General features: G+C 69.0%; 51 protein-coding genes (2 of these 51 running past the window's edge). 25 read left to right on the forward strand and 26 right to left on the reverse strand.

Annotated features, from left to right (window positions below; all coding sequences use genetic code 11):
- Both ACWPN5_RS17290 and ACWPN5_RS17295 read left to right on the forward strand, forming a co-directional pair.
- A protein-coding gene (locus tag ACWPN5_RS17290) for a sulfotransferase family protein (RefSeq protein WP_492296503.1) crosses the window boundary here: on the forward strand, positions 1–669 show its 3' portion. It extends 426 nt beyond the left edge of the window; the window shows 669 of its 1,095 coding nt (coding positions 427–1,095); its start codon lies beyond the left edge, outside the window; it ends in the stop codon at positions 667–669.
- 113 nt (positions 670–782) lie between these two features.
- Positions 783–1,799 carry an SMP-30/gluconolactonase/LRE family protein gene (locus ACWPN5_RS17295; protein ID WP_492296504.1) on the forward strand — a complete coding sequence of 339 codons (1,017 nt, stop codon included), beginning with the start codon at positions 783–785 and terminating at the stop codon, positions 1,797–1,799.
- On the opposite strand, the gene ACWPN5_RS17300 is transcribed toward ACWPN5_RS17295, so the two are convergent.
- Positions 1,711–4,398, reverse strand: a complete 2,688-nt coding sequence (locus ACWPN5_RS17300; protein ID WP_492296506.1) for an MMPL family transporter — start codon at positions 4,396–4,398, stop codon at positions 1,711–1,713. The two genes, ACWPN5_RS17295 and ACWPN5_RS17300, sit on opposite strands and share 89 nt — an antisense overlap.
- Before the next feature lie 158 nt (positions 4,399–4,556).
- Here ACWPN5_RS17300 and shc point away from each other — a divergent pair, with 158 nt between their 5' ends.
- From shc to ACWPN5_RS17315, 3 genes are read left to right on the forward strand one after another with little or no spacing between them, the layout of a single operon-like run.
- Entirely contained in the window at positions 4,557–6,488 is a 1,932-nt protein-coding gene (gene shc, locus ACWPN5_RS17305) for a squalene--hopene cyclase (protein WP_492296507.1), read from the forward strand.
- A 10-nt stretch (positions 6,489–6,498) separates the two neighbouring features.
- On the forward strand, positions 6,499–6,894 hold the full coding sequence (locus ACWPN5_RS17310) for a DUF2141 domain-containing protein (RefSeq protein ID WP_492296509.1): 396 nt from the start codon (positions 6,499–6,501) through the stop codon (positions 6,892–6,894).
- Between the two features lie 9 nt (positions 6,895–6,903).
- Positions 6,904–7,608, forward strand: a complete 705-nt coding sequence (locus ACWPN5_RS17315; protein WP_492296511.1) for a phosphorylase family protein — start codon at positions 6,904–6,906, stop codon at positions 7,606–7,608.
- Here the strand turns inward: ACWPN5_RS17315 and hpnH are convergent.
- Positions 7,549–8,676 carry an adenosyl-hopene transferase HpnH gene (gene hpnH / locus ACWPN5_RS17320; RefSeq protein ID WP_145689964.1) on the reverse strand — a complete coding sequence of 376 codons (1,128 nt, stop codon included), beginning with the start codon at positions 8,674–8,676 and terminating at the stop codon, positions 7,549–7,551. The two genes, ACWPN5_RS17315 and hpnH, sit on opposite strands and share 60 nt — an antisense overlap.
- Before the next feature lie 215 nt (positions 8,677–8,891).
- Positions 8,892–9,506, reverse strand: coding sequence for a hydrolase (locus ACWPN5_RS17325; RefSeq protein WP_492296513.1), 615 nt, complete (start codon positions 9,504–9,506; stop codon positions 8,892–8,894).
- Between the two features lie 296 nt (positions 9,507–9,802).
- Here ACWPN5_RS17325 and ACWPN5_RS17330 point away from each other — a divergent pair, with 296 nt between their 5' ends.
- Positions 9,803–10,237 carry a response regulator gene (locus ACWPN5_RS17330; RefSeq protein WP_492296515.1) on the forward strand — a complete coding sequence of 145 codons (435 nt, stop codon included), beginning with the start codon at positions 9,803–9,805 and terminating at the stop codon, positions 10,235–10,237.
- A 169-nt stretch (positions 10,238–10,406) separates the two neighbouring features.
- Here the strand turns inward: ACWPN5_RS17330 and ACWPN5_RS17335 are convergent, their stop codons facing one another.
- Complete coding sequence (locus ACWPN5_RS17335) at positions 10,407–11,777, reverse strand: hypothetical protein (RefSeq protein WP_492296517.1); 1,371 nt, start codon at positions 11,775–11,777, stop codon at positions 10,407–10,409.
- 340 nt (positions 11,778–12,117) lie between these two features.
- Between ACWPN5_RS17335 and ACWPN5_RS17340 the strand changes: the two genes are divergently transcribed.
- From ACWPN5_RS17340 to ACWPN5_RS17355, 4 genes are all read left to right on the forward strand, one after another.
- On the forward strand, positions 12,118–13,230 hold the full coding sequence (locus ACWPN5_RS17340) for a cobalamin B12-binding domain-containing protein (RefSeq protein ID WP_145689968.1): 1,113 nt from the start codon (positions 12,118–12,120) through the stop codon (positions 13,228–13,230).
- Positions 13,231–13,282: 52 nt separating this feature from the next.
- Positions 13,283–14,566 carry a sensor histidine kinase gene (locus ACWPN5_RS17345; RefSeq protein ID WP_492296519.1) on the forward strand — a complete coding sequence of 428 codons (1,284 nt, stop codon included), beginning with the start codon at positions 13,283–13,285 and terminating at the stop codon, positions 14,564–14,566.
- 133 nt (positions 14,567–14,699) lie between these two features.
- Entirely contained in the window at positions 14,700–15,392 is a 693-nt protein-coding gene (locus ACWPN5_RS17350; protein WP_145689970.1) for an exopolysaccharide biosynthesis protein, read from the forward strand.
- A gap of 26 nt (positions 15,393–15,418) precedes the next feature.
- Complete coding sequence (locus ACWPN5_RS17355; RefSeq protein ID WP_145689971.1) at positions 15,419–16,723, forward strand: hemolysin family protein; 1,305 nt, start codon at positions 15,419–15,421, stop codon at positions 16,721–16,723.
- A 21-nt stretch (positions 16,724–16,744) separates the two neighbouring features.
- On the opposite strand, the gene rodA is transcribed toward ACWPN5_RS17355, so the two are convergent.
- Together rodA and ACWPN5_RS17365 are read right to left on the reverse strand one after the other, a co-directional pair.
- A complete protein-coding gene (gene rodA, locus ACWPN5_RS17360; RefSeq protein WP_200478532.1) occupies positions 16,745–17,917 on the reverse strand; it encodes a rod shape-determining protein RodA in 1,173 nt (390 codons plus the stop codon).
- A gap of 307 nt (positions 17,918–18,224) precedes the next feature.
- A complete protein-coding gene (locus tag ACWPN5_RS17365) occupies positions 18,225–20,828 on the reverse strand; it encodes a TIGR02302 family protein (RefSeq protein ID WP_492296521.1) in 2,604 nt (867 codons plus the stop codon).
- Positions 20,829–21,166: 338 nt separating this feature from the next.
- Between ACWPN5_RS17365 and ACWPN5_RS17370 the strand changes: the two genes are divergently transcribed.
- Positions 21,167–21,649: a hypothetical protein gene (locus tag ACWPN5_RS17370; protein WP_492296523.1), complete on the forward strand. Its 483-nt coding sequence runs from the start codon at positions 21,167–21,169 to the stop codon at positions 21,647–21,649.
- A 63-nt stretch (positions 21,650–21,712) separates the two neighbouring features.
- Here the strand turns inward: ACWPN5_RS17370 and ACWPN5_RS17375 are convergent, their stop codons facing one another.
- The 5 genes from ACWPN5_RS17375 to argH form a co-directional block, all read right to left on the reverse strand.
- Positions 21,713–22,132 carry a bacteriohemerythrin gene (locus ACWPN5_RS17375; protein WP_145689976.1) on the reverse strand — a complete coding sequence of 140 codons (420 nt, stop codon included), beginning with the start codon at positions 22,130–22,132 and terminating at the stop codon, positions 21,713–21,715.
- Between the two features lie 116 nt (positions 22,133–22,248).
- The gene (locus ACWPN5_RS17380) at positions 22,249–22,761 is read right to left on the reverse strand and encodes a hypothetical protein (RefSeq protein WP_145689977.1); all 513 of its coding nucleotides are present in this window, start codon (positions 22,759–22,761) and stop codon (positions 22,249–22,251) included.
- Positions 22,762–22,844: 83 nt separating this feature from the next.
- The gene (lysA, locus tag ACWPN5_RS17385) at positions 22,845–24,110 is read right to left on the reverse strand and encodes a diaminopimelate decarboxylase (protein WP_145689978.1); all 1,266 of its coding nucleotides are present in this window, start codon (positions 24,108–24,110) and stop codon (positions 22,845–22,847) included.
- Positions 24,107–24,292 carry a hypothetical protein gene (locus tag ACWPN5_RS17390; protein WP_145689979.1) on the reverse strand — a complete coding sequence of 62 codons (186 nt, stop codon included), beginning with the start codon at positions 24,290–24,292 and terminating at the stop codon, positions 24,107–24,109. The genes lysA and ACWPN5_RS17390 overlap by 4 nt, the downstream gene beginning before the upstream one ends.
- Positions 24,289–25,707 carry an argininosuccinate lyase gene (gene argH, locus ACWPN5_RS17395; protein ID WP_145689980.1) on the reverse strand — a complete coding sequence of 473 codons (1,419 nt, stop codon included), beginning with the start codon at positions 25,705–25,707 and terminating at the stop codon, positions 24,289–24,291. Before argH ends, ACWPN5_RS17390 begins: the two co-directional genes overlap by 4 nt.
- A gap of 39 nt (positions 25,708–25,746) precedes the next feature.
- Here argH and ACWPN5_RS17400 point away from each other — a divergent pair, with 39 nt between their 5' ends.
- Positions 25,747–26,406, forward strand: a complete 660-nt coding sequence (locus tag ACWPN5_RS17400; RefSeq protein WP_492297987.1) for a TlpA family protein disulfide reductase — start codon at positions 25,747–25,749, stop codon at positions 26,404–26,406.
- A gap of 64 nt (positions 26,407–26,470) precedes the next feature.
- Positions 26,471–27,301 (forward strand): alpha/beta hydrolase, encoded by an 831-nt coding sequence (locus ACWPN5_RS17405; RefSeq protein ID WP_145689981.1) that lies wholly within the window; start codon positions 26,471–26,473, stop codon positions 27,299–27,301.
- Positions 27,302–27,303: 2 nt separating this feature from the next.
- Here ACWPN5_RS17405 and ACWPN5_RS17410 read toward each other — a convergent pair whose 3' ends face one another.
- The 6 genes from ACWPN5_RS17410 to ACWPN5_RS17435 form a co-directional block, all read right to left on the reverse strand.
- Entirely contained in the window at positions 27,304–27,915 is a 612-nt protein-coding gene (locus tag ACWPN5_RS17410) for a DUF4142 domain-containing protein (protein WP_492296526.1), read from the reverse strand.
- A 130-nt stretch (positions 27,916–28,045) separates the two neighbouring features.
- Positions 28,046–28,924 carry a 3-hydroxybutyryl-CoA dehydrogenase gene (locus ACWPN5_RS17415; RefSeq protein WP_145689983.1) on the reverse strand — a complete coding sequence of 293 codons (879 nt, stop codon included), beginning with the start codon at positions 28,922–28,924 and terminating at the stop codon, positions 28,046–28,048.
- Between the two features lie 54 nt (positions 28,925–28,978).
- Positions 28,979–29,917, reverse strand: coding sequence for an electron transfer flavoprotein subunit alpha/FixB family protein (locus tag ACWPN5_RS17420; RefSeq protein ID WP_492296528.1), 939 nt, complete (start codon positions 29,915–29,917; stop codon positions 28,979–28,981).
- Between the two features lie 35 nt (positions 29,918–29,952).
- Complete coding sequence (locus ACWPN5_RS17425; RefSeq protein WP_353859842.1) at positions 29,953–30,702, reverse strand: electron transfer flavoprotein subunit beta/FixA family protein; 750 nt, start codon at positions 30,700–30,702, stop codon at positions 29,953–29,955.
- 145 nt (positions 30,703–30,847) lie between these two features.
- Positions 30,848–31,417, reverse strand: a complete 570-nt coding sequence (locus ACWPN5_RS17430) for a cob(I)yrinic acid a,c-diamide adenosyltransferase (protein ID WP_145689991.1) — start codon at positions 31,415–31,417, stop codon at positions 30,848–30,850.
- A gap of 21 nt (positions 31,418–31,438) precedes the next feature.
- Positions 31,439–31,618: a twin transmembrane helix small protein gene (locus ACWPN5_RS17435; protein ID WP_246472789.1), complete on the reverse strand. Its 180-nt coding sequence runs from the start codon at positions 31,616–31,618 to the stop codon at positions 31,439–31,441.
- A gap of 158 nt (positions 31,619–31,776) precedes the next feature.
- On the opposite strand from ACWPN5_RS17435, the gene ACWPN5_RS17440 reads away from it, so the two are divergent.
- Positions 31,777–33,225 (forward strand): GH1 family beta-glucosidase, encoded by a 1,449-nt coding sequence (locus ACWPN5_RS17440; RefSeq protein ID WP_137104796.1) that lies wholly within the window; start codon positions 31,777–31,779, stop codon positions 33,223–33,225.
- A 32-nt stretch (positions 33,226–33,257) separates the two neighbouring features.
- Positions 33,258–33,689, forward strand: coding sequence for a hypothetical protein (locus ACWPN5_RS17445; protein WP_145689992.1), 432 nt, complete (start codon positions 33,258–33,260; stop codon positions 33,687–33,689).
- A 7-nt stretch (positions 33,690–33,696) separates the two neighbouring features.
- Here ACWPN5_RS17445 and ACWPN5_RS17450 read toward each other — a convergent pair whose 3' ends face one another.
- Positions 33,697–33,957, reverse strand: a complete 261-nt coding sequence (locus ACWPN5_RS17450) for a hypothetical protein (protein ID WP_145689993.1) — start codon at positions 33,955–33,957, stop codon at positions 33,697–33,699.
- 252 nt (positions 33,958–34,209) lie between these two features.
- On the opposite strand from ACWPN5_RS17450, the gene ACWPN5_RS17455 reads away from it, so the two are divergent.
- Positions 34,210–35,115 carry a peptidoglycan-binding domain-containing protein gene (locus tag ACWPN5_RS17455; protein ID WP_492296531.1) on the forward strand — a complete coding sequence of 302 codons (906 nt, stop codon included), beginning with the start codon at positions 34,210–34,212 and terminating at the stop codon, positions 35,113–35,115.
- A 27-nt stretch (positions 35,116–35,142) separates the two neighbouring features.
- Here the strand turns inward: ACWPN5_RS17455 and ACWPN5_RS17460 are convergent, their stop codons facing one another.
- The 4 genes from ACWPN5_RS17460 to ACWPN5_RS17475 all read right to left on the reverse strand — a co-directional run bounded on the left by ACWPN5_RS17460 (position 35,143) and on the right by ACWPN5_RS17475 (position 38,413).
- On the reverse strand, positions 35,143–35,385 hold the full coding sequence (locus ACWPN5_RS17460) for a DUF1178 family protein (RefSeq protein WP_145689995.1): 243 nt from the start codon (positions 35,383–35,385) through the stop codon (positions 35,143–35,145).
- Positions 35,386–35,496: 111 nt separating this feature from the next.
- Entirely contained in the window at positions 35,497–35,952 is a 456-nt protein-coding gene (locus tag ACWPN5_RS17465) for a cupin domain-containing protein (RefSeq protein WP_492296533.1), read from the reverse strand.
- Positions 35,953–36,093: 141 nt separating this feature from the next.
- Positions 36,094–36,786 (reverse strand): endonuclease III domain-containing protein, encoded by a 693-nt coding sequence (locus ACWPN5_RS17470; protein WP_145689997.1) that lies wholly within the window; start codon positions 36,784–36,786, stop codon positions 36,094–36,096.
- A gap of 220 nt (positions 36,787–37,006) precedes the next feature.
- Positions 37,007–38,413 carry a tetratricopeptide repeat protein gene (locus tag ACWPN5_RS17475; RefSeq protein WP_492296534.1) on the reverse strand — a complete coding sequence of 469 codons (1,407 nt, stop codon included), beginning with the start codon at positions 38,411–38,413 and terminating at the stop codon, positions 37,007–37,009.
- A 114-nt stretch (positions 38,414–38,527) separates the two neighbouring features.
- Between ACWPN5_RS17475 and ACWPN5_RS17480 the strand changes: the two genes are divergently transcribed.
- Positions 38,528–39,802, forward strand: coding sequence for an ABC transporter substrate-binding protein (locus tag ACWPN5_RS17480; RefSeq protein ID WP_145689999.1), 1,275 nt, complete (start codon positions 38,528–38,530; stop codon positions 39,800–39,802).
- 66 nt (positions 39,803–39,868) lie between these two features.
- Here the strand turns inward: ACWPN5_RS17480 and ACWPN5_RS17485 are convergent, their stop codons facing one another.
- Positions 39,869–41,662 (reverse strand): tetratricopeptide repeat protein, encoded by a 1,794-nt coding sequence (locus tag ACWPN5_RS17485; RefSeq protein ID WP_492296535.1) that lies wholly within the window; start codon positions 41,660–41,662, stop codon positions 39,869–39,871.
- Positions 41,663–41,736: 74 nt separating this feature from the next.
- Here ACWPN5_RS17485 and ACWPN5_RS17490 point away from each other — a divergent pair, with 74 nt between their 5' ends.
- The 8 genes from ACWPN5_RS17490 to ACWPN5_RS17525 all read left to right on the forward strand — a co-directional run bounded on the left by ACWPN5_RS17490 (position 41,737) and on the right by ACWPN5_RS17525 (position 50,138).
- Complete coding sequence (locus ACWPN5_RS17490) at positions 41,737–42,753, forward strand: L,D-transpeptidase family protein (RefSeq protein WP_492296536.1); 1,017 nt, start codon at positions 41,737–41,739, stop codon at positions 42,751–42,753.
- Positions 42,754–42,860: 107 nt separating this feature from the next.
- Complete coding sequence (locus ACWPN5_RS17495; RefSeq protein ID WP_145679789.1) at positions 42,861–43,730, forward strand: branched-chain amino acid ABC transporter permease; 870 nt, start codon at positions 42,861–42,863, stop codon at positions 43,728–43,730.
- Positions 43,727–44,716: a branched-chain amino acid ABC transporter permease gene (locus ACWPN5_RS17500; protein WP_492296538.1), complete on the forward strand. Its 990-nt coding sequence runs from the start codon at positions 43,727–43,729 to the stop codon at positions 44,714–44,716. Before ACWPN5_RS17495 ends, ACWPN5_RS17500 begins: the two co-directional genes overlap by 4 nt.
- Positions 44,716–45,441, forward strand: coding sequence for an ABC transporter ATP-binding protein (locus ACWPN5_RS17505; RefSeq protein ID WP_492296540.1), 726 nt, complete (start codon positions 44,716–44,718; stop codon positions 45,439–45,441). The genes ACWPN5_RS17500 and ACWPN5_RS17505 overlap by 1 nt, the downstream gene beginning before the upstream one ends.
- Before the next feature lie 151 nt (positions 45,442–45,592).
- Positions 45,593–47,305: a methyl-accepting chemotaxis protein gene (locus ACWPN5_RS17510; protein WP_492296542.1), complete on the forward strand. Its 1,713-nt coding sequence runs from the start codon at positions 45,593–45,595 to the stop codon at positions 47,303–47,305.
- 117 nt (positions 47,306–47,422) lie between these two features.
- Positions 47,423–48,544: an LPS export ABC transporter permease LptF gene (gene lptF / locus ACWPN5_RS17515; RefSeq protein ID WP_492296544.1), complete on the forward strand. Its 1,122-nt coding sequence runs from the start codon at positions 47,423–47,425 to the stop codon at positions 48,542–48,544.
- A gap of 17 nt (positions 48,545–48,561) precedes the next feature.
- Complete coding sequence (locus ACWPN5_RS17520) at positions 48,562–49,560, forward strand: glycosyltransferase family 9 protein (protein ID WP_200478267.1); 999 nt, start codon at positions 48,562–48,564, stop codon at positions 49,558–49,560.
- A 92-nt stretch (positions 49,561–49,652) separates the two neighbouring features.
- Positions 49,653–50,138, forward strand: coding sequence for a flagellar biosynthesis regulator FlaF (locus ACWPN5_RS17525; RefSeq protein WP_145690007.1), 486 nt, complete (start codon positions 49,653–49,655; stop codon positions 50,136–50,138).
- Positions 50,139–50,244: 106 nt separating this feature from the next.
- Here ACWPN5_RS17525 and ACWPN5_RS17530 read toward each other — a convergent pair whose 3' ends face one another.
- The 3 genes from ACWPN5_RS17530 to ACWPN5_RS17540 form a co-directional block, all read right to left on the reverse strand.
- Positions 50,245–52,311 (reverse strand): flagellin N-terminal helical domain-containing protein, encoded by a 2,067-nt coding sequence (locus ACWPN5_RS17530; protein WP_492296546.1) that lies wholly within the window; start codon positions 52,309–52,311, stop codon positions 50,245–50,247.
- Positions 52,308–53,714, reverse strand: a complete 1,407-nt coding sequence (gene flgK, locus ACWPN5_RS17535; protein ID WP_492296548.1) for a flagellar hook-associated protein FlgK — start codon at positions 53,712–53,714, stop codon at positions 52,308–52,310. Before flgK ends, ACWPN5_RS17530 begins: the two co-directional genes overlap by 4 nt.
- Before the next feature lie 78 nt (positions 53,715–53,792).
- Positions 53,793–55,993, reverse strand: the 3' portion of a protein-coding gene (locus ACWPN5_RS17540) for a flagellar hook-basal body complex protein (RefSeq protein WP_145690010.1). It continues 1,228 nt past the right edge of the window; 2,201 of the gene's 3,429 nt are visible here — the last part of the coding sequence; its start codon lies off the right edge, out of view — the gene reads right to left on this strand; its stop codon occupies positions 53,793–53,795.

Raw genomic sequence — 55,993 nt, forward strand, 5'->3', positions numbered from 1 at the left:
GCGCTGGCGAACATGTCGCCGGTCTCCTTCTACCACGGGCTCTATTTTCCGGAGCGGTTCGACGAGAATCTGCGCCGCGGCCTCTATTTCGATGGCTGCACGGCGGCGGAGCGGGAGGCCTGGAAGCGCCGTTTCCTCTATTTCCTGGAGAAAGTGTCGATCGCCCAGAGCGGGCGCTGCATCCTGCTGAAGAACCCGGTTTACAGCGCGCGGGTCGCCATGATGCGGGAGATCTGGCCCGACGCGCGCTTCATCCACATCCACCGCGACCCGCGGGCGGTGTTCGTGTCGACGGTGGGCTTCTACCGGACGCTGCTGGCGCGGCTGGCGCTTCAGCCGTACGGTCACATCGACGTGGAGCGGGTGGTGCTGGACCATTACCCGCGCATCATGCAGGCGCTGATCGACGACACGGCCGATCTGCCGGCGAACCGCTTCGCCGAGGTGCCTTTTGAACGGTTCGAGCAAGCGCCGCTGGAGGAGGCGGAGCGGCTGTACCAAGCGCTGGAGTTGCCGGGGTACGCGGCGGCGCGGCCGAAGTTCGCGGCGTATCTGGGGGCGGTGAGCGATTACACGAAGAACCGCCACCGCCTGTCCGACGAGGGGCGGGAGCGGGTGGACCGCGAATGGGCGCCTTTCGTCGCGCGCTGGGGGGCCGGTGTGGCGTGAGGGCTTTTGCCCCCTCCCTAACCCTCCCCCGCCTCTGGCGAGGGAGGGAATTCTGGGCGGCGCGGCGGCAGTCCCCTCTCCCGCGAAAGCGGGGGAGGGTTAGGGAGGGGGCAATGACCTTCCTCCTCCTCACGCTCCTCGCCCACCCCGCCCAATCCGCCTGCCGCGCCGTCTCCGTCACCGCGAACGGCGCCCCCGTCATCGGCATCGAGGACATGGCGCTCGACGCGGCGCGCGGTCAGGCGGTGCTGTCGGCCTACGACCGCCGGGCCGGGACCAGGGGCGGCCTTTACCTCCTGGACCTGCACACCCTCGACGCCCCGGCTGTCGCCGCCATCCCGCTCGCCACCGGCCTGAGCCCGGCGGGCATCGACCTGCGCGCGGAGCCGGACGGCACGCGCTCCCTGCTCGTCATCAGCCGCCGCGAGGACGGGTCCGCCACGGTCGAGCGCTACCGCCTGGACGGCGCCACCCTAACCCACCAGGGCACCACCGCCGGTCCCTTGCTCTGCCGGGCCAACGACGTGGCCTTCCTCGATGGCGACCGCTTCCTCTTCACCAGCAGCCATGGCGGTTGCGGCTGGGGCGCGGTGATCCAGGACAACGTCCTCGGCGGGCGGCACGGGTTCGTCGGCCTCGTCGAGACCAACGAGCCCCGCGTCCTGATCGGCGGGATCGGCTTCGCCAACGGCCTGTTCCCCGACCCGAGCCACGACCGGCTGACCGTCGCCGCCACGCGGGAGGACGCTCTGCTCGTCTACCGCCTGTCCGAGCCGCAGTCCCCGCCGCAACGCATCGCCGTGCCGGGCGGGCCGGACAACCTGACGATGGCCCCGGACGGCCGCCTGCTGGTGGCGCTGCACCCGTCGCCGTTCCGGCTGGCGCTGCACCGCTACGGCTGGCCGGGCGGGGCGGCGGTACCGACCCGCATCGCGGCGGTCGGCCCCGCCGGAACGGCGATCCTGCTGGACGAGGACGGACAACGCTTTTCCGCCGCCACGGTCGCCGTCTCGTGGAACGGTCGGCTGATCGTCGGTTCGGTCACCGCGCCGGGACTGCTGGTCTGCGACGAAGCCGCCAGCGGTGCCACAGGATCATCAGAGCCGGCAGGACCACCAGGGACGAGATGACGGTGTAGGTGATCGACACCGCCAGCAGAACCCCCATGCTGGACAGCCCGCGGTGGCTGGACAGTGCCAGCGTGGCGAAGGCGGTGCTGGTGGTCAGGGTGCTGACCAGGACGGCGCGCGGCGTGCTGGTCACCAGAAGCTCGATGCCGAAATCGCTGTCCGATGCCCCCTCCCGCACCAGATCCTGCCCGCGGGAGACCATGTGGATGCTGCTCGACACGCCGAGCGCGAACAGCAGCGGGATGACGATCACGTTGGCGAAGTTGAAGGGGATGTCCAGCAGCCCGGCGGTCGCCATGGTCCACAGGGCGGCCAGGACCAGCGGCGCCAGGATCAGCACCATTCCGGTCACCGAGCGCTGGACCGCGACCAGCAGCAGCACCATCAGCACCAGAGTCAGCGCCGTCGCCTCCAGGAAGGAGGAACCGACGACCCGGGCCGCCTCCGTCACCGTCACCGGGGCGCCGGTGGCGTTGGGCGCCACGGCCAGCACGGCGTCGGCGAAGTCGGCCATCGCGCGGCTGTCGGAAATGTCGTGGGTGGGCAGCACCTCGACGCGGGCACGCCCGTCCGCGGCAATCCAGCGGGACCTCAGGCTGTCCGGCACGTCGGCGGCGGTGACCGGCCGCTCCACCGCCATGCCCTCGCGCAGCCGGTCGAGCAGCGGCGGCACACCCCCGGTCAGTGCTGCGTCGAGTGTCGCGAGCTGCGCCGGCTGGATGCGGGCCAGGGCGTTGCCGAAACCCTGCACGGCGGTGCGCAGGTCGGGCGGACCGTCGCGCTTGTCGGCCAGATACCCTCCCAGCACACCCGTCAGCGTGGCGAAGGCCCGCTCCAGCCCGCCCTGGCCCAGCGCCGCCGTGGCGGCGGGGGCGGTCAGGCTGGGGCCGAGCAGAAGCGACAGGTCCGCCAGGATGGGCAGCTTGGCGTCCTGGTCCTTGGGGATGAAGCTGGCGAAGGTCCGCACGCCGCCGGATTCCGGCAGGGCGCGCAGCCGGTCGGCCAGCGCCTGCGCCGCCGCAAGGTCGGGCGTCAGGACGTTGACGGAATAGGGCGAGGTGCGCGGGGTGGTCGCCAGATCGCGGTAGGTGGCGACGGCCTCCGTCTTTTCGTCCTGCAAGTTCAGCGGGTTGACGTCCAGCCGCACCAGCGGCAACGCCGCCATCGACAGGACGGCGCTGGCCCCGGCCAGACCGAGGATGGCGCGGTGGCGGCGGCTCACCCAGCCGGCGAAGCCGCGATCCTCGCGCTCCGGCGCGGGGACACCAGGGCCGGGACGCAGCAGGACGATCAGGGCGGGAAGCAGGCTCAGGCTGATGAGCAGGGCCACCACCATGCCGACGGCGGAGATGACGCCGAACTCCGCCAGCCCCAGATAGGCGGTCGGCACGAAGGACAGGAAGCCGATGATGGCGCACAGGGTGCTGAGGACCAGCGCCGGGCCGACCGCCCGCACCGCCTCGATGGCCGCGGCCAGCGGCGGCAGGCCGCGGCGCAGCTCCTCCTGATAGCGCAGCCCGAGATGGCCGCCGTAATCGTCGCCCAGCCCGAAGAACATCACCGCGCAGGTAACGGAGATCAGGTTCAGCCGCCCCACGGTCAGCGCCGCCGCACCGGCGCTCAGCGTCAGGCCCAGCAGCAGGACCACCATGATGCAGGCGATCAGCCGCCCCGACCGCATCCCGGCGATCAGCACCGCCGAGACCAGGATGAAGGACAGGATGGTGGCGATGCCGGCGCTGTTGGCGACCGTGTCCAACTCGGTCTGACGCAGCGGCACGGCGCCGGTGACCCGCATCTCAACTCCCTGGCCGGCCGGCTCGGCCATCACCGCGCCGATGGCCTCGTGCACCGCGGTCACCGCGGGCCGGCCGCGCCCTAAGGAGCTGTTGTCCAGGATGGGCCGGGCCAGGACGAAGCGGCGGTTGGCCGCCCGGTCCTCCTCCTCCGCGGCCTGCACCAGCCCGGTCCAGGACAGGGGCACCGGATGCCCGTCCGCCACCGTCGCGGTGCTGACCGCCAGCCGGTTCAACAACTCGGCGGGGGTGGCCGGCGCGCCCTCGTCCACGTGGGTCAGGATCAGGTCCAGCAGGTCGGCCAAGCCCTGGAGGTTCGGGGCGGCGTTCAGCGCGCCCAGCGCCGCCTGCGCCCCGGCCAGCCGGGTCGCCAAGTCCTGCAATTTTTCCGTGTCGAGGAAGAGCAGGCCGTACCGGTGGAAGTACGGGTCGGCGGACGGAACCTCCACCCCCGACAGCACGTCGGTACGGGCGGACAGGCGCTCCGCCAGACGTACGGCGGCGGCGTCCGACTGGTCGGGGGACGGGCTGTCCACGACGACGACGATCTGGTCGTCGGCGAAGGGAAAGGCCTGCCGGTACTCCTCGGTGTGCTGGCGAAAGGCGGTGTCGGGAGAGATCATATCCGACGTGCTGGTGCTCATCGTCAGATTGTCGGCGGAATACCAGCCCGCCAGCACCGTCATCAGCACCCAGACGCCCAGCGTCACCTTCGGCCTTCGGCAGGACAGGGCGCCCAGGCCCCCGATCATGGCGCGGCCGAAGTCCGCCATCCGGCCCAGGACACCTTGCCGTTCTGTCACGCTGTACGTCTCCCTCGAAAGCGTACGCAGTGTGCCAGGACAACCTGCGGCACCCAACGTACGCTACTGTATGTTACTTCCAACCAGCGGACGAACCACGGCACCTCGTTACCCTGATACCTCCACCATGAGGAAGACGGGGCAAAGCGGGAGCGCCGATGCAAGACCACAACGCAAGCACAACCTTGCGGGTCCAACGGGCCGAACCGTCGGCCAAGACCGTGAGCGACGCCGTGGCCGAGGCCACGGACGCCCTGATCCGTCGCCAGCAGGCCGACGGCCATTGGGTGTTCGAGCTGGAGGCCGACGCCACCATCCCGTCCGAATATCTGCTGCTGCACCACATCCTGGACGAGATCGATCCGGAGTTGGAAGCCGGCCTCGCCGCCTTCATCCGCGGGCGGCAGGGCAAGGACGGCGGCTGGCCGCTGTTCTTCGGCGGTGCCATGGACATCAGCTGCAGCGTGAAGGCCTATTTTGCGCTGAAGGCGGCGGGGGACAGCCCCGACGCGCCGCACATGCGCCGCGCCCGCGAGGCGATCCTGGCGCGCGGCGGCGCGGCGCGCTGCAACGTCTTCACCCGCATCCTGCTCGCCCAGTTCGGGCAGATTCCCTGGCGCGCCGTGCCGGCGATGCCGGTGGAGGTGATGAACCTGCCGCCCTGGTCGCCCTTCCACATCTCGCGCATCTCCTACTGGTCGCGGACGGTGGTGGTGCCGCTGCTGGTCGTCATGGCGCACCGGCTGCGCGCCCGCAACCCGCGCGGCGTGGACATTGCGGAGCTGTTCACCGAACCGCCGGAGCGGGTGCGCAACTGGCACAGCAACAACAGCCGCGGCGGCTGGGCCACGCTGTTCCGCGCGCTCGACGCGGCGCTGCACGCGGTCGAGCCGCGGCTGCCGGCCAACGGGCGCCAGACGGCCATCGACCGCGCCGTGCGCTTCGTCACCGAGCGGCTGAACGGCGAGGACGGTCTGGGCGCCATCTTCCCGGCGATGGTCAACGCCGTGCTGATGTTCCATTGCCTGGGCATGCCGGCCGACCATCCCGACGCGGCGACGGCGCGCCGCGCGCTGCGCGGGCTGGTGGTGCGCCAGCCGGGCCGGGTCTATTGCCAGCCCTGCCTGTCGCCGGTCTGGGACACCGCGATCATCTGCAACGCCCTGCTGGAGACCGGCAGCCCGCTGGCCCGCGCCGCGGCCCGGCGCGGGGCGGACTGGCTGGTCGAGCGGCAGATCCTGGACGTCGAGGGCGACTGGGCGTGGCAGCGTCCGGGGCTGGCCTCGGGCGGCTGGGCCTTCCAATACAACAACGCCCATTACCCGGACACCGACGACACCGCCATGGTGGTGATGGCCCTGCAACGGCTGGATGCCGACCGCTACGGCGAGCCGATCCGCCGGGCGCGCGACTGGATCGTCGGCATGCAGAGCCGCAACGGCGGCTGGGGTGCCTTCGACGCCGAAAACCAGCACGACTTCCTCAACCACATTCCCTTCGCCGACCATGGCGCCTTGCTCGACCCGCCGACCTCCGACGTGACGGCGCGTTGCGTCATGATGCTGGCCCGGCTGGGCGAGGGGCGCGACACCGTACCGACCCGCCGCGGCCTGACCTTCCTGGAGCGCGAGCAGGAGAGCGACGGCGCCTGGTTCGGGCGCTGGGGCACCAACTATGTCTACGGCACCTGGTCGGCGCTGGAGGCGCTGAACGCCGCCGGGGTGCCGCACTCCGCGGTGGCCGTGCAACGCGCCGCCCAGTGGCTTCTGGCGCACCAGCGCGCGGACGGTGGCTGGGGCGAAGACGGCGCCAGCTACTGGGCCGGCAACCCACGTGGCGAGGGGCCGGTCTCCACCGCCTCGCAGACCGCGTGGGCGCTGCTCGGGCTGATGGCCGCCGGCAAGGGCAACCATCCGGCGGTGGATCGTGGCGTGGACTATCTGCTGTCGGCCCGCGACGCCGAAGGGCTGTGGACCGAGGAGCCCTTCACCGCCGTGGGCTTCCCGCGCGTCTTCTACCTGAAGTACCACGGCTACGCGGCGAGCTTCCCGCTGTGGGCGCTGGCCCGCTACCGGGCCCTCAGGGTGTGATGGAGCGGGTGTGAGAGCGGGGGCGGCGCTTCTTGCCGCGGCGCTGACCGTGACCGTCCAGGGTGTGCGCAACGGCGACGGACAGATCGTCCTCGCCGTTTGCGAGGAGTCGGCCTACCCGGCGGGGCGCTGCTCCTTCCGCATCACCGTCCCGGCTGCGGAGGGAGCGGTGCGCGTTGCCGTGCCCGACGTGCCGGCGGGGACCTACGCCCTGCGCGCCTACCATGACGAGAACGGCAACGGTCAGTTGGACCGCAACCTTCTGGGGGTGCCGCGGGAGGGCTTCGGCTTCGGCAATGACGCTCCCGTGCTGCTTGCCCCGCCGGGCTTCCGCGATGCCGCCGTGACCGTGGGGGAGGACGATGTCGAGACGGCGCTGACGCTGCGTTACTGGATTTCGCCATAGGGAGGCGTGATGGCCGCCGCAATCCTCACCGGCATGGCCTTGGAGGCCCGTCTCGCCCGGCGCAGCGGGCTGCCCGTCGTCTGTGCCACGGGGGACGCCGCCGCCATGGTGGCGGCGCATCGCCTGCTGCAGGGGGGCGCCTGCGGGATCGTCAGCTTCGGCAGCGCGGGTGGTCTGGCGGCGGACCTGCGGCCCGGCGCGCTGGTTCTGGCCAGCGCCGTCGTCGACGAGGATGGTGCCACTCTCGAAGCCTGCCGGCCTTGGCGGGATCACCTGCGCAAGGCCTTGCCACAGGCCCGGTCCGGTGTGGTGGTGGGCGCGCGGATTCCCGCGGCGACGGTCGGCGACAAGGCGCGTCTGCGCGCGCTGACCGGCGGCGCGGCGGTCGATCTGGAAAGTCTGGCCGTCGCGCGGGTCTGCCAATCCTGGGGGCGGCCCTTCGCCGTGCTGCGCGCGGTCGCCGACCCGGCGTGGCGGGCGCTGCCCACGGCGGCCCTGGCCGGGCTGGACGGGGAGGGGCGTGTGGCTCCCGGCGCCGTGCTGGCACGGCTGGCCGCCGACCCCCGCCAAATCGTCGCGCTGGGCCGGCTGGCCTGGGACCTCGGCCACGCCCTGGCGGCGCTCCGCCGGGCGGCGGGCGCCATTCCGACGGACCTACTCGGCGGCGGTCCGCTCGGCCTCGATCCGGCGCAACGTGTCCGCGACATGGCGTGAGAAGACCTCCTCCGCCGGACGCTGGTGGTCGAGCGGGATGTCCGGCGCCATCGGCCCTTCCGTGCGCGGCCCGCGCAGGCTGACCGCCAGCGCCGCCAGGGGATTGCGCAACGTGTCCTCCACCGCCGTCGGCTCATAGCCGCTGTGGACCATGCAGTCGGCGCATTTCTCGTAATTGCCGGTGCCGTAGGCGTCCCAGTCGGTCTCCTCCATCAGCGCCTTGAAGGTCGGGGCGTAGCCCTCGCCCAGCAGGTAGCAGGGGCGCTGCCAGCCGAAGACGTTGCGCGTCGGGTTGCCCCAGGGCGAGCAGCGGTAGCTGCGGTTGCCGGCGAGGAAATCGAGGAACAGGGACGATTGCGAGAAGCGCCACTTCCTGCCCCGCCCCCGTGCGAAGACGTCGCGGAACAGCTCCTTGGTCTTGCGACGGTTCAGGAAATGCTCCTGGTCCGGTGCACGCTCGTAGGCATAGCCGGGCGACACGGTGACGGCGTCGATTCCGGCCTCCATGGCCTCGTCGAGGAAGGCGGCGACCTTCTCCGGCTCCGCCCCGTCGAACAGGGTGCAGTTGATGTTGACGCGGAAGCCGCGCGCTTTGGCGGCGCGGATCGCCGCGACGGCGCGGTCGTAGACGCCCGGTTGGCAGACCGCCCTGTCATGCTCCTCCCGCCCGCCGTCGAGATGGACCGACCAAGTGAAGAAGGGGCTGGGAGTGAAGCGGTCGAGCCGCTTTTCCATCAGCAGGGCGTTGGTGCACAGATAGACGAACTTGCGCCGCGCCACGATGCCGGCGGCGATGGTGTGGATCTCCGGGTGCAGCAGCGGCTCCCCTCCGGCGATGGACACGACCGGGGCGCCGCATTCGTCCACCGCGCCCAGGGCTTCCTCCACCGACAGGCGGCGGCGCAGGATCGGGTCGGGATAATCGATCTTGCCGCAGCCGGCGCAGGCGAGGTTGCAGCGGAACAGCGGCTCCATCATCAGCACCAGCGGGAAGCGCCGGTTGCCCTTCAGGCGCTGGCGCAGCACATAGGCACCGACCAGCGCCGCCTGGATCGCGGGAACGGCCATGACTACGCCCCTCCCGGACAGTGATGGATCGCCGTCTGGTGGATCGCCGTCATGCGCTCATCCCTGAAATTGCGGTGCGCTCCAGTTTGGAGCGTCCTGGGACGCGCGGCAGGTAGGTTACTGTATGATACGCGCCGCGGTCCGGCGGGCAGAGAGGGTTTGGTGGACGTACGGGGCGTACGTACGCCCTTACGGTGCAGGGCCCGGCGTGATGGTCAAGGCTGCGGCGGCTTGCGCCTGCTGCGCGTGGCTTTGGTCTTCTGGCTTTTGGCTTGCGGCAGGGCGAGGTGCTTCAACTCCTCATACCGCTCCAGGAAGAGCGCGTGGGCCCGGTCGGGGCCGACCGGCACGATCCGGTCCGGGTGGGCGGATGGCAGGTGCCCCCAATCCAGCCAAGCCGGCGGCAGCAGGTCGCGCAGCTCCGTCGCCATGCAGACGAGGTCGGCCTGCTTGATAGCCGGGACCTCGTCGTTGAAGCCGAACCAGCGGCGCAGCGCGTCCTTGACCGGGTGGAGCCGCTGTTTGACGTAATCGCGGTCCAGCATCACCTTCACCGGCGATGGCCAGTCGCCGAGGAACTCCTCGCAGTCGTGCATCAGGGCGGAGTAGGCGAGGGGCGGCGGCACCAGACGCGACACCATCACCGAGTGCTCGGCAACCGAATACCAGGGCCGGGCCGCTCCGCCCCAGCGTGGCTGGGACGACAGGCATTGGGCGATGTCCTCGATCGGCATGCCCGTGGCGTCCGGAGTCAGCAGGTCGAGGACGAAGCCGGACGGCATCAGGATGGCGGTGCGTCCGTCCGGTCGCTTGAGGAGGTCGAGTTGCATGATGGCTGGCCGTTCCGGAACCGCGGGCGGGGTGCGGGGCCATCCCCAGGAGGCGGCCCCGGCCGTCGGCCCGATCGTTCATCGGGCTGCGCGGGTTTAGCAGATCGCGGACTGGGCGGACAACGGCCCCCGGCGCACGGCCGCCATCAGCCACGCCGGCGCACCGAACGCCCCCTCCTGGGGTTGAATGAATTACAGTTTTTGCATCATTTACAGGCTTTTCCGACCTTTCCCGTCCATGTAACGTAAGTGCGCATCTCCCCAATGCAACGACACGGATAGGGATGGCCGCGCCGATGCTGAACGAACCTGCGAAGGATGGCGTGCTGAACCGCAGCATCGGCGACCTGCGCGTCCTGCTGATCGAAGACGACGACTTCACCCGCCGGCTGATGAGCCGCCTGCTCCAGGACTTGAAGGTCCGCCAGGTGTGGGAGGCGTCGGACGGCGTGTCGGCGCTGGCCATCCTGCGCGACCATCCGGACAAGGTCGACCTCGCCATCTGCGACCTGGAGATGCCGCGGATGAGCGGGCTGGACCTGCTGCACGCCCTGCGGACGGCCACCGGCAACCCGCTGGCCGACCTTCCGGTGATCGTTCTTACCGCCCACCGCGAGGCGGACACCGTCAAGCGGGCCATCGCCTACGGAATCTCCGGCTATCTGGTGAAGCCGGTGTCCAAGGCCGATCTCCAGAAGCGGTTGACCTTCGTTCTTCAGAAGGGGCGTTGAGAGCCTTCGAGCGCCGTGGTGTTTCCGGCCGGCCGGAGAGGCTCGGGCTTGGATCGTTGCAGCCGGCCGCGCGGCGCACCGTGTGCCACGGCCGAACGGTCGTTCAGCCGTGGCTGGGGCATCCGCAGGCCGCCCGACGAAGGCATCCGCAATCCCCGTGCGCCGGACCCTATTGGCGTTCCTTGAGCTTGGTCAGGTTTTCCATGAACCCTTTGGTCTCCTCCTTCAGCGAAGGAAGAAGCGCCAGGATTTCGGGGAGGTAAAGAAGCCCGTCCCGGTGTTCAGCTCTGATCTCAATGATGTTCTCGGGGGCGATCAGGTCGGAGATCTGCGAGCTCATCGTAACCGTACCATCTCCGGGCTCCGTCAAAATCGGCATGAAGTATGGTGGCTCTGAATCGTTTTCGTCCGGTTTCACAAGTCCGAATTCCGAAGGGGTCTCTCGTATTTTTGAGAAAAAACAATATTTATTTGCTTTCGTTGCTTCCATTATTGTTCGGATTCCGTCCGTCCTGTTGTATTTATCGCTTTCATCCGATTGCCCAGGGAACAGTTTTACGAGTTTTCCATCGCGTATGGTCATTTCGCTCAGGGACCCTCGGGAAATAAGCTGTGGCGGGACTTTTGGGTATTGGCCATCCATTGTCCCGCCAATAGACCCCAAAAGCTTGGCTCCAACCGAAAAGAACTGAGCAATCGGGAGGACTTGTGCAACATCTATGACGTTAGCCTTGACGCTCTCTTTGAATGGCGTCATGACGGAAACGATCTCAAGTTTTCCTGATGCTATAATTTCTTTAAGAGTTTCTTGAAGACCAGGATCGATAAACGTCAATTTTTTCAACAGGCCGTTTGGGTCAATTTTTTGATTTCCCATTTCATCAGTGTATATGTTTGTCATATAGTCAAGAAATCCGTTTTCTGCAAATTCCTCAAGATATCGCCCTATGTGATAAGCAACGAGCCCGCCGTTGCTGTGACCTATCAACGTCAGCTGCTCAACATTCGGGCTTCGCTGCAGCTCCATCAAAATTTCCATTGTTTTCTTGAGGGCCACCTGCTCAATGGGGTCAAGGTAGTTGTACGGCAAAAGCGAAAGCAGTGCTTGATTCTCCATGAATGATTTCTGGAGTGCGAGGCCGATAATTGGGTCGTATACGTAAATCGGATTGAATATCCCTTGTGACGCAGAAAGATTTACAAGATTATCCGATCCAAGGTAAATTTTCTTAATGGCATCAATGTCCGCACACAATCTGGAGAATTTATTTTCTGTCGCATCGATGCTCATTTTTCTGAACTGAGGATTGATATCAAAAGTGTTTGGATACAGGTTGTGCTGCCCAAATTGAAAAATATTCATGATGATTTTGATTTTTTCGTAGAATCCCGGCCCCTTCCGTCCCGTATAATCCGGAAGATCGTTCAGGTTTCCAGGGAGTGGAGTCGCAAGAACTCCAGGAATAACAAAAACTCTTTTGACGTATTCTATCAGGGATGGGGTGTTGCTGAGGTTGCCGGGTTTAATGTATCTGATCATTTTCTGGAGTTCCTTCTGAGTCCTGGAGAGTGAAGCAGAGGATTTTCCTGCCGGCGGTTGGTTTGGCGGCGATGGAGCCATCGGCCTTTGGAACCGCATCCTCCGATTCCGGAACCAGTCGTCGGATGGGCTTAGGGGCCTGCTGTAAGGACGCGGCTCTGTGGGATTTGTGAACGAACCAACTCGGCCACGCAGGGGGCCTGCGGTTGGGGATGGATGGCGGCGCAAGGGCAGGCTGCGTTCCGGAAACGGAATGATTCGGTGCAGTCAGGCGTTGCGGTTATGGATGGGAGGGCGCACCTTGCTGTCCGAACACCCCTCTGACCGGAGACGCCGTGCCATGCCGGGGACCGTCCGGCCTGTCCAGGGCCCGATACGGATCGCCTCGAATCCCATCGTGGACCGCCGCGAGGACTTGGCGCGCGCCGTCGTCGCCATCCAGTTCGAGCGCTGGCCGGCGCTCTACGCCCGCTACGGCGAGACCGGGCGGGAGCGCTGCGTCGAGGACGTCGGCTTCCACCTGCTGTATCTGGCGGAGGCGGTGGCGAGCGACAGCCCGGCCCTGTTCCGCGAGTATGTGGCCTGGGTCAAGATCCTCTTCGCCGGCATCGGCATTCCCGACGGGGAGTTGGGCGAAAGCCTGGAAATCCTGCGCGACGTCGTGGCCGCCCGGGTCGATCCCGCCACGGCGGCGCGCGTGCGCTCCTGCGTGGGGGAGGGACTGTCCGCTCTGCCCGGCCTGCCGCGGGAGGCACCGCCCTTCGTCCGGCCGGAGGCACCGCTCGGCGCGCTGGCGCGCTCCTACATGGACGCGCTGCTGGCCGGCGACCGGCGCCGGGCGACGGCGCTGGTGACGGAGGCCACCGCCGCCGGGGCGACGGTGCCCGACCTTTACCTGCATGTGTTCCAGCCGACCCTGCGCGAGATCGGGCGGCTGTGGCAGACGCGCGCGATCACCGTGGCGCATGAGCATTTCGCGACCGCCGCCACCCAGGCGATAATGGGCCAGCTCTATCCGGCGATCTTCGCCGCCGAGCGGCGCGGCCTGTCCATGGTCGCCACCTGCGTCAGCGGTGAACAGCACGAGATCGGCGTGCGCATGGTCGCCGACTTCTTCGAGATGGCCGGCTGGGACAGCCATTATCTCGGCGCCAACACGCCGGTGACCAGCATCGTCCAGGCGCTGCGGGAGCGGAACGCCCGGATTCTGGCGGTATCGGCCACCATCACCGCCCATGTCGGACGGGTGGCCGCCCTCATCGCCGCGGTGCGCGCCGAGCCGTGGGAGCGGCCGCCGCAGGTGCTGGTCGGCGGCTACCCCTTCAACCTCGTCCCCGACTTGTGGAGGACGGTCGGCGCCGACGCCTTCGCCCCCGGCGCCGAGGAGGCCGTCGCCATCGCGGAGCGGCTGATCGGTCCGGCCACCCGGGACCGCGCCGCCGGTGTTGCCTGATGGCATTGGCGTGATGGTGTTGGCCTGATGGGCGGAGCGTGAAGGAGGGGCGATGGACGCGCTGGTCCTGACCTGCGACCACGACGGGCGGCTGCGCGCCTTGCATCGCTTGGGCGCCGGCCTGCCGGGACTGACGGGCAAGCCCGGCACGCCCTTTCCGGCCCTGTTCGGTCCGGACGCGGTGGCGGGCGCGCTCGACCTGTTCAGCGGCCTGCGGAAATCCGGATGGACGCTCGATCACGCCGTGCCCTGCCGCCTCGACCCCGACGGGGGGCTCCATGCCGGCTTGGTCCATACTGGCTTGGTCCAAACTGGCATGGTCCAAACTGGCATGGTCCATGTCAGCGGGCTCTGCGACGCGGAGGGCATGGTGCTGGCCGTGGCGCGGTCGCCCGGCGCGTTTTCCGAGCTGATGGCGGCGTTGGAGACGCTCAATCCGCGGCTGGCCCGACGGCTCGCCCCCCTCGGCTCGGCGGTGACCAGGGCGGAGGCGCCCAAGCCGGAGTTTCCCAGCGCCGACGCGCTGTTCGGCGAGATGACCCTTCTCAACAACGAACTCGCCAACGTCCAGCGGGAACTCGCCAAGGCCAACGCCGAGCTGGCCGCCAGCAACGAGCAGAAGAACCGCCTGATGGGCATGCTGGCCCACGATCTGCGCACGCCGCTCCAGGTCGTCGTCGGCTTCGCGGAGTTGCTGGAGCAACGGCTGGACGGTCGGCTGGAGGCGACGGAGCGCGCCTGCCTGGAGCGCATCCGCGAATCCAGCCTGTCGATGCGGCACATGGTGGAGGACGCGCTGTCCCTGGCGGCGCTCCAGGCTGGGCGGCTGCGGCTGGCGCGGCGGCCGTCCGATCTGGTGGCGCTGGTCCGGCGGAACGTCTCGATGAATCGCGTGTTGGCCGAGGGCAAGTCCATCACCATCGAGCTGTCCGTGCCCGAACGCCCGCTGCCCATGGCCGACATCGACCCGGCCAAGCTGGATCAGCTTCTGAACAACCTCCTGTCGAACGCCATCAAATATTCCGACCGCGGAGGCCGGGTGCGCGTTGCCCTGAGCGAGGCCGCGGGCGAGGGGGGCAGCGAAGTGGGTGGCCGGTTGCGCCTGCGCGTGTCCGACGACGGGCGGGGGATTCCCGCGGCGGAGCTGGCGCAGCTCTTCCAGCCCTTCGCCCGCACCGGCCGGCTGGGGACCGAGGGGGAGGGGACGGTCGGTCTCGGCCTCTACATCTGCCGGTCCATCGCGGAGGGGCACGGCGGGCGGATCACCGCCGATTCGGCGCCGGGGCGCGGCTCGACCTTCACTGTCGACCTGCCGTTGGTGGCATCATCCCCTTGAGAGGCGGGACATTCCACAGACGGGCTGGCGCGTCGACCGGCGATGCTGTAAAAGGAGCCCTTACGATGTTGCGACGCGAAAGGTCCATGGGTTTACCCCTCCGCCGTTTCGGGCGGCCTCCGTGGGGAGCGCCGTGAGCGACGGCCGACCTCCCGACACGTCCCCGGATTGTCAGGCTCCGGAGGGCGTCGACCGCGGCGATGCCGCGACCACCGGCCTCCCGCCGGTGAACCCCGCTTCGGCGGTGCTGGACGATTTCCTGAACCACGACCATGGCGCGCGGATCGCGCTGGGCGACCTCGTGGGCATTCTGGGCGACCGCGCCTTCGGCGCCCTGCTATTGATCCTCTCCATTCCGAACATCCTGCCGGTGCCGGGCCTGTCGACGGCGACGGGCCTGCCGATGCTGCTGATCGGCGCGCAGATCGCCGCCGGGCGCGACCGTCCCTGGCTGCCGCGCCGGCTTGCCGCCCTCAGCCTCGACCGCGACGCCTTCCTGCGGGTGATCGCCAAGGCGAAGCCCCACGTCGACCGGCTGGAGCGGCATCTGCGCCCCCGCCTGCCGGCGATGACCGCCCCGACGGCGGAGCGGCTGCTCGGCGTGGCCGTGATGATCCTGGCCGGCATCCTGGCCCTTCCCATCGTCTTCGGCAACCAGCCGCCCGCCTTCGCCATCGCGCTCATCGCGCTGGGGCTGATCGAGAAGGATGGGGCCTTCGTCGTCGCCGGCCTCGTCGCCGGGCTGATCGCCATTGTCATCGTCGCCGCCGTCCTGTTCGGTTTCGGGCAGGCCGGCATGCTGATCGTCGATAAATTGTTTTCATAAAAGGGAGCGCCCACGGGCTCGCCGCCATGATCTGGGAAGTTCTGGTCATCATTTTGCTGATCCTGCTGAACGCCTTTTTCGCGATGTCGGAAATGGCGCTGGTGTCGTCGCGACGCGCGCGGCTTCAGCAGATGGCCGAGGAAACGCGCAGCAAGGGCGCCCGCGCCGCGCTGAAACTGTCGGAAGACCCCGGCAACTTCCTCTCCACCGTGCAGGTCGGCATCACGCTGATCGGCATCATCGCCGGCGCCTACGGCGGCGCGACCCTGGCCGACCGGCTGGGCACCGTCCTGGACGCCAACGTCTCCTGGATCGCTCCCTACGGGCAGCAGGTCGGCTTCGCGCTGGTCGTCGCCGCGATCACCTACCTGTCGCTGATTGTCGGCGAACTGGTGCCCAAGCGCATGGCTCTGGTCAACGCGGAGCGCATCGCCGCCGGCGTGGCCGGCCCGATGAGCGTCCTGTCGCGCATCGCCATGCCGCTGGTCTGGCTGCTTGGCGTCTCGACCGAGGGCCTGATGAAGCTGCTGCGTCTGCCCACCGCGCGCGAGCAGACCGTCACCGAGGAGGAGGTCAAGAGCCTCATCAAGGAGGGCACGCAGAGCGGCGTCTTCGAACCCGCCGAGCGGCAGATGATCGAGGGGGTGTTCCGGCTGTCCGACCGCACCGCGCGGTCGATCATGACGCCGCGCCCCGACCTCGTCTGGATCGACCTCGACGATCCGCCCGACGCCATCGCCAAGGAGATCCAGGCCAGCGGCTATTCCCGCTTCCCGGTCTGTCGCGGCGACGTGGACGAGGTCCAGGGAATCGTGTCCAGCAAGGCGCTGCTCAACCAGGCGCTCCAGGGTCGCCGCTTCGACCTGCGCGAGGCCATGGTGGAGCCGCTGATCGTCCATGACGGCACCCCTGTCCTGCGGCTGCTGGAGCTGTTCAAGCAGGCCAGCATCCACATGGCCGTGGTCGTGGACGAGTATGGCAGCGTCGAGGGCATCGTCACGGTGACCGACATCATGGAAGCGATCGCCGGCGAGTTGCCCGAACAGGGGCAGGAAGGCGACGGCTTCGCGGTCCAGCGCGAGGACGGCTCCTGGCTGGTCGACGGCATGACCCCGGTGGAGGAGGTGGAATCGCTGGTCGGCGTGAGAGGGCTGAAGGGCGAGGGCGATTACCACACCATCGCCGGCTTCATGCTGGACCGGCTGGGCCATGTGCCCATCGCCGCGGAGCATTTCCACTGGAACGGCCTGCGCTTCGAGGTCGTCGACATGGACGGCCGGCGCATCGACAAGGTGCTGATCCAGGAGAACGGCGAGGTCTCGGAGGGCTGACGGCGCCCTCCGCGGGTGGCGTCACACCTCGGTGACGCCGCTCTTGGGGATGCGGACCTCGCGGTGGACCGACATGCTGAGCAGAAGCCCCACGCCGATCATCAGCGTCATCATCGCCGACCCGCCGTAGGAGACCAGCGGCAGCGGGATGCCCACCACCGGGATCAGGCCGGTCACCATCGACACGTTGACCATCACGTAGAGGAAGAACTGCGCCGTCATGCCGACCGCGACCAGCCGGGCGAACTGGCTGCGGCAGCTCAGCGCGATGACCACGCCGTAGATGAACAGCATCAGGTAGAGCGCCAGCAGGATCAGCGCGCCGACCATCCCGAACTCCTCCGCCAGCACCACGAAGATGAAGTCGGTGTGCTTTTCCGGCAGGAACATCAGCTGGCTCTGGGAGCCGGACATGAATCCCTTGCCGAACAGCCCGCCCGATCCCAGGGCGATCTTCGACTGGAGGATGTTGTAGCCGGCGCCCAGCGGGTCGGTCTCCGGGTCGAGGAAGGTGTAGACGCGCTGCTTCTGGTAGTCGTGCAGGAATTCCCAGGCGACGGGGATGGCCGACAGGCCGCCGCCGATGACCAGCAGGAACTTCCAGATGCGCACCCCGGCGGCGAAGAAGACGGCGCCGCTGCCCATGATCAGCAGCAGCGAGGTGCCCAGGTTCGGCTGCATCAGCACCAGCGCCACCGGGGTGAAGACCAGCAGCAGCGGCGGGATCAGCAGCAGCGGGCGGCCGATCTGGTCCAGCGAGATGCCATGGAAGTAGCGGGCCAGCGCCAGGGTCAGCGCCGGCTTCATCAGCTCCGACGGCTGGAGCTGGAAGAATCCCAGGTCGATCCAGCGCTGGGCGCCCATGCCGATGCGGCCCATCAACTCCACCGCCACCAGCAGGCAGAGCACGATCAGGAAGATGGCGTAGGCCGACTTCATCAGATGCCGCACGTCGACCAGCGCGATCATCAGCATCAGGACGAGGCCGGGGACGGCGCGCACCAGCTGCGGCTGTGCCCAGGGCTTCCAGTTGCCGCCGGCGGCGGAGTAGAGCAGGGCCACCCCGACCGACGTGATGATGCAGACCAGGAGCACCAGCCCCCAGTTGATCATGCGGAACTTGCTGCCGAGCGTCAGTTCCGGGCGCTGCGGGGCCAGCCCGCCCGACCCGTGGTTCGAAAGGACCGCGACCATGAGGAAACGTTCGTTGTGTCCGGGGGCGTCCGTGCCGGAAGGGCAAGCGGCGGCGCCTTGCGCGGCGGATACTGCACCAGCGCCGCCCGCCGGTAAAGCCGCCCGGTCCCCGGCCCCGCAAAAGGCACGGGGTCTGCTTCCCATACGGGACGCCGTTGTCCTCGACAGTCGGGCAAGGACGCTGCTGGGGCTTCGACTTGGCCCCCTCCCTAACCCTCCCCCTCTCCGAGGTGGAGGGGACGGACGCCGCTTCGCTTAAGGCACCCTCTCCCTCGAAGAGGGGGAGGGCTGGGGAGGGGGCACACCCTCAGAACTGCTTCAGCAGGCGGTCGATGTACTCGCGCTCCATCTGCGGGCGGCCGTACTGGCCGGAGCGGCGGCGCAGCTCGTCGAGGATTTCGCGGGCGCGCTGGAGTTCGGCCTCCTCGGGGATCTTCACGTCCTCGTTGTTGTAGTTGCCGAAGCCGGAGGGGCGGCGGCCCAGCGGGTCGCGGTTGCGGCCCTGGCCCTGGCGCTGCTGCGCCTGACCGGGCTGCTGGCCGCTCATCGCCGGACCCTGCTGGCCCATCATCTGCTGCATCATCTGCTCGGCCATGGCCTGCATGCCCTGCTGCAGCTCGTCCATCGCCTGGGTCTGCGGCGGCACGGCGGAGCCGGGCTGCCCCTGCTGCAGCGCCTGGCCGGCGTCGCGCATCGCCCGCTCGGCGCGGCCCAGCGGGCGGGGAATTTCGCCGCCCTGCTGTTCGCCCATGCGCCGCATCAGCTCGCCGAGCTGGCGGCGCAGCGCCTCCTGCTGTTCGGCCTGCTGCTGCATCAGCGGGCTGCCGGACTGGCCCTGCTGGCCTTGCTGCCCCTGCTGCGGACGACCCTGGCGGTTGCGCGGCCCCGGCTGCTGGCCCTGCTGCCCGTCCTGCCGGCCCATCTGCTCCTGCGACTGACGGAAAGTCTGGTCGAGCAACTGCTGCTGCCGCTGCGTCAGCTCCTGAAGCTCGCGCATCATCTGCGCCGCCTCGTTCTGGCCCTGCTGCTGCATCTGGGCCATGGCGCCGTTGCGCATCTGCTCCATCATCTGCTGAAGCTGGGAGAGCATCTGCCGCGCGGCGTCGCGGGCGCCGGTCTCGGCCATCTGCCGCATCTGCTCCATCATGCGCTGCAGGTCCTGGCGGTCCATCATCTGGTCGGCCATTTCCGGCGGCACCATGGGGATCGGATCGCCGCGCTCCAGCGCCTCGCGCATCTGCTGCTCCATGGCGTCGAGGAACTTGTCGAGCGCCGCCTGAAGCTCGTCCATCAGCTTCTTCAGCTCCTGGTCGTCGGCGCCGCGCTCCAGCGCCTCGGCGAGGCGTTGCTCGGCGTCGCGCAGGTCGCGCTCGGCCAGCGACAGGCCGCCGTCCTCGATGCGCAGCGCGGTTTCCCACAGAAGCTGCTGGACGGCGGGGACGGAGGCCCCCTCCTCGTCGAGCAGCAGGCGGTTCACGGCGGTGCGCATTGCCAGGAAGGCCACCAGATCGCCGCCGAACTGGCTGGGCCGGGAGGAAATCTCGGCCAGGGCGCGGGCCACCTCGATGCGGAGCTGCTGCGGCCGCAGGGTCAGCTTCTTGCGCTCCTCGACGATGGCGCGGGCGACCGGATGGTTGAAGACGCGCTCCGGCAGGACCATCGCCACGTCCTCCGTGCTGCCGGTCTGGCCGGCGCCGTCGAGCGCGGTCAGGCGGATGGTGACGTTCAGCCCGGCCCAGGGATGGGCGGTCAGGTCGTGGAAGGCGGCGTTGCGCGCCTCGCGCGGGCGGACGCCGGGCAGGGCCAGCGGCAGCTCCAGCGGGCTGCGGTCGAGCGCCGGGGCCTCGCCCTCCGGCAGGTCCAGCCGGACGACGGCCTTGGCCTCGGCCAGCCCGTAATCGTCCTGCGCGGTGTAGTCCAGCCGCAGCGCGCCGCGCTCGCCCTTGGCCGGGGGGCTGGCGTAGGCGATGGTCGGCGGGTGGTCCGGGATGATCCGCACGTTCCAGCTGCCCAGCACGCCGGAGCCCTGGGTCACCGCGATGCGGGTGCCGTCCTCGATGGGCTGCTGGATCTGGAAGGTGGAGGAGTCGACCGCCTCGAAGGCGGCAGATTTGGTGCCGGCCTCCAGAGACGGCGTGCCGCTGCCTCCGGTGACGCGGGCCAGCACGAGGCTGCCCTTGGGGACCGGCACGGGGTCGGCGAGGCTCGGCGTGTGGGCGGGGTTGGCCGATTTCAGGAAGACCGGCGGCAGGCCGGTGTATTCCGGCGGCGTCACCCAGAGGTCGAGCGTCGCGACCGTCGCCGTTGCCGTCCCGCCGAAATGCGGGGTGACGGCGGCGACCAGACGCGGCTTCCAGTCGCCCCAGGTCGCGCCGCCGGCGGCGACCAGCACCAGCGCCACCAGCGCGCGCAGGGCGTAGCGGTCCTGGGCGGCGAGGCCGTCGGACAGCGGCATGGCGACGCGCAGCCGCCGCATGGCGGCGCGCACCCGCTCCTGGTGCAGGCGCCACAGCTCCGCCGCGACGGGGTCGTTGCCGGCGGGCGTGTCGCGCAGCGCGTGGAGGGGACGGTGGGGCAGGCCGCTGTCGCGCTCCAGCCGGCGGCGGGCGGCGCTCTCGTCGGGCAGGCGGAAGGCGCGCAGCCCGCGCCACCCCGTCCAGCCGATGGCGGTGGCGAACAGCAGCAGGACCAGCGTGTGCAGCCAGCCCGGCAAAAGCAGGAAGACGTTCAGCAGGGCCAGGGCGAGGAAGGCCCCGGCGATGGTGAGGGGCGCCCAGAGCGCCGGCCACAGCCGTTCCCAGAGCAGGGCGGCGCGCGCCTGCCCCATGCGCAGGCGGGGTTCCCGCAGGGCGGGTGCCGGGGACGCCTCCTTGCGCAGGGGAAAGCGGAACCCGTCCTTGCTGTCGCTCATGCCGCTCTCCCGTCAGGTCAGGCATCGGGCGGGAGGAGAAACCGCCGCCGGAACATCGTCAGGATATAGGCTCGGCTGCGCCGTCTGTCGCGGTCCGGCGTGCCGGTTCCTTACCGAAACATCGGGCCATGTCCAAAATATGGCAGCCGGGACGATAAGAACAGCAGGATACGGGAAGCGGACGGCAAGTCATTCCGCCGGCGTGGGCCTTGGTGTGGCGGCATCGATGGTTGCGCACGGCGCCGCCGGTTCCCGTTCACGGCCGCGCTCGACGGGACGTTCTCCAGAAGGCGAGGCGCGCAGCGCCCGTTCAACTTTGCCCGATCAGGAGCGTCCTCATGCCGAACCCCAAGAATTTCTCCGCCATGAACGCCGCCGGCGAACGATACGGCCTCGACCCCCACAGGGCCGGTCACGTCCTCGTCTATCGTTTCGCGGACAAGGCCAAGGCGACCGACTGGCGGTCGCGCCGCCGGAACACCGTCGGCGGTGGCTTCGCCAAGCCCAGCGATCCGGTGCTGAACGACTGGGCGCTCAAGCAGAGCTCGTTCGGCAGCCAGTCGGAAAACTCCAACGACAACCCCTTCGTGTCCGTCGCCACGGATTACGAGACGCTCTACGCGAGGGCCGAGGGGTGGGTGAAGAAGATTCTCGAGACGGCGCCCGACCTGGGGGTCTTCTCGGTGCCCTACGACAAGCTCTACCGGCCGTCGCCGACCAAGCCGCTGTCGAAGGAGGAAACCGAATGGCTCTACTATGACGGCGACGTCGAGCTGTTGGCCTGCCTGCAGTCGTGGCTGGCGAATCCGTACAAGAAATAGGCTTGTTCAGCAAACCGGCCGGGCCTGGAACCGGTACGGCAATCCGGCGCGGCAAACCGGCGCTCAGGCCGTCGGGGCCGCCGCGCCGGAGTTCCCGCCCCGCCCGTCCAGCCATTCGCCGAACCATTTGTCCATGACCAGGATGTGGCCGCACAACCACATCTCGACGTAGCTCTGGAGAAACTGCACCTCCTCCGCATCGCGGGCGCCGGAGTCGGACTGCCGGCGGACGAAGTCGGCGAAAGTGTCGTGCATCTTCTTGTGCTTGGCGTAGTCGGGGTAGCCGATCGCGTGCATGAGTCCTTCCTCGCGGCGGAAGTGATAGGCCGAGTAATCGGCCAGCTCGCGCAGGAAGCGGTTCGCGGATTCCCGCGTTTCCCCGGCGGCGATCGCCGCGCTGAACTGGTTGAACAATTGGAACAGGCGCTGGTGGTCTCCGTCCACCGCGCTCTGACCGATGGCATAGGCCGCGTCCCACTCCATGATGTTCCCCGTCCGTGGCTCGAACGGGGAATCATACGCCTTATGGGTGGTTCTGTGCAGCGGTTATTGCACCCCCTGGGCGCTCGCACCGTGGTCCCGCGGTCAGCGCCCCTGCGTCAGCCCTTGTGCCGGTCCGCCCACAGATAGACGTCGGCCTGCGGGATCCCGGCGAACTCCGCGACGGCGCCATACGCCTGGGCTTCGATGCGGATGTCCTCCTGATAATAGGCGAGGAAGCAGATGCGCCAATCGTTGGCGGGCTTGTCCAGAATGAACTGCCGCAGCTTGGACGAACAGCCCCTGGTCCAGTCTTCGCCGAGCATCTGGCGTTCCGGGGAGCGGTCCAGGCAGGGGCTTTTGGTCAGCAGGATCTCGACGATGTTCGGCTCCTGCCCGTTGTTCTGCGCGACATAGCCGGCCCAGTTGACGATCAGCGCCTCCTCGGCGTGCGCCGCCCCGCCGCCGGGGACGGTGTTCTGGCCGTTGGGCAGGGAGCGGAGCGTCCAGAGAAGGGCGTCGTCCTCGTTCCAGCGCATCACCAGCGCGACGAGGTTGGGGTCCTGGGCGACGGCCAGGGTGATGTCGGCGACGGCGTCGCGGAAAGCGCCGTTCAGGCGGATGGACGTCATGGAAAGGGGCTCCCTATGGGTTGGATGCCCCCTTCCTGACGCTGTTCCCCCGGCCTGCGTGAAGCGACGGCGGAAAGGCCGGGTCAGTCCTTCAGCCAGTCCGGCACGCGGTCGAGCGCCAGCAGTTCCTCCACCGGCACGCGCGGCCGGATGACGGAGAACTGGTCGCCGTTCACCAGCACCTCCGGGATCAGCGGGCGGGTGTTGTAGGTGGAGGACATGACCGCGCCGTAGGCACCCGCCGACAGAATCGCCACCAGATCGTCCGGCGCCATCGCCGGCAGCGCGCGCTGGAGCGCGAAGGTGTCGCCGCTCTCGCAGACCGGGCCGACGACGTCGTAGGGCTCGGCGGCGGCGCCCTTGGCGGGCTCGGTCACCGGGACGATGCCGTGGTAGGCCTCGTAGAGGGTGGGGCGGATCAGGTCGTTCATCGCCGCGTCGATGATGACGAAGCGGCGGTGCAGCCCCTGCTTCAGGTAGATCACCCGCGACACCAGGATGCCGGCGTTGCCGACCAGCGAGCGGCCCGGCTCCAGCGAGATGCGGCAGCCGAGGTTGCCGGTGATCGACTTCACCATGGCGGCGTAGTCGGCGATGTCCGGTGGCGCCTCGTGCTTGTAGACGATGCCCAGCCCGCCGCCGAGGTCGAGGCGGGTGATGTCGTGCCCGTCCTCGCGCAGGACGTGGAGCAGCGCCGCGACCCGCTCGTAGGCGGCGCGGAAGGGGGCGAGGTCGGTCAGCTGCGACCCGATGTGGACGGCGATGGCCACCGGCTTGATGCCCGGCAGCTTGGCGGCCTGGGCGTAGACCTCCCGCGCGTGGTCGTAGTCGACGCCGAACTTGTTCTCCTTCTTGCCCGTCGCGATCTTGGCGTGGGTCTTGGCGTCCACGTCCGGATTCACGCGGAAGGCGATGGGCGCGGTGACGCCCAGGCTGACCGCGACCTCCGACAGGGCCTCCACCTCGGGGATGGACTCCACGTTGATCTGGTGGATTCCGGCCTCCAGCGCGGCGCGCATCTCCTCGCGCGTCTTGCCGACGCCGGAGAAGATGATCTTGCCCGCCGGGATGCCGCCGGCCAGCGCGCGGCGCATCTCGCCGCCCGACACCACGTCGGCGCCGGCGCCCAGCCGCGCGAAGGCGCGGATGACGGCGAGGTTGGAGTTGGCCTTCACCGCGTAGCAGACGTCGGCGTCCTGCCCCGCGAAGGCCCCGGCGTAGGCGCTGTAATGCGCCTCCAGCGCCGCCGTGGAGTAGCAGTAGAAGGGCGTTCCGACCTCCGCCGCGATGGTGGACAGCGGCACGGATTCGGCGTGCATCACGCCGTTGCGGTAGGCGAAGGCGCTCATGGGAAGCGGGCTCCGGAGGACGGCTGACCGGGCTTGGGGTCGGTCTTCGGGTTCGGGTAGGTGCCGGGGAAGCGGTCGGCTTCCTTGCCCTGCGGGGGATCGACGAAGCTCGGCTTCTTGCCGCAGCCGGCCAGTGTCAGCGCGACGGCGGCGGTCGCCAGGATCAGCAGCGGGCGCCTCACAGGAAGCGCTCCCGCGCCGCCGCGACGGCCTCGCGCACGCGGACGGGGGACGCGCCGCCGAAGCTGCGCCGGCTGTCCAGCGACGCCTCGATGCTCAGCGCCGGGAAGACGGACTCGGTGATGCGCGGCTCGATGGCCTGCAGCTCCTCCAGCGTCAGGGCGGTCAGGCCGACGCGCTTGTCCTCCGCCGCCTTCACGGCGCGTCCGGTGATGTGGTGCGCTTCGCGGAAGGGGATGTTCAGCTCGCGCACCAGCCAGTCGGCGAGGTCGGTGGCGTTGAGGAAGCCACGGTCGGTCGCCTCGCGCAGCGCCGGCACGTTCGGCTGCATGTCGCGCACCATGCCTTCCATGGCGGCGATGCACAGCGCCAGCGTGTCGTCGGCCTCGAAGACCGGCTCCTTGTCCTCCTGCATGTCCTTGGAATAGGCCAGCGGCAGGCCCTTCATGGCGACCAGCAGGCTGTTCAGGCTGCCGATCACGCGCCCGGCCTTGGCGCGCACCAGCTCCGCCGCGTCCGGGTTCTTCTTCTGCGGCATGATGGAGGAGCCGGTGGTGAAGGCGTCCGTCAGCGTGATGAAGCGGAACTGGGCCGAGCACCACAGCACGATCTCCTCCGCGAAGCGGGAGAGGTGCATGCCGCAGATGCTGGCGGCAGCCAGATACTCCAGCGCGAAGTCGCGGTCGGACACCGCGTCCAGCGAGTTGGCGGTCGGCCGGTCGAAGCCCAGCGCGTCGGCCGTCATGAAGCGGTCGATGGGGTAGGGCGTGCCGGCCAGCGCGGCGGAGCCGAGCGGGCACTCGTTCAGCCGGGCGCGGGCGTCGCGCAGGCGGCCGCGGTCGCGCCCGAACATCTCCACATAGGCCAGCAGATGGTGGCCGAAGCTGACCGGCTGGGCGGCCTGGAGGTGGGTGAAGCCCGGCATCACCGTGTCGGTGTGCTTCTCCGCCAGATCGATCAGCGCGGCCTGGAGCGCCTTCAGCCCCTGGTCGGCGCGGTCGAGCGCGTCGCGCACCCACAGCTTGAAGTCGGTCGCCACCTGATCGTTGCGCGACCGCCCGGTGTGCAGGCGCTTGGCCGGCTCGCCGATCAGCTCGGCCAGCCGGGCCTCCACGTTCATGTGGATGTCCTCCAGTTCCACCTTGAAGGTGAAGGCTCCGGAGTCGATCTCTTCCTTGACCCGGTCCAGCCCATCGCGGATGGCATCGGCGTCGGCCTGGGTTATGATGCCCTGGCGCGCCAGCATGGCGGCGTGGGCCTTCGACCCGGCGATGTCCTGGTCGGCCAGCCGTTTGTCGAAGCCGATGGAGGCGTTGATCTTCTCCATGATGGCGGCGGGACCGCGGGCGAAGCGGCCGCCCCACATCTGGCTGGCGGCGCGGTCTTGTGAGTTCGGCTTGGGCTGTTCGGCGCTCATGGCGGGCACAATACGGATGGGAGGACGGGAAGCGTGAGTATGCGGACTTTGGCGGCCACCGCAATCTTTTGTGTGACGCTGGGCGGTGCCGGGCTGTGGATGGCGCTGGCCGGGCCGGCGGCCCCGCCGCCGCCCGCCGTGCTGACGCTGGACCAGCCGGCCAGCCCGGCCGCTCCCGGAGCGACGGCGGTGAGCCTGGACAAGTTCCGCTACATGGAACCGCTGACGTCGGTGCCGGAGCTGCCTTTCCTGGACGGGGAGGGGCGCCGGGTCGACCTGTCGGAGTTCAAGGACCGCTTGGTCCTGCTGAACCTGTGGGCGACGTGGTGCGCGCCCTGTGTGAAGGAGATGCCGGCGCTCGACCGCCTCCAGGCGCAGTTGGGTGGGCCGGGCTTCCAGGTGGTGGCGCTGTCGGTGGACCGCGGCGGCAAGGATCAGGTGCAGCCCTTCTACCAGCGGACCGGCGTGAAGAACCTCGCCCTCTACCTCGACCCGTCGAGCGCCTCGATGCAGACGCTGAAGCTGCGCGGCCTGCCGACCACCCTGCTCGTGGACCAGGAGGGCCGCGAGCTTGGCCGCATCGAGGGCGCGGTGGAATGGGACTCGCCGGAGGTCATCGCCTTCCTGCGCAAGCACATGGGCCACGGCGGCGGTCCGAACCGCGACAGCCGCGGCGGCGTGGTGAAGACAGGCGGGTGAGGGTTCGGCCTCGGCTCCGCCCGCGCGTCCCGGGTCGGTTTCCTTCCCAGCGCACCGGAGGCGCATGAAAATCCTGATCGCGATCCTGGCCGTGGGGGCGACGCTTTATGCCGTTGCCCTGCTGTTGGCGTATGTGGCCCAGGATCGCCTGATCTTTCCGGCCATCCCGCTCGCACAGACTCCGGAGGAGGCCGGCGTGGGCGATATGGCGGTGGTGTCCCTCCGCACCGGCGACGGTCTCGACCTTCAGGGCTGGCACAAGGCGCCCACGGCGTTGGAAAAGCCGACGTTATTGCTGTTCCACGGCAATGGCGAGACGGTGGCGTGGAATGGCCACATCGCCCGTGCGCTGATCGACGCAGGGTACGGCGTGTTCATGGCGGAATACCGCGGCTACGGTGGAAATCCAGGGAAGCCGAGCGAAGCCGGGCTGTATGAGGATGGACGGGCGGCCTTCGATTTCCTGGAGGCGGCGCGCGCGCGGGTGGTTTTGCACGGCTACTCGCTGGGCAGCGGGGTCGCGGTCCAGCTCGCGACGGAACGGCGTGTCGAGGCCGTCATCCTCGCCGCCCCCTACACCAGCATCGCGGACATCAGCGAGCGGATGCTGCCGTTTTTGCCGGTGCGTTCGCTGCTCCGTCATCCGTTCGACAGTTTTTCAAAGATCGGTCGGTTGAAGGCCCCTGTGCTCATCTACCATGGCACCCTCGACCGTGTGATTCCTCCAGACCACTCGCGTCGTCTGTTCGAGTGCGTCAACGCCCCCAGGACCTTCGTCGCGCTGGAGGGTGCCGGTCATGTCGGCCTGTGGGAGTCCGGTGGGGAAGCGGCGGTTCTGTCGTTTTTGGACGCCTTGCCGGCCATGATGAGCGACGGGGCCGATCGGGCGTTGTGACCTCACTCCGACGACCCTGACGTTCCCGGCGGAGCATCCCCCGGCGGTGCCTGGGTCTGCGGCGGGGCGGGGCCGCGCGCCAACTCGGCCATGATGCCCCGCGCCTCCTCGAAATGGCTGTGCAGCATGGGCAGGGCGTCGCGGGCGAAATCGCCCGTCTCGCCGCCGCGTTCGGCCTGCGCCTCGTACAGCTTGATGGCGCGGGCGTGGGTCTCCTCCTCCGCGGCCATGTAGCGGCGGTCGAAAGCCTCCTCCGGGGTGTCGCGCAGGCTGGACATGTGGGCGCGCGCGGACAGGCCCAATTCGCGTGGGATGGGGATGCCGTGGCGCAGCGCCATGCCGGCCAGCCGGTCGGTCTTCAGCCCATGGTCGTCGGCCATGCGGCGGGCGAAGCGGCGGACCGGTTCCGTCTCCGCCCGATCCTGGGCCAGCTTGCCCAGCGCCTGCTCGGCCATGCCGTCGGCCAGCGCCTCGGCGATGAAGTTGCGTTCCTGCCGGGACAGGGCGGAGGAGGGCGCCGGGACGGAGCCCGGGGCCTGGGCCAGGACCGGGCCGGAGAGACCGGCCGCCAGAGGGCCGACCACCAGCATCGCCGTCAGGAAGCCGCGCCGCATCGCCCCCGTCCTTTCCGCCGTTCCCCTGCGGGACGAACAGAGCGCGAGCGCAGCGGTTCCGCAAAAGAACGAGGCCCGTCCCGGTTTCCCGGGACGGGCCTCGCCAAAGCCTCCGTTCGGAGCCGCCGCGTCAGCGGGTCGGGACCGGCGGGTTCTTGGAGTAGTCGTAGAAGCCGCGGCCGACCTTGCGGCCGACCCAGCCGGCCTCGACATACTTCACCAGCAGCGGGCAGGGGCGGTACTTGCTGTCGGCCAGACCCTCGTAGAGGACCTGCATGACCGCCAGACAGGTGTCCAGACCGATGAAGTCCGCCAGTTCCAGCGGGCCCATCGGGTGGTTGGCCCCCAGCTTCAGCGCCGTGTCGATGGCCTGGACGCCGCCCACCCCCTCATAGAGGGTGTAGACCGCCTCGTTGATCATCGGCAGCAGGATGCGGTTGACGATGAAGGCCGGAAAGTCCTCGGCCACCGCCGCCGTCTTGCCGATGTTCGCCGTCAGCTCGGCGATCGCGCTGAAGGTCGCCTCGTCCGTCGCGATGCCGCGGATCAGCTCGACGAGCTGCATCACCGGCACCGGGTTCATGAAATGCATGCCCATGAACTTGGACGGGCGGTCCGTCGACGCCGCGAGCCGGGTGATCGAGATCGACGAGGTGTTCGTCGCGATCAGCGCCTCGGGCTTCAGGTTGGGGACCAGCTTCTTGAAGATCTCGCGCTTGAGCGCCTCGTTCTCCGTCGCGGCCTCGACCACGAGATCGGCGTCATGGAACACGGACAGGTCGGATCCGGTGGCGATGCGGGCGATCGCCGCCGTCTTGTCGGCCTCCGTCAGCTTCCCCTTCTGAACCTGACGGTCCATGTTCTTGGAGATGGCGGCCACCGACTTCTGCAGAATCTCCGCGCTGATGTCGGAGATGACGACCTCGTACCCCGCCTGCGCGCAGACATGGGCGATGCCGCTGCCCATCTGGCCGGCACCGATGATGCCAATCTTCTTGATCGTGGACATATGAGCTTTCCCGCTTGTCTTTGGGCCGCTGGTCTTCAACAGAGGACTGGCCGGTTACGCCTTGTCCAGCGCGGCCGTCAGCTCCGGCACCGCCTTGAACAGGTCGGCGACGAGGCCGTAGTCGGCGACCTGGAAGATCGGCGCCTCCTCGTCCTTGTTGATGGCGACGATGACCTTGCTGTCCTTCATGCCGGCGAGGTGCTGGATGGCCCCGGAGATGCCGACGGCGATGTACAGCTCGGGCGCCACGATCTTGCCGGTCTGGCCGACCTGATAGTCGTTCGGCACGAAGCCGGCGTCGACCGCCGCGCGGCTGGCGCCGACCGCGGCCCCCAGCTTGTCGGCCAGCGCCTCCAGAAGCTTGAAGTTGTCGCCCGACTGCATGCCGCGGCCGCCCGACACCACGATCTTGGCCTGGGTCAGCTCCGGACGCTCCGACTTGGTCAGCTCCTGGCCGACGAACTTGGCCGAGCCGGCGTCGCCCGTCCCGGCGATGCTCTCGACCGTGGCCGAGCCGCCCGTGGCGGCGGCCGCCTCGAAGGCGGTGGTGCGCACCGTGACGACCTTGATCGGGTCGGCGGATTTCACCGTGGCGATGGCGTTGCCGGCGTAGATCGGCCGCTCGAAGGTGTCGGCGGAGACCACCCCGGTGATGTCGGAGATCGCCGCGACGTCGAGCAGAGCGGCGACGCGCGGCAGCAGGTTCTTGCCCTCCGACGAGGCGGCGGCCAACACATGACCGTAGCCCTTGGCCAGTCCGACGACCAGCGGCGCGACGTTCTCCGGCAGCGGATGGGCGTAGGCCGCGTCGTCGGCCAGCAGCACCTTGGCCACGCCGGCCACCTTGGACGCCGCCTCGGCGACGGCCTGGGCACCCTGGCCGGCGACCAGCACGTGGATCTCTCCGCCGATCTTGGCGGCGGCGCTGACCGCGTTCAGCGTGGCGGCCTTCAGCGCGGCGTTGTCGTGTTCGGCAATGACGAGAATGGACATGTCAGATCACTTTCCCTTCAAGGCGCACTGGCCCCTCAGATCGCGCGGGCTTCGTTCTTCAGCTTGTCGACCAGGGCGGCGACGTCGGCGACCTTGACGCCGGCCTTGCGCTTGGCCGGCTCGGCGACCTTGAGCGTGGTCAGGCGCGGCGCCACGTCGACGCCCAGCGCGTCGGGGGCCAGCGTCTCGATGGGCTTCTTCTTGGCCTTCATGATGTTGGGCAGCGAGGCGTAGCGCGGCTCGTTGAGGCGCAGGTCGGCGGTGACCACCGCCGGCAGCGTCAGCTGCACCGTCTCCAGCCCGCCGTCGATCTCGCGGGTCACGGTGACCGAGCCCTCGCCCGGCGTGACCTTGGAGGCGAAAGTGCCCTGCGGCCAGCCCAGAAGGGCGGCGAGCATCTGGCCGGTCTGGTTGCAGTCGTCGTCGATCGCCTGCTTGCCCAGGATGACCAAAGTCGGGCCTTCCTTGTCGACCAGCGCCTTGAGCACCTTGGCGACGGCCAGCGGCTGCGTCTCGGCGTCGGTCTGGACCAGGATGCCGCGGTCGGCGCCCATGGCGAGGCCGGTGCGCAGGGTCTCCTGCGCGGCCGTCGGGCCGACGGTGACCACGATCACCTCGGTCGCCGTGCCGGCTTCCTTGAGGCGGACGGCCTCTTCGACGGCGATCTCGTCGAAGGGGTTCATGCTCATCTTCACGTTGGCGGTCTCAACGCCGGAACCGTCCGCCTTGACGCGGATCTTGACGTTGTAATCGACCACCCGCTTGACCGGGACGAGGACCTTCATATCCCACCCTTTTCTTGAATTATGCAGGCGCACCTTCGCCGCTGGCGCCGAATCGGGCAGCTTGTGACAGCGCTGCGACCATAGGAGTTGACGTTTTGGCTGTCAACGCCGCCCACGCCGCAAGCGCGAAGGAGGCGGAATTGCATCAACGGTTTGCGCCCGGAACCCACAGCACGTCGGCCGCTCCGTTCGCGTTCAGTTTCCGGCCCAGCACGAACAGATGGTCGGACAGGCGGTTGGCGTACTTGACCGCCGCCGGGTTGACCGGCTCCACCTCCGCCAGTTCGGTCATCAGCCGCTCGGCCCGGCGCACCACCGTGCGGGCCAGATGCAAATGCGCCGCCGCCGGCGAGCCGCCGGGCAGAATGAAGGAGGTGAGCGGGGCGAGATCGGCGTTCATCGCGTCGATCTCGGCCTCCAGCCGGTCCACCTGCGATTCCAGGATGCGCAGCGGCGGATAGGCCGGGTTTTCCGCCTCCGGCGTGCAGAGGTCGGCGCCCAGGTCGAACAGGTCGTTCTGGATTCGCGCCAGCATGGCGTCGGTTTCCGGCTGGTCCGCGGTGTGCAGCCGGACCAGCCCGATGACGGCGTTCGCCTCGTCCACCGTGCCGTAGGCGGTGACGCGCGGGTCGTGCTTGGGCACGCGGCGCCCGTCGCCCAGCGAGGTCTCGCCGCGGTCCCCGCCGCGGGTGTAGATGCGGGTCAGCTTGACCATGATTCCTGTGGATGTCCTCAATCAGCCGTGGGTCAGGATGGCGAGCAGGAACAGCACCAGCGCCACCCCCTGGAGCGCCACGCGCATCCGCATCGCCCGGTTCGATTTGCGCGAGTCGCCCTGTCCGCCGCGCGCCATGAAGAACAGGCCGGAGAACAGCGACGCCACGACGAGGCCGAGCGCCACGATCAGCAGAAACATGACGAGTCCGTTCATGGCGTCATACTACCCCACGGTCCAGGTTACGCCTACACCGGCCAATCCGGTGGCACGGGTATTCCGATGCAAGGCGCCTGTTGCGCTGACGCCCGGTCTTCTTACATTGTCGCGGACGACCCGGACGGCGAGAGGAATTCGGTATGCGGCGGCGGAGTTTCCTGAAGGCGGCGGCGGCCACCGGGCTGGCGGCCTCGGCCGGAGCCTTTCTGACGACGCGCCGCGCTGCGGTGGCCCAGCCGTCGGAAGTGCTGGCCGCCTTCCCCGACAAGTTCGTCTGGGGCGCCTCGACCTCCTCCTACCAGATCGAGGGCGCGGTCACCGCCGGCGGGCGCGGCCCCAGCGTGTGGGACACCTTCAGCCATTCCTTCGGCAAGGTGGCGAACGGCGACACCGGCGACGTGGCCTGCGACCATTACAACCGCTACGCCGAGGATGTGGACCTGATGGCGAAGGCGGGGATGAACGCCTATCGCTTCTCCGTCGCCTGGCCGCGCGTCCAGCCGACCGGCACCGGCCCGGCCAACGCCGAGGGGCTGGACTTCTACGACCGGCTGACCGACGCGCTTCTGGCCAAGGGCATCGCGCCCTGGCCCTGCCTGTATCACTGGGACCTGCCCCAGGCGCTCCAGGACCGCGGCGGCTGGACCAACCGCGACATCGCCGGCTGGTTCACCGACTACGCCCAGCTCGTCGCCGCGCGGATCGGCGACCGCGCCAAGCACTGGAGCATGCTGAACGAGCCGTCCGTCCACGCCATCTTCGGCCACGGGCTGGGCGGGCACGCACCGGGGATGACCGGCAAGGGCAACTATTTCAAGGCGATCCACCACCAGAACCTCGCCCAGGGCATGGCGCTGAAGGCTCTGCGCGCCGCGGGCGGCGGCAAGGGCTGGCAGCTCGGCACCGTGCTGTCGCTGCAGCCGGTCTGGCCGGTCGGCGGGCTGGACGCCAACTACGCGGCCTCGCTGATGTGGGATGCGGTGTGGAACCGCGCCTGCCTCGACCCGCTGCTGCGCGGTGAGTATCCGGAGCTTCTGCGCGACGGCTTCGCCCCGCTGGTCAAGGCCGGCGACCTGGAGGCGATCCGCCAGCCCATCGACTTCCTGGGCATCAACTACTACAGCCGCATGCACCAGCAGCCGGACCCGGCGGGCCTGTTCGGCACCGGCTACGGCTCTCCGCCGGAGGGCACGCCGACGACCGGGATGGGCTGGCCGGTGGAGCCCGACGGCATCGCCGAGATCCTGATCGAGCTGAAGCAGGAGTACGGCAACCCGCCGGTCTATGTGATGGAGAACGGGGCGGCCTATCCCGAGCAGACCGGCCCGAAGGGCTTCGTCCAGGACAACGACCGCATCAGCTACCTGCGCCGCCACATGCTGGCCGGCCATCAGGCGCTGGAGGAGGGGGTCGACCTGCGCGGCTGGTTCGTCTGGAGCCTGCTCGACAACTTCGAGTGGGCCGAGGGCTACCAGCGCCGCTTCGGCCTGATCGAGGTGGACCGCCAGACGCTGGAGCGCCGTCCCAAGGCCAGCTACCACTGGTACGCCGACGTCATCCGCAAGAAGGGCGTTCCGACCTCGGTGTAAGGGGGCGGGCGCAAGAGGGTGGGGCCGCGATCATGGCGCCTGTTCCCATCGCCCAGCCGACGCGCTTCGCCATCCAGAAGGCGCGCGGCAAGGGCTGGAAGACGCTGGAGGTCGGGGAGGACCTCGACCACGCCCGCGCCCGCTTCAACCTGATGGTGCGGGTGAATCCGCGCGCCTATTTCCGCCTGATCCAGCTCGACCACAACGCCAGGGCGGGCGGCGACGGGATCGAGTTCAACTGGAAGCTCATCGAACTGCACGACCCCAACCAGGGGGGAGCGGCCGGAACGGTCCGGCAAGCCGCTCCGGCGAGGGGCGCGCCCCGCTCCGCGGCCAGGGGCGAGGCCAAGCCGCGGCGGCGGGAGAGGGTGCGGCTGCCGCTGCGCTTCTACGCGGCGGTGGTGCTGGCCGGGGTGCTGATCGGCGGCCTGCTCTATCTGCGCTACGGCCTGCCGGGGCCGTGACGGGCGCTCAATCCTCGGCGGTGTAACCCTTGCGGCGCATGCACAGCGCGAAGATCTCCTTGCGGTAGCGGAATTGCGGCGTTTCGGGCAGAGGCCGGTAGGGATAGCCGCGCAGCCGCATGGTGTTGTCCACCTGCTCGGTGCATTCGTCGTAGGCGGCGGTCGCCGTGGTTTCCGTGGCCGTCCATTCCCGGTAGGCCGGGGTGCTGCCGCAGGCCGCCAGCAGCAGCGTTCCGCCCGCCAGGATCGCGTGTCTCAGAGTCGCCATGCCACGGCCTCCCACAATGCGCCCCATAATGCGCCATGATGGATCTATACCACGTTTTTGTGCGCGCATCGCTCGACGGATGGGGAAGCGGCCGGCCCTTCCGGGGGCGGCCGGGGGAGGGGGACCTGATGCCGCCGCAACGCAGGCGCACAAAAATCGCGCCCGGAAATCCGCCGCAATCTGGTAACACGGTTGCGCATCCACGATAGTGGGTGGGCGATGGTCGGTTGGCGTCTCGGACGGAGGATGGTCATGACGGGTGGTTCGCACCGCGCGCGCCGCGCGGTCGCGTTGGCTGTGGTGGTGCCGGTTCTGGCGGCGGGTCTGCTGGCGGGCGCTCCGGCGCGGGCGCAATCGACGGCGGACATCCAATGGGCCCAGACCATCCTGAAGGACAAGGGCTACAACATCGGCGGGCGGGCCAACGGCCAGATGCACGCCGAGACCAAGGCGGCGCTCGGCAAGTATCAGGCCGCCCATGGGTTGCCGGTGACCAACCAGCTCGACAAGGCGACCATCGCCAAGATGATGGGCGAACGCGAGGGCAAGGCCCCCGCGACGGTCGGGAACCTCGCCCAGCAGAAGGTCGGCGGCGGCGGCCCCGGCCAAGCGCCGCGCGAGCCGCAGCGCGAGGTGGTGCCCCGCGCCGCCCCCACCCAGCGGATCGACGGCGGAACGGGCAGCGTCGGCGGCGGCGCGCAGTTCAGCGCCGGGCCGCCCGCCACCAGCAGTTCCTCGGGCAGCCATTCGTCGGGCGGCCCGTCCGGTGCCCCCACTTCCACCTCGTCTGCCGCCGCCTCCCCATCCGGACAGGGTCCGGTGCCGCAGGCCGCGCCGCGAGCCAGCGTCACCGCAACCACGCCGTCCGGGCAGCCGGTCGCGGCGGCCGAGCCGGCGGCGGACAGCGGCTCGATGCTGCCGGGCTGGGCCGCCAACGGCGCCCGCTATGGTGTGATGGGTGTGATCGGGGCGACGGTGCTCGGCATCGGCTTCGCGTGGTGGCGCAGCGGGCGGACCAACGCGTCGCGGCCGGCGCCGCGCGACGACGGGCCGCGCGGGCAGCGCCGCGAACCGAGCTTCGGCAGCGGCCGCCGCCGGGAGGAGCTGACCACCGGCGCCCTGCCGCCGCTCACCAGCGGCGGGCGCGGACGGCGGTAGGCATCCGCCGTCCCAGGCCCTCGCCGGTCAAGCCATCTGCGACATCGGGCACATCGCGTTGCCGCAGCCGGACGGGTTGCAGGCGGGCATCGGCGCGGGCGACGGCTTGGACGCGCCGACGCGCGGCGCCATGATCGCCTTCGCCACCTCGGTCCCGCCGCAGGACGGACAGGACAGGCCATCGGCTTTGCGGGTGTCGTAATCGGCCATGTTCCTGAACCACTGTTCGAATTCATGGCCGCAGGCGCAGCGCAGGGCGTAGAGGATCATCGCGGGGTCCCTGGGTGGATTGGCAACGGACGGGCGGCGACCATGGCCGAGCTTCGCCGACGCCCGCGATGACGTGAATCAAACCACCGCGCTCCGCCCCGGCGAACCGGGTTACTGCGGGCGCTCCGACAGGGCGACGCCCTCCGCGCCGGGGTAGACCGACAGCAGCCGCACCGGCGTGTCGCCCAGGTTGCGGCCGCTGTGCCATGCCGCCTGCTCGATGTAGGAGTCCCCGGCCTTGTAGACCTGCGTCGGCATGCTGTCGCTGGCGATGGTCAGCTCGCCCTCCAGGATGTAGACGAACGGCGGAACGGCGTGCCGGTGGCGGATGATCTCCCCGCCGGGCGGCAGTTCGACCAGCCGCGCCGTGACAAGCGGCTTACCGTCGGGATAGGCGAAGGCCTTGCCGTCCGCGGTGGTGGTCGCCTGAAGCAGGGTCTTGACGATCGGCCCCGGTGCGGCCGGCTTGTCCTGCGCCGAGGCCCCGCCGGCCAGGGCGAACAGCGTGGCGGTGGCGAGGGCGGCGCGACGAATGGCCGCCGTCCGCAAACGGGTTACCACGATCATTGCGTGTTCTCCATGCCGCGGCCTTGGAGCAAGGCGGTTGCCTGTCTGCGGCGGTAAGATGAAAATGGAGAAAAAACGCAGTTAATTGCAACCGGATGTCGCGGCCTGCGGCGAAGTGCGGCATCCCGCCGCCGTGAAGCTTCAGCGGTGGGTCGTCACCCCCACCTGCCGGCACATGGACAGCATGGCGCAGGTGGAGCAGCGTGGGCGGTCTCCGGTGCAGATCCATTTGCCGAAGGGCACAAGCCGCTCGTTGATCTCCACCCAGTAGTGGCGGGGCAGCAGCTCCATCAGCGCGACCATGGTGCGCTCGGGAGTCGGTGCGGCGACGAAGCCCCAGCGGTTGACGATCCGGTGCACATGCACGTCCACCGCCACCGCCGGGATGCCGAATCCGACCGCCAGGGTCAGCGCCGCGATCTTCGGCCCGACTCCGTGGAAGGCCATCAGGGCGTCGGGCGTGTCGGGAACCTCGCCGTCGTGCTCGGTGATGATGCGACGGGACAGCGCCCGGATGTCGCGCGCCTTCGGCTCCGGGAAGGTCGCGCCGTCGAGCAGGCGGGCCAGCGCCTCCGGCGTCAGGGCGACCATCTGCTCCGGCGTGCGCGCCACCGCGAACAGCCGCTCACACACCACGATGGTCGTCTCGTCGCGCGTTCGCGCGGAGATCAGGCTGCCGACCAGCTGCTCGAAGGGGCTGTCGTAGCCGCGGTCGCGCAGCGCGAACATGGCGGCCTTCGGGCGTCCGGCCACGGCCTGACGCAGGCGCCGGAACGCCTCGTCGATGTCGAAGGGGTCCTTGTCGGCGAGAGGGGGCGCGGAGCGCAGGGGCATGATCGGTCGCTGGCATGGTGAAGGGAGCCACACCGAAACAGCGGGCAGGGCAGGGTTGCTCCCCATTTCCCTTTGCGAGGCCGTACAATTTCAACGAATTAGAAAGTCTTAAATTAGAGGAGGTTGGGGCATAGTGATAGGGGCGTTCGCCCAGTTCGCCGTGGGCCAGTTCGCAGCGAACCAGTTCGTTTTGCACAAGGCCGGCTGACCGGCTCCCTTCCTACCCGGCGCTGGAGAACAGGGGCCGGCGCAGGCGGCCGGCCGCGATCTCGGCCCGCAGCGCGGCGGCGTCCATGGCCTGGATGCGCTCCAGCTCCGCCTTGTTGGCGTCGATGAAGGGATTCCGGTCGGTGGAGTTCTCGGGCCGCGCGTGCTCCAGATGGTAGAGCGGCCCGGGCACCCGTTCCACCCGCAGACCCAACCGGCGCAGCCGCACCACGATCTCGTCGTCCTCGTAGCCCCAGGAGACGAAGCGCTCGTTGTAGCCGCCCGCCGCCAGCAACGCCGCCCGGTCGAAGAAGGCGCCGCCGCCCGGCGAATCGCGGTGCATCAGCGGGAAGCGCGGGCAGACCGCGTTCAGAGGCGCCGCCGACAGGGTGTGGCCGAAACGGTGGACCTCGCGCCCGAGAATCCAGAAGAACAGTCCGTTGTAGGGAAAGGCCATGGCCGCCCCGCCGCGCACCGCGTCGCGGGCCAGAGCGTATTGCACGGGATCGACCACGATGTCGGTGTCGTGCAGGGCGACGATGGGGGTGTCCGCCGCCTCGACCATGCGGTTGAGGAGATGGGCCTTGTGGGTGAAGGGCGTGTCGTTGCCGCTCAGATGCAGGTGCCGGCAGCGGGCGGCCAGCTCCGGCCCCAGCGCGTCGGCGACGTCGCTCGGCCCCGCCTTGTCCTCGCCGATCAGGATGGTGGTGTCGGCGTGCTTGAGCAGGAAGGAGACGATCCAGCGCAGGTTGCGCTTGCGGTCCTCGCTGTCGGCGCGGAAGGGGACCAGGACGGTGACGTCGCGCAGGTCCAGCCGCCCGTCCGGCCCGGCCCCGTCGAGGATCGCCCGGCGGGCACGGTAGGCCGCGGTCTGCGCCGCCAGCCGCTCCCGCGACCCCTCGTCGCGCGGATCGATGGCCAACGCCATCTCGTAGAAGGACACGGCGGCGCCGGGGCGGCCGAGGTCGGCCTCGATGTCGCCCTTCTGGCGCCAGCCGGGGACGAAGTGCGGGTGGCGGGCCAGCAGCGCGTCCAGCGCCTCCAGCGCCTCGCCGATGCGGCCAATGGCCTGCAGGGCCTCGCTCAGGTGGTATTCGGCGTCGGGAAAGTCGGGACGCAGCGCCAGCGCCCGGCGGTAGGCGGCGATCGCCTCCTCCGTCCGCCAGGCGACGTGGAGCAGGGCGCCGAGGTTGAAGTGCGCGTCGGCGTCCCCGCCGTCCAACTCCACCGAACGCGCGATCATCGCCATGCCGCGTTCGCGGTCCCCACCCAGCGCCGCCAGCAGGCCCAACCGGTGCAGGGCCTCCGGGTTGTCGGGGGCGACGTCCAGGATCCGTCCGTACAGCTCCACCGCTTCGTCCTGCCGCCCGGCCTTCAGATGGTCGAGCGCGATGCCGAGCGCCTCCTCGATGGTCGCCATTCGGTGGGGTCCGTTTCGTCCGTGTGTCGCCTTGCGGTGGATTCCACTTTGACACAAAGGCAATTGCGGGGAAATCATCCGCTCCGGGACCATGCCTCAGGGAAACACCCGATAATGAACGATCATCGCATCAGCAAGAATGGGTCCACGGGAGGACTCACCCGCCGTCAGTTCGGCACCGCCGCGGCCTCGGTCGCCCTCTCGGCCGGCGCGCTCGCCACCTTCGGCCGGGCGCCGGCCTTCGCGCAGGGCGCCGCGCTGAAGGTGGGCGTGCTGCTGCCCCGCTCCGGCCTGCTCGCCCAGGCGGGCCAGGCCTGCCAGCGCGGCGCCGAGATCGCGCCGGCCATCCTCGGCGAACTCGGCTACAAGGTCGAGATCCTGTCCGCCGACACCGAATCGAACGTGGACGTCGCCCGCTCGCGCGCCGAGAAGCTGATCAACGACGGCGCCAACGTCATCGTCGGCGCCTTCGACAGCGGCCAGACCGCCGCCGCCGCCCAGGTCTGCGAACAGCGCGGCGTGCCCCTGGTGATGAACATCGCCGCCGCCGACCGCCTGACCGAGCAGGGCTACAAGACCGTCTTCCGCAACTTCCCGACCTCGACGATGCTCGTCACCAACGGGCTGGCGCTGATGAAGGACCTGTTCGCGGTCAGCGGCGTCACCCCGAAGACGGCGGTGTTCCTGCACGCCAACGACACCTTCGGCATGGCGCAGAAGCAGGCGATGGACGCCCTGTTCCCGAAGCTGGACATGCCCTTCGGCATCGTCGACAGCATCTCCTACGACCCCAAGGCCCAGGACCTCGCGGTCGAGGTGGCCAAGGCCAAGGCGACCGGTGCCGAACTCGCCATCGTCACCACCCGCGCCAACGACGCCATCATGCTGGTGCGCGAAATGGTCAAGCAGCGCTGGGAGCCCAAGGGCGTCGTCTCCCCCGGCTCGCCCGGCCTGTATGACGAGCAGTTCTACAAGGTGCTGGGCAAGTACGCCGACTACGCCATCACCAACCTGCCCTGGTACGACCCCAAGGCGGAGCTGACCAAGCGCGTCGAGGCGGCCTTCAAGAAGCAGTATCCCAACGACCGCTTCGAGGGCTACGCCTTCAACGTCGCCTTCACGCTGGAGGCGATCCTGGTCGCCGCCGACGCCTTCAAGCGCGCCGGCACCGCGGAGCCGGCCACCCTGCTGGAGGCCCTGCGCCAGACCAACCTGAAGGACAAGATGATGGTCGGCCCGGCGATCACCTTCGACGAGAAGGGGCAGAACACGCAGCTCATCTCCGCCTGCCTGCAGAACCGCAACCTGCGTCCGACCGTGGTCCTGCCCAAGGACTCGGCGGAGATGGAGCCGGTGTTCCCGATGCCGGGCTGGGGCAAGCGCTCCTGACCAATGGGAGGGTGAAAGGGGGCGCGGTCGGAGCGGCCGCGTCCCCTTCTTTTTTGTGCCGTTTCCTTAGGCCGTCTGGGCTTCCAGCGCGTAGGCGAGCAGGCGCTCGACCGACGCGCGGCGGTCGCCGGCCTCGGCGAAACGGGCGCGGGCCTCGGCGGACTGCCGGTCGCGGAAGGCCGCGTCGCCGGCCAGGGTGATGGCCCGTTCCAGATAGGCCGCGTCGTCGGCCACGGTGAAGGCCGGTCCGGCGACGGTCGCCACGTCGCCCGCCGCGACGGTCACCACCGGAACCCCGTCGGCCAGGGCGAAGGCCGCGCTGCCGCCGCCGCCCTGGCGGCGCGGGTTCAGGTAGGCGGTGGCGTGGCGGTGCAGCGCCCGCACATCCTCGACGTCGCCCAGCGTGTGGACGCGGTCGGCGTTGCGCAGGGCGGCGATCCGCTGCGGCAGAGCCTCCACGCCGCCGGCGACGGCGATGCGGGCCTCCGGCAGGCGGTCGAGCAGCGAGTCGGCCAGCGCCAGGAACTCCGGACCGGCCTCCTGGTCCAGCCGGTTGCCGACCATCAGGAAGAGCGGCCCGGCTTCGGGAAGGCCGAAATCGGCGCGGCTGCGCTCCGGCCCCGTGGGCGGCAGGGTCCAGCCGAAGGAGAAGGGACGGAAACGCTCCGCCATGTCCGCCGGCCAGCCGGCCACGGTGTCGGTCTCGCCATAGCCCAGCACCAGCCGGGCCATCGACAGCGGCAGGCCGGAGGAGGTCGGCAGGCAGATCACCGGCCGGGCGCCGGAGAACAGGTCGGCCACCACGTTGGAGCCGCCGAAGGCGACGATGACGTCGGGATCGAATCCGTCCACGTAATCGACGATGGCGTTCACCTTCTCCTCGTCGAAGCGCTTCTGCGGGAAGGACATCATGCGGACCCGTGCGCCGAAGGCGGCGATGACCTGCTCGCCCTCATACTCCTCGGTGATGTTGTAGGAATATTCGGGGACGAAGCCGTTCTCGCCGGTGATCGCCATGGCGTTCGGGTTGATGATGACCACCTCGCGCCCGAACTCGTCCTGCAGGCGGCGGGCGAAGTCGAAGGCGTCCGCAGTGGGCTGGTGGCCGGCGCCGAGCATCTGGTTGGTGATCAGGGCGATCCGCTTGACGGCGTCGCGCGGGGTGGCGCGCTTCATGCGGCGGCGCAGGTGGTAGCGCAGCGCCGTCTCGTCCACCATCAGGCGGTAATAGTCGGTGAGATTCCCGGACTGGAACGCGCCGGTGTCGCCGCGCCGCGCCGCGCCCTGGAAGAGCTGCATCGCCATGCCCCAGAACGCGTAATGGATCGACGGCACGGTGAAGCGCATCGGGTCTTCCAGCACGGCGTCCGTCAGCGCCTCGTAATGGGCGACGTCGCCGTCGAGCAGGAACAGCAGCGAGTGGCGGCGCATCACGTCGCCCATGGTGTAGGCCGCGTCGACTTCCGCCGCCGCGGCGCGGCGGGTCTCGTCGTCGTAGCGGCGGATCAGCCCGGCCAGCGCGCTGACGTTGCCCCAGCCTTCGCCCTCGTTGGTCAGCAGGGTCAGGGCGCGGGCGAAGCTCAGCGCCGCGTCGCGGGACTGGCCGGTCGCGTGCAGGGCGTGTCCCAGGTTGGCGTGCAGCAGGGGCGAGGTCGGGTCGCCGGCCACCGCCCGTCCGATCAGGTCCACCGCCTCCGCCGGCCGTCCGCTCTGCAGCCCGATGACGCCGAGCAGATGCAGCGCGTCCGGATGGCCGGGCGACGCCGCCAGCACCTCCCGGTACAGGCTTTCCGCCTCCGTGGTGCGGCCGGCGCGGTGGTGTTCGGTCGCAACGGCCAGCGTCTGTTCGATGGTGTCCATGGTCGGCGTTCCTGCTGCTTGGTCCCTGACGGCATGTTTACGCGCTTTTAGGGCGGATGCGCTGAACTTTTCCCATGCAGCGCACCGCGACATTCTTGTGGCATCTCGTCCCGACGGCAACCCTGGCGATTGCCCTGGCGCTCGTTTCGCCCGGCCACCTCCACGCGCAGGACGGCGCAACCAGCGCCGCAACCACGCCGGCGCGGCAAATCGTCATCAGCCTGACCGAGCGCCGGCTTCATCTGCTGGAGGACGGGCGTCCCCCGCGCTCCTTCCCGGTCGCCATCGGGCGGCCCGGTGTGGCGATCCCGCTGGGCGACAGCCGGGTCCTGCGCAAGCGGCGCGACCCGACCTGGCACCCCACCGCCAACCAGCGCCGGGAGAACCCGGCTTTGCCGGCGTCGGTGCCGCCGGGACCGGCCAACCCGCTGGGCAGGTTCGCGCTCGACCTCGGCTGGACCGCCATCGCCATCCACGGCACCAACGCGCCGGATTCGGTGGGGCGCCGGGCCAGCGGCGGCTGCTTCCGCATGCTGCCCGCCGACATCGCGACCTTGTTCGAGGCGGTGCCGGTCGGGACGCCCGTCCGAGTCGTCTCCGGGGTCGTTTCGCAGGTGGTTTCCGGGGCCGCCTCCGGTCCGGCCATCCTTCCGCCGCCGCAACCCGCCGTCGCGGTCGCTGCGGCGCCTTCCCCACCTCCGATCCCCTTACCACCGGTTGCGCCGCCGCTTCCCATCCTGCCCGACCCGCGCTGCGCCACGGCCGGCGCCCCGCTGCGCCGGATGATCTGTACGGTTCCGGACCTGGCCGTGCTGGACGGGCGGGCGCGCGGGCTGCAGCAGCGCCGCCTCGCCGCCCTGCCGGCGGAGCGCCGCGACGCCGCCGCCTACGCGCTGCTCCAGGAGGAACGCCGCTTCGACGACCGCATCACCGCCCTCTGCTGGGTCCGCCGCGGCATGGAGGGGGACCCGGTGGTCGCCGCCGCGGCGAAGTCCTGCCTGGGCGATGCCCTGGGCGCCCGCCTGGAGGAGGCCCGTCTTGAGGTCATGCGTCTTGAGGCCGTGCGTCCTGAGGATGCAAAGCGTCGATGATTCGCACAGGAAACTTGCCACGCTTCCCAAGGACTGCTACGCCGCTCAGGCTTGGCCATCCGGGGCTCCGTTGGCCGTTTTGGGGCTCCGCCAAGGGCTGATCGCGCATGCCGTTCGACTATTACCTGAACATCGCCGCATCGGGCCTGCTGACCGGGCTGGTCTACGGGCTGGCGGCGCTCGGCCTGTCGGTCATCTTCGGCGTCGTGCGGGTGGTCAACTTCGCGCATGGCGAGATGATGGTCGCCGGCATGTACGGCGCCGTGCTGCTGGCCAGCCTGCTCGGGCTCGACCCGATCCTGGCGGCGCCCATCGTGGCGGCGGTGCTGTTCGCCTTCGGCTGGCTGCTCCAGCGCGGGCTGGTCAACCGCTTCGTGGAACGGCCCGAACACATGCAGTTCATCCTGCTGCTGGGCATCGCGACGATCATCCTGAACGCCATGCTGATGCTGTTCGGGCCGGATTCGCGCAACGTCATGGTGCCCTACAGCTTCGACACGGTGGAGATCGGGCCGCTGCTGCTCGACGCGGTGCGGCTGCGCGCCGGGGCCGGGGCGATCGTGGTGACGGTGGCGCTGTTCGCCTTCTTCCGCTTCAGCCGCACCGGCAAGGCCATCCGCGCCTGCGCCGACAACCCGCTGGGCGCCCGCGTCGTCGGGCTGAACATCGACGGGCTCTACGCGCTGACCTTCGGCATCGGCGCCGGGGTGGTCGGCATCGCCGGCGCGCTGATGACGCTGCTGGTCGATTCCCGGCCGCAGCTCGCGCCGGAATACACGCTGCTGAGCTTCATCATCGTCATCGTCGGCGGGCTGGGCAGTCTGCCGGGCGCCCTGCTGGGCGGCATGCTGATCGGCTTCTCGGAGGCGATGGCCGGCTTCCTGCTGGACCCGTCGCTCAAATCCCTCTTCAGCTATGGTGTGCTGATCGTGGTGTTGCTTCTGCGCCCGCAGGGCCTGCTGGGGAAACGGTCGTGACGGGGCGCGGGATCGTCCTTCTGGCGCTGTGCGGTGCGCTGCTGCTGGCCGCGCCGATGGTCGCCGACCGTTACGTCCTGTCGGTGCTGACCACGGTGCTGTGGTTCGCCTATGTCGGGCAGGCGTGGAACGTGATGATGGGCTTCTCCGGCCTGCTGTCGCTGGGCCACGCGCTCTACGTCGGGCTGGGGGCCTACGCCAGCGCCGCGCTGTTCGTGCATTTCGGGATCGGCCCCTGGGCGGGCATGTGGGTGGCCATGCTGGCGGCGACCGCCGCCGGTTGCTTCATCGGTTTCCTGGGCTTCCGCTTCGGGGTGCGCGGCGTGCATTTCGCGCTGCTGACCATCGCCTTCGCCGAAGTCGCGCGCATCGGCTTCGACCATCTGCACTGGTTCGGCGGCTCGGGTGGCTTCTTCATCCCGGTGGCGGGCGACGCCGGCAACGACCTGCTGAACCTGCGCGGCTCGCCGGAGCTGTTCTACTACGTGATCCTGGCGCTGGTGCTGGCCGCGCTGGCCCTGTCGCGGGTCCTGCTGCACAGCCGTCTCGGCTACCAGTGGCTGGCCGTGCGCGAGGAGCCGGAGGCGGCGGAGGCGGTCGGCGTCGACCTGTTCCGCGCCCGTATCGCGGCGGTGGCCGTATCCTCCGCCCTGACGGCGCTGGGCGGGGTGTTCCAGGCCTTCTACTTCAACAACCTGTTTCCGGAGCAGGTCTTCTCCATGGGCCGCTCCATCGAGATCATCCTGCCGGCCATCGTCGGCGGCATCGGCACGCTGATCGGGCCGATCCTCGGCGCCTTCATCCTGACTCCGCTGGGCGAGGTGCTGACCTTCCTGATCGAGGCGACCGGCTTCGACCTGCCGGGCCTTAAGCAGCTGTTCTACGGGGTGGCGCTGGTGGTGATCGTCGTCTACCGGCCGGACGGCGTGTGGCCGTGGCTGGCCGCCCGGCTGAGCCTCGTCCGCCGTCGCGGGGAGGACGCGTGATGGCGGCGCTTCTCGAGGTCGAGGGACTGTCCAAGCGGTTCCGCGGATTGAAGGCCGTTTCCAACGTCAGCTTTGCCGTGCCGGAAGGCCGGATCGTCGCGCTGATCGGGCCGAACGGCGCCGGCAAGACGACCACCTTCAACCTGATCGCCGGGGTCTTCCCGCCCGACGAGGGGCGGGTGCATCTGAAGGGCGCCGCGATCACCGGGCTGAAACCGAACCGCGTCTGCGCCGCCGGGATCGGCCGGACCTTCCAGATCGTCAAGCCCTTCGGACAGCTTTCGGTTGAAGAGAACGTGATCGTCGGCGCGCTGGCCCGCGAACGGTCGGTGACGGCGGCGCGCGACCACGCCCGGACGGTGCTGGACCGGCTGGGGCTGGCCGATCAGGCCGCCCGCCCGGCGCGCAGCCTGACCCTGCCGGACCGCAAGCGGCTGGAGGTCGCCCGCGCGCTCGCCACCCGCCCGATCCTGCTGCTGCTGGACGAGGTGCTGGCCGGCCTGCGCCCGACCGAGGTCGACCGCATGGTCGAGGTGCTGCGCGACCTGAACCGGCGCGAGGGCATGACGATCCTGATGATCGAGCATGTGATGCGCGCCGTGATGGCCCTGTCCGACCAGGTGGTCGTTCTGGACCACGGAGAGAAGATCGCTGACGGGCTGCCCGCCGAGGTTGTGTCGAACCCCAAGGTGATCGAATCCTACCTGGGCGCCGAGGATATCTGACCGGCCCTTCGCAACAGGCGGCCTCGGTGCTGGAAACACTCCTTTAATGTTTGTTGGCCCATCATTCGTTCCCAGATAAGGGCAGCGACCGACACAGCAACGTCCGGTCGAGAAAACAAGCGCCCGACAAGGGGCTGCACGGGAGGAACGAATGAAGGCACTCGGCAATCTGCGGATTGGCCAGCGGCTGTCCATCGGCTTCGCGGCGGTGATCGCGGTGCTGGTGGTGACGGTCGGCACCGGCCTGCTGCTGACCGACAACGGGAAGACGCTCAGCCGTCTGGTGGCCGATGTCCGCATGCCGACGGCGCTGGCCGGGCAGGGCATCGTCGCCTCGGTCACCGCGACCAACGCGGCCATGCAGGGCTATCTGCTGACCAACCGCGAAGATCTGAAGCAGGAGCGCAACGTCGCCTGGGACCGCATCGACGCCCTGCGCCAGGAGCTGGACGGGCTGTCCGCCCGCTGGTCCGATCCGCAGGTCCAGGCCACCTGGGACGCGGTGAAGCCGCTGCTCGACCATCTGCGCCGCGACCAGGACATGGCCGAATCGCTGGGCACCATCGGCGACCAGATGGGCGCGCTGAACTCCCTCAACGACGACGCCATCCCGCGCGCCAATCAGGTGATGAGCCTGCTGGTCGGCGATGCCCGCTCCAACGACGCCAGCGGCCTGATCCCGCGCCAGCGCGCCCTGCTGCAGGCCGACACGGAGGGGATGATCCAGGGCGCCGACCGTCTGGTGCTGATCCAGGCGGTCCTGCTGACTCTGGGGCTGCTGATCGCGGCGGCGGCAATCCTGCTGACGTCCCGTTCCATCGTGCGGCCGCTGGGCGCCATGACCGAGGCGATGCGGCGGCTGGCCGACGGCGACTCCGCCACGCCCGTGCCGGCCACCGGGCGGGGCGACGAGATCGGGCAGATGGCCAAGGCCGTGCTGGTCTTCAAGGACAACATGATCGCCGCGCGCGAGGCGGCGGCGCGCGAGCACGCGGAGCAGGACGTCCGCGCCCGCCGTGCCCGCGCCATCGAGGAGCTGACCGGCCGCTTCGACCGCGAGGCGGCGGCCGTGCTCGGCTCGGTCTCCGCCGCCGCGGTGCAGATGAAGGCGACGGCGAGCCAGCTCGCCGCCACGGCGGAGCAGACCACCCGCCAGTCGGTGACCGTGGCCGGCGCGTCGGAGCAGGCCAGCGCCAACGTGCAGACCGTCGCCACCGCGACCGAGGAGCTGGCCGCCTCGGTGCAGGAGATCGGCCGCCAGGTCGCCAGCAGCACCGCCATCGCCGACGAGGCGGTTCACAAGGCCGAGCGCGCCGACCAGGCGATGCGCAGCCTCGCCAACGCCTCGGCGGAGATCGTCGCGGTGATCGACCTCATCACCCAGGTGGCCTCGCAGACCCGGCTGCTGGCGCTGAACGCCACCATCGAGGCGGCGCGGGCCGGCGAGATGGGCAAGGGCTTCGCCGTCGTGGCGGCGGAGGTGAAGGCGCTGGCCGACCAGACCACCCGCGCCACCGACGAGATCGCGGCGAAGATCGTCTCCGTCCGCAGCGAGACCGAGGGGGCGGTGGCTTCCATCGGCGACGTGATGGGCACCATCGGCCGAATCAGCGAGGTCGCCTCGACCATCGCCGCGGCGGTGGAGCAGCAGCAGGCGGCGACGCGGGAGATCGCCCGCAACATCCAGCAGGCCGCCGCCGGTACGCAGGACGTGACTTCCAACATCGCCGACGTGAACCGGGCGGCCAGCGAGACCGGCAGCGTCGCCCGCAACGTGCTGGAGGCCGCGGGATCGCTGTCCGATCAGGCGGACGGGCTGCGCAGCAAGGTGGAGGTGTTCCTGACCGCGGTGCGCACCGCCTGATGCCGCGGGGCCTTGCGAAGCAAAAGTTCGGTGCGCCGGGTCGTCGGCCAGATCAACACTTGACCCGGACGCCCGAGCCCGTCAGCTTCTCGCCGGGCTTCCCCGTGACGCAAGCACATGAACCGACTGCAACGCTATCTCTTCCGCAATCTTCTGATCGCCCTCCTGTACTCCACGGCCGGCCTGACCCTGACGATCTGGCTGAGCCAGTCCTTGCGGTTGATCGAGATGGTGGTGGAGGCCGGGGCGCCGATGCGGGTGTTCCTGTGGCTGCTCATCCTGACGGTGCCGACCTTCCTCGGCATCGTGCTGCCGCTGGCCCTGGTCGGGGCGGTGCTGTTCACCTACAACCGCTTGGCGACCGACAGTGAGCTGGTGGTGATGCGCGCCGCCGGCGTCGGCCCCTTCGCCCTGGCGGCGCCGGCGATGCTGCTGGCCTCGGGCGTGACGGTGGTGGTCTATGTGCTGAACCTGTGGCTGACGCCCGCCGCCCACCAGGAGCTGGTGCGCATGGAATACGCGGTGCGCAGCGACTATTCGCAGCTGTTCCTCCGCGAGGGCGTGTTCAACGAGGTGGGCGACCGCTTCAGCGTCTTCGTGCGGGAGCGCGACAGCGAGGCCAACCTGCACAACGTGATCATCCATGACGGGCGCGTTCCGGAAAAGCCGGTGACCATCATGGGCGAGCGGGCGGTGATGCTGACCGGGTCGGAGGGCGCGCGCTTCGTCGTCTACAACGGCAACCGGCAGGAACTGGACCGCAAGACCAACCGTCTGTCGCAGCTCTTCTTCGAACGCTACGCCGTCGACCTGAAGGTGTTGAGCAGCGCCAGCGCCGAGCGCTATCCGGACGCCCGCGAGCGCTCCACCGACGAGCTTCTGCACCCGTCGCCGCAGTTGGCGGAGGACTCGAAGATGATGCGGGATCTGCTGGCGGAGCTGCACCACCGGCTGTCCTCGCCCCTGCTGGCGCTGGCCTACACCATGGTGGCGCTGGCCTGCCTGCTGTCGGGCGAATTCAACCGGCGCGGCCAGTCGGTGCGCGTGACCACCGCGGTGCTGGTGGTGATGGCGATCCAGTCGGCCGTCCTCGGCCTGTCCAGCCTCGCCGCGAAGGTCACCGTGCTGGTGCCGCTGATGTATGTGCTGCCGGTGGCGGCGCTGGCGCCGGCGGCCTGGATCCTGTCGCGCAACCTGCGGCGGCGCGTGCCGCCCGGCGGCGAAGCGGCGGCGGGCTGAGGGAGGCGGGCCGGGTCTTGCGCATCCTGTTCATCACCTCCAACCGTCTGGGTGACGCGGTCCTGTCCACAGGGCTGCTCGCCCATCTGAGCGAACGGCATCCGGACGCCGCGCTGACCATCGCCTGCGGACCGCTGCCGGCGCCGCTGTTCCGCTCCGTGCCGGGGCTGGAGCGGCTGATCCCGATGCCGAAGCGGGCCTGGGCGCGGCATTGGATCGACCTGTGGCGGGCCTGCGTCGGCACGCGCTGGGATCTGGTGGTGGACCTGCGCAACTCCGCGGTCGGCCGGCTCGTCCTGGCGAAACGCCGCTTCTTCCACGCCCGCGCCCCGCACCTCCACAAGGTGGAGGAGATCGGGCGGGTGCTCGGCCTGTCGCCGCCGCCGTCGCCGCGCCTGTGGATCGACGCGGCGGCCGAGGCCGAGGCCGACCGGCTGCTGACCGGCGGGACGGAGCCGTTCCTGGCGATCGGCCCGACCGCCAACTGGACCGGCAAGGAATGGCCGGCCGAGCGCTTCGCCGAACTTGCAACACGGTTGACCGGCCCCGGCGGCCGGCTGTCCGGCCGGCGCGTCGCCGTCCTGGCCGCCGGTCCGGAGCGCGAGCGCGCCCGCCCGGTTCTGGAGGCGCTGGGCAGCCGGGCCATCGACCTGACCGGCCGCACCGACCCCATGGCCGCGGCGGCCTGCGTGCGCCGGGCGGCGCTGTACATCGGCAACGATTCCGGGCTGATGCACATCGCCGCCGCCGCCGGCACGCCAACCGTCGGGCTGTTCGGTCCGGGCTTCCCGGAGATCTACGGCCCGTGGGGTGTGGCGGCGCGCACCGTGATCAGCCGGGTTCCGCGCTCCGAACTGCTGGCCCGCCAGAAGGCCGACCCGCGGGCCACCGGACTGATGGACGGCATCTCCGTGGACGCGGTCGAGCAGGCGGCGGAGGAACTGTTCGGGCCGGCAACTCAGGAACGGCGCGAAGTCGTGACAAATCCTTGCAAATCACCGGAAACAGGTCCCTAAAGTTGACAAGGATTGAAGGATCGCTGACAATCCTTTTGGTCCGGACCTGATACAGCATTGCTCTGTCCGGCGGCCTGTCCCGAGGGTTTGGAATGAAGCCGACACCGACATACGCGAACAAGCCGACCTCCGACAATCCTCGTGATGTCGAGGCCTGGGCTTTGGCGGAGGCGTCACGGCGCCTGCTCGATGCCGGGCGCAGCCCCGTGAACGAAGAGACGCTCCGCGCCGCCCTGCAACTGAACCAGCGCCTGTGGACGATCTTCCAGGCCGCGATGACCGAGGACGATTGCGGCCATCCGCCGGAGGTGCGCACCAACATCGCCGCCCTGTCGCTGCTGGTCGACCGTGAGACGATGGCCCGCCTGGTCGATCTCGACGTGTCGAAGCTGGACACCCTCATCAGCATCAACCGGTCGGTGGCCAGCGGCCTGACCGCCCGTCCGGACACGGCCGCTCCGGGCCAGCCGGCTCCGGCTGCGCAGGCGGCCCGTCCCCCGATGGCGCCCCCAATGGCGCCTCCGGTCGCGGCGCCGGACGGCCAGCCGCCACGCCAGTCGCTGCGCATCTCGATCTGAGAGCCACGCGCGTTCCATGAAAAAACCGGCGTCCCTCGGGACGCCGGTTTTTTTGTTCGGCACCGGCTCCCTCTCCGTTGCGCCCGGGAGGGAGCCGGTGCCCCCCTCAGCTGATGTAGTTGAGCAGCGACAGCTTCTGGCGCTGGCCGGCGACCGTGTAGGCGGCCTCCAGGGCATTCATGGAGGTGCGCAGGCGGGCCGCCACCTCGGTCTCGTCGATGCCCTCGATGCCGGCGATGCGCTCGACCACCGTGGCCGAGGCGGTGGTGTGGGCGGTCTTCTTCTCCTCCAGCGTGGCGAGGTCGGAGGCCACCTTGGAGTGCACCGACCGCACCTCGTCCTTGGCCTGGGCCATCAGCTCCCGCGACTTGGTGATGTATTCCTCGTACTTGCCGGGGTTGGACGCGGCAACGTGGGCCATGCGGAAGGCGGAGACCAGCTTCTGGAAGGCGCGGTCGTCGCTGGTGACGCCGTAGGTCAGCGTCTGGCCGTCGTCGATGGTGACTGCGGCCTTGTCCCACGCCTTGCTGTTCTTCCGGTTCGACATGTATTCCGAATCGTAGAAGGGCAGGTCCGGCGGGTCCACATAGGGCAGGTCGGTCAGCGCGTCGGCCTGCGACGGCAGGGTGGCGACCGAGATGGTGTTGTCGATCTGGCCGTTGACCGCCCGCACCGCGGTGGAGAACTGCTGGATGCGGGACGGATGGTTGGGGTCCATCGTGCTGTTGCTGGTCAACTGGATGGTCGATCCGTTGCCGGCGGGGTCGATGGTCACCGGCGGCACCGGGCTGGTCTTGGTGAATTCGGCGCGCAGCATGTCGGCCACCTTCGACACGTCGGTGACGCCGTTGTTGAAGTCCTTCTCGGTGACCGTGTAGCGAACCGTGTATTGCTGGTACGGCGGCAAATCCTCCGGCTCGTCCGGATGGTCCGCATAGTATTTCCGGTTGAAGGGGTCGTCCGGGTCGCCGACGGTGACGTTGATCTCGTAGGTGTCGCCGATGTCCACGCCGTCGCCGGTCAGGGCGAAGCTGTCGATCTGCTTCAGCCCGGTGCCGGCGGGCGCCGGCAGGGTGGCCGCCTGGGTGGTGGTCGGCGCCGTCATCGAATTGTCGATGCTCATCGAGTTCTGGACGCGCGCCGTCACGTCGAACTTCCCGCTCTGGTCCTCGCTGATCAGCGAGATGACCCCGTTGGCGGCGGAGGCGATGATCGGCAGCTTCGGGTTGGCCGACTGGATCAGGCTGTTCAGCGTGCTGGCGACGAAGGTGACGGTCTTCGGATCGCCCGGCTGGACCTGATAGCCGAAGGGCTTGCCGTTGATCGACACCTCGAAGTAGTCGTCCGTGTTGACCATCGACCCGTTCAGCGTCACGCGGGTGGATTGCGGCTGGGCCAGCAGGTCGCCGACCGGCTCGGTGCCGTAGCGCGAGCCGGAGAACAGGTAGCGGTCGCCAAACTGTTCGTTCAGGAGCTGCTGGATGTCGCGCAGCGCGCCCTCGACCCGGTCGCGCATGTCGTTGGCCTGCGGCCAGCTCACGTTGAAGGTGCTGCTCGACGCCGCGGTGAGCTGGTCGAAGCTGAGGTTCAGCACCGCGCCCCCGCCGGGGCCGCCGTCGATCTTGAAGTTGTAGCCGCCGCCGTCGCTGGGGGGCACGGTCTTCAGATTGATGGTGCGGGTGGTCTTGCCGCCCAGCCCGTCGGTGACCGTCACGTCGAACGAGCCGTTGACCCCGTCCTTCGACGGGACGGAGGTGACGGTGTAGCGGGCGTTCTGCGTGAAGGTGGACTTGTCGCCGTTGACCGTCAGCTTCAGCGCGTCGGGGTTGCTGTTGAAGGCGGAGGTGACGGTGGCCGGGCCCGGCTGGAACGGCATCAGGTTGCTGCTCTGCCAGTCCGTGGCGATCTTTTCCAGGCTGTTCAGCACCGTGTCGGTCGCCTTCACGCGCGGCGACGCGGTGTTGATGTTCTGGACGTAGGCCTCGCGCTGGACCAGCTCGGCCCGCAGGGCCAGCAGCTTCTGCGTCTCGGCGCCGTAGGCGTTGAGGTCGGTGGACTTCTTGCCGGTGGTCAATTGCTCCGAGAGCGTGTCCACCTTGTTCTGGCCGTTGGTCAGGTTGCGAACCAGGCCAAGATACTTGGCGTAGCTGCTGACTTGGGTGATGGAGCTCATCGGACGATCGCCTCCAGCGCGTCAAACATCGTGTTGGCCACTTGCATGACCCGTGCCGACGCGGCGTAGGAGGTCTGGAGCTGCTGCAGATTGGCGATTTCCTCGTCGATGTTGACGCCGGTCGTCGCGTGGTAGCGTTCCTCCAGGATCTGGCGGGAGTCCTTGTCCAACGAGGACTTGTCCATCGCGGTCTTGGCCGCGGCCATCCAGCCGCCGGTGATGTTGCTGCTGATCGAGCTGAAGGACGCGCCCTCCAGCTTCAGCCCGTCGGCCTGGAAGCTGCGGCCGGTGGCGCTGAGCGCCGTCACCACGTCCTTGACGGCCGCGCTCTTCAGCTTCTTCGTGTTGTTCAGCAGGTTCTCGTTCACGTGGATGGTGAAGCGGTCGTTGCCCATGAAGAACTGCGTGCCCTCCTCGCCCGGCACCGTCTTGGCCTGGTCGTAGGCGTCGCGGAAGCTGGTGGGCTCGCCGGGCTTGGTCGGGCTGGTGAACATCTGCGCGTAGGAGTCGAGCTGCGAGCGCAGCTTGCGGATCACCTCGGTGGTCGGGTCGGCGCTGGCCGGCTGCGGCGGCGTGGAGGTCGAGCCGTCGGCGCGCAGGTTCATCAGCGCGGCGACCTTGCCCTCCTTCAGGTGCTGGTTGACGTTGGTGACTTGATTGCCCACCGTCAGGTTGATATTGCCGCCCTCGTAGGAAAGATTTGCCGCCTGGCTGTCGACCAGGGCCAGCCCCGTGGGGGTGAAGACGGCGACGCGGCCGTCCGGGCGGGTCATCGTGCGCACGCCGACGTAGGTGCTCAGCTCGCGGATCAGGCCGTCGCGCTTGTCGGCCACCTCGTTGCCGGCCGAGCCGTAGCCCTGCAGCGACACGATGTTGTTGTTGATGCTGTTGATTTCCTTGAGCAGCCGGTTGACCTCGCCGACCGACTGGCTGAGGTCGCCCTGGATCTCGCGGTCCATGTCCTCCACGCCCTGGGAGACGCGATTGATCTCGCGCGCTAAGGTGTCGGCGGCCTGGACGAGCTGGTACTGCGCGACCTCGCTTTCCGGGGACGTTTCCACCGCCTTCCAGGCGGTCTGGAAGGCTTCGGCGTACTGGTTCAGCTGCGGCTTGCCGCTGGTCGTGCGCAGCAGGTCGCCCAACTGCTGCATGTAGGAGGATTTGGTGGACGAGGAGCCCTCGCGCGCGGTCAGGTCCTGCACCTGGCTGAGCAGGGCGGAATCGACCTCGCGGCGGTATTGGGAGGTGAGGACGAACCCGTTGGAATCCAGCACGTTCGACACGGTGTGCCGGGTGCGGGTGGGGTCGTCGGCGCGGGCGACGTTGTCCGAGACCAGCTTCACCTGGGCCTGGACCGCACGGAGGCTGGCCGTCGCGCTGCCGAGGGCGCCGAAGAGGGACATGGTCGTTGGACCTTTCGTCTGCGGGATAGGCCGGGCTGGGCGCGGATCGGGCGCCCGCCCGCGTGGTCAGGACCGCGCTTAGCGCTTCAGGCCGAGGACTTCCTGGAGCATCTCGTCGGAGGTCGTGACGATCTTGGTGTTGGCGGAGTAGGTGCGCTGGGTGACGATCAGCTTGGTGAACTCGTCCGCGATGTCCACGTTGGAGGATTCCACGCTGTTCGCGACCACCGCGCCGGCCCCGTTGGTGTCGGGGTCGTTGAAGTTCGGCCGGCCGCCGTCGTCCGTCTCAATGTAGACGCCGCCCGCCTCGCGCTGCAGGGCGTTGGGGTTGTTGAAGGTGACCACGGGAATGCGCCCGATGGTGCGGCTGCGGCCGTTGTCGTAGTTCACGATCACGTCGCCGTTGTCGCCGTAGACCACCTCCTTGTACTGGCCGCGCGAGGCGCCGTCCTGGACCAGCTCGCGCACGTTGATCTCGCTGCCGGCGAACTGGGTGACGCCGCCCGACTTGCCGATCTGGCCGAGATTCAGCGTGATCTGCTGCGGGCCGAAGCCGTAATCCACCGTGAAGGTCACGTTGGCGTCCGCCCCCAGCCCCTGGTTGGCGGAGGTCACCGCCGTGCCGGTGCCGACCTTGGCCGTGCTGACGCTGGTGATGGTGCCGACGTTGCCGGGATCGGTGCCGAAATTCAGCAGGACGTGCGCGGGGGTGGTGCCGGCCTGGGCGCTGACGTCCAGCCTGAACTTGTTGTCCGGGTCGCCGGTCGCCGTTTTGGCGACGAGCTTCAGCACGCTGCCCTCGGCGCTGGCGGTCACCGGCAGGGAGGTGTTCTTGTTCACCAGATTGGCGAGGCTGGCCGCGATGGTTTCCATCGAGGTTTCCTCACCCGTTGTCTTGTAAGTGATGGGGGTATCGCTGATGGTCACCGTGTACTCGGCGCCCTTGTCGCCCGGTGTGCCGGTCAGCGTCACCGATTCCGACTGGCGTACACCCGCTACGTTGGAGGTGGTGGTGGAGGCGGTCAGAGTGCCGGCGCTGCCGGTGGCGTTCTGGATGCTCGCTTTAGCTTCGAACTTGCCGGTCGTCGAGGTGTTGTGGGTGAGGGTTAGCCGGCCGCCGGTCGAGGTGGCGACGACGTTCAGGTTGGCGGCGTTGACGCGGTTGGCCAGTTCCTGCAGGACGCCGTTGATGTCCTGGAAGTTGCCGTAGTTGGATTTGTCCACCGTCACCGAGATCGGCGTGCCGTCGACCGAGACCGTGTAGACGTCGCCGATGTCGATCTGTGTCTGCGGATAGGAGAATTCCTGGCGCTGGCCGCGCGAGTCCGTCGGCGCACTGATTGTCGGGCCGTTCACCTGGTTGTTGGAGGCCGTGCCGTTGGAGAATTCCTGGTCGATCTTGAAGGCCGTGCCAGGGTTGCGGGCAGTGAGCTGCAGTTGCGAGTTCTCGACGGACGCGATGACTGGCGCCTGCGGCCGAGCCGAGTTGATCTGGGCGGCCAGCGCGTTGGCGATGCCGCCGTAGGTCCCCATGGTCAGGATGTTGTCGCCGGTGACCGACACCGTATAAGGAACGCCGTCCACCCGCACGGTGTAGCTGTCACCCACCCGCACATTGTCGGTGCCGGTGATGTCCAGATAGTTGGCGCCGACATTCAGCGTCGTGCCGTCCGTGGTGCCGGTCAGCACCAGATTACCCGCAGGGTTCTTCGAAGCGTTAACTGCCAATCCGGCGAGGTTGATCTTCGCAACCAGATCATCCACGACGCCATTCATATCCTTCAGCGTGTTGATGTTTGCGTAGGAGATGGTGGTCTTGAACTCCTGGCCCAGCACATTGACGACATACTGATCCGGCACCTTCAAGGTTGCGGCTGTCGGGAACTCAACCTGGGTAATCTCGGGTTGGGTGGCGTTGGCAGTCTGGACGGTGCCTGGTGTCAACACGTTGTAGGCCACCGGTGTAGAAGCGGTGATGCTGTTCTTGCGGCTATCGGCGTTGGTAACGCCATAGCTGGTCGTGAAGGTCTGGGTTGTGGCCGTACCATCCAGCACGAGCTGGTTAGCCGTGCCGGCCGGAACCGTGGCGGTGCCGATCATGGCGTTGATGCCCAGAGGCGGAACCGCGGCGTTGATCTGACTGGCCAGATTGGCAACCACCCCGTTGATGTTCCCCAGCGTGCCGATGTTGGCCGAGGTGACGCGCGTCTTGAATTCCTTGCCCGCCACGGTGATGCGGAACTCGTCGCCCACGTCGATGGCTGCTGCGGTGGAGAAGG

This window comes from Azospirillum sp. UENF 211521 (assembly GCF_058780535.1).

Coding starts and splice junctions, on each gene's coding strand:
- ACWPN5_RS17295 (WP_492296504.1), top strand. CDS start 783: ATGACCTTCCTCCTCCTCACGCTCCTCGCCCACCCCGCCCAATCCGCC.
- shc (WP_492296507.1), top strand. CDS start 4,557: ATGCAAGACCACAACGCAAGCACAACCTTGCGGGTCCAACGGGCCGAA.
- ACWPN5_RS17315 (WP_492296511.1), top strand. CDS start 6,904: ATGGCCGCCGCAATCCTCACCGGCATGGCCTTGGAGGCCCGTCTCGCC.
- hpnH (WP_145689964.1), bottom strand. CDS start 8,676: ATGGCCGTTCCCGCGATCCAGGCGGCGCTGGTCGGTGCCTATGTGCTG.
- ACWPN5_RS17325 (WP_492296513.1), bottom strand. CDS start 9,506: ATGCAACTCGACCTCCTCAAGCGACCGGACGGACGCACCGCCATCCTG.
- ACWPN5_RS17330 (WP_492296515.1), top strand. CDS start 9,803: ATGCTGAACGAACCTGCGAAGGATGGCGTGCTGAACCGCAGCATCGGC.
- ACWPN5_RS17335 (WP_492296517.1), bottom strand. CDS start 11,777: ATGATCAGATACATTAAACCCGGCAACCTCAGCAACACCCCATCCCTG.
- ACWPN5_RS17340 (WP_145689968.1), top strand. CDS start 12,118: ATGCCGGGGACCGTCCGGCCTGTCCAGGGCCCGATACGGATCGCCTCG.
- ACWPN5_RS17345 (WP_492296519.1), top strand. CDS start 13,283: ATGGACGCGCTGGTCCTGACCTGCGACCACGACGGGCGGCTGCGCGCC.
- ACWPN5_RS17355 (WP_145689971.1), top strand. CDS start 15,419: ATGATCTGGGAAGTTCTGGTCATCATTTTGCTGATCCTGCTGAACGCC.
- rodA (WP_200478532.1), bottom strand. CDS start 17,917: ATGGTCGCGGTCCTTTCGAACCACGGGTCGGGCGGGCTGGCCCCGCAG.
- ACWPN5_RS17365 (WP_492296521.1), bottom strand. CDS start 20,828: ATGAGCGACAGCAAGGACGGGTTCCGCTTTCCCCTGCGCAAGGAGGCG.
- ACWPN5_RS17370 (WP_492296523.1), top strand. CDS start 21,167: ATGCCGAACCCCAAGAATTTCTCCGCCATGAACGCCGCCGGCGAACGA.
- ACWPN5_RS17375 (WP_145689976.1), bottom strand. CDS start 22,132: ATGGAGTGGGACGCGGCCTATGCCATCGGTCAGAGCGCGGTGGACGGA.
- ACWPN5_RS17380 (WP_145689977.1), bottom strand. CDS start 22,761: ATGACGTCCATCCGCCTGAACGGCGCTTTCCGCGACGCCGTCGCCGAC.
- lysA (WP_145689978.1), bottom strand. CDS start 24,110: ATGAGCGCCTTCGCCTACCGCAACGGCGTGATGCACGCCGAATCCGTG.
- argH (WP_145689980.1), bottom strand. CDS start 25,707: ATGAGCGCCGAACAGCCCAAGCCGAACTCACAAGACCGCGCCGCCAGC.
- ACWPN5_RS17400 (WP_492297987.1), top strand. CDS start 25,747: ATGCGGACTTTGGCGGCCACCGCAATCTTTTGTGTGACGCTGGGCGGT.
- ACWPN5_RS17405 (WP_145689981.1), top strand. CDS start 26,471: ATGAAAATCCTGATCGCGATCCTGGCCGTGGGGGCGACGCTTTATGCC.
- ACWPN5_RS17410 (WP_492296526.1), bottom strand. CDS start 27,915: ATGCGGCGCGGCTTCCTGACGGCGATGCTGGTGGTCGGCCCTCTGGCG.
- ACWPN5_RS17415 (WP_145689983.1), bottom strand. CDS start 28,924: ATGTCCACGATCAAGAAGATTGGCATCATCGGTGCCGGCCAGATGGGC.
- ACWPN5_RS17420 (WP_492296528.1), bottom strand. CDS start 29,917: ATGTCCATTCTCGTCATTGCCGAACACGACAACGCCGCGCTGAAGGCC.
- ACWPN5_RS17425 (WP_353859842.1), bottom strand. CDS start 30,702: ATGAAGGTCCTCGTCCCGGTCAAGCGGGTGGTCGATTACAACGTCAAG.
- ACWPN5_RS17430 (WP_145689991.1), bottom strand. CDS start 31,417: ATGGTCAAGCTGACCCGCATCTACACCCGCGGCGGGGACCGCGGCGAG.
- ACWPN5_RS17435 (WP_246472789.1), bottom strand. CDS start 31,618: ATGTTTCTGCTGATCGTGGCGCTCGGCCTCGTCGTGGCGTCGCTGTTC.
- ACWPN5_RS17440 (WP_137104796.1), top strand. CDS start 31,777: ATGCGGCGGCGGAGTTTCCTGAAGGCGGCGGCGGCCACCGGGCTGGCG.
- ACWPN5_RS17445 (WP_145689992.1), top strand. CDS start 33,258: ATGGCGCCTGTTCCCATCGCCCAGCCGACGCGCTTCGCCATCCAGAAG.
- ACWPN5_RS17450 (WP_145689993.1), bottom strand. CDS start 33,957: ATGGCGACTCTGAGACACGCGATCCTGGCGGGCGGAACGCTGCTGCTG.
- ACWPN5_RS17455 (WP_492296531.1), top strand. CDS start 34,210: ATGACGGGTGGTTCGCACCGCGCGCGCCGCGCGGTCGCGTTGGCTGTG.
- ACWPN5_RS17460 (WP_145689995.1), bottom strand. CDS start 35,385: ATGATCCTCTACGCCCTGCGCTGCGCCTGCGGCCATGAATTCGAACAG.
- ACWPN5_RS17465 (WP_492296533.1), bottom strand. CDS start 35,952: ATGATCGTGGTAACCCGTTTGCGGACGGCGGCCATTCGTCGCGCCGCC.
- ACWPN5_RS17470 (WP_145689997.1), bottom strand. CDS start 36,786: ATGCCCCTGCGCTCCGCGCCCCCTCTCGCCGACAAGGACCCCTTCGAC.
- ACWPN5_RS17475 (WP_492296534.1), bottom strand. CDS start 38,413: ATGGCGACCATCGAGGAGGCGCTCGGCATCGCGCTCGACCATCTGAAG.
- ACWPN5_RS17480 (WP_145689999.1), top strand. CDS start 38,528: ATGAACGATCATCGCATCAGCAAGAATGGGTCCACGGGAGGACTCACC.
- ACWPN5_RS17485 (WP_492296535.1), bottom strand. CDS start 41,662: ATGGACACCATCGAACAGACGCTGGCCGTTGCGACCGAACACCACCGC.
- ACWPN5_RS17490 (WP_492296536.1), top strand. CDS start 41,737: ATGCAGCGCACCGCGACATTCTTGTGGCATCTCGTCCCGACGGCAACC.
- ACWPN5_RS17495 (WP_145679789.1), top strand. CDS start 42,861: ATGCCGTTCGACTATTACCTGAACATCGCCGCATCGGGCCTGCTGACC.
- ACWPN5_RS17505 (WP_492296540.1), top strand. CDS start 44,716: ATGGCGGCGCTTCTCGAGGTCGAGGGACTGTCCAAGCGGTTCCGCGGA.
- ACWPN5_RS17510 (WP_492296542.1), top strand. CDS start 45,593: ATGAAGGCACTCGGCAATCTGCGGATTGGCCAGCGGCTGTCCATCGGC.
- lptF (WP_492296544.1), top strand. CDS start 47,423: ATGAACCGACTGCAACGCTATCTCTTCCGCAATCTTCTGATCGCCCTC.
- ACWPN5_RS17525 (WP_145690007.1), top strand. CDS start 49,653: ATGAAGCCGACACCGACATACGCGAACAAGCCGACCTCCGACAATCCT.
- ACWPN5_RS17530 (WP_492296546.1), bottom strand. CDS start 52,311: ATGAGCTCCATCACCCAAGTCAGCAGCTACGCCAAGTATCTTGGCCTG.
- flgK (WP_492296548.1), bottom strand. CDS start 53,714: ATGTCCCTCTTCGGCGCCCTCGGCAGCGCGACGGCCAGCCTCCGTGCG.